Origin of the sequence: Vibrio sp. 1727 (assembly GCF_033344415.1) — a bacterium.
GTDB lineage: Bacteria > Pseudomonadota > Gammaproteobacteria > Enterobacterales > Vibrionaceae > Vibrio > Vibrio alginolyticus.
Map to the genome: position 1 here is coordinate 288,358 of NZ_JAWPOT010000003.1, position 57,671 is coordinate 346,028.

The window sequence follows — 57,671 nt, forward strand, 5'->3', positions numbered from 1 at the left end:
TCTACTTTCTCTAGCGCTTCTTTGGTCGACATACCTTGGTTCTTCAAACCCACTGCAATATTCTCTTGCACAGTTAGGTTCGGAAACAAAGCATAAGATTGGAATACGATGCCGAAATCGCGCTTCTCTGGTGGTAGGAATGTGGTCTCTTGACCGTTTTGAAAAATCGCACCAGACGTTGGCAAGTCTAAACCTGCAATGGCACGTAGCAGAGTGGTTTTACCGCAGCCAGAAGGACCAAGAAAACAAACGAACTCGCCCTTTTCAATCGCTAGCGAGATTTTCTTTAATGCAGTGAACTGTCCGAATTGCTTCACTACATTTTCGATATTTAGGTAATGTTGGTTAGTTGACATAACACACGCTCCAAATGGTATATACCAACTTTAGTTTTGGAGTGTTACGTTCCAATGACAAATTTATAGCCAGAAGATGACAAATAGATGAAGGGAGATGAGAGTGGTAATTAGAGATTCCCGACTTTCTTAAGTCCGTCATTCCAGCGAACCTAGGTGAGACTAGGAATCTACTTGCAGCAAACTCTGAAATAACAGAGAAAACAAAAAATCCACCTCAACCGAGGTGGATTTCAGCATTCAACTCAAAGCAAATTCAATTAAGATTTTGGCTCTGATTTCGCATCGAACTTCTCAGACCATGCTGCTAGAATCTCTGCACGCTTACTGCCCATTTGCGCGAAGTCCATCTTCGCCATGTTCTCTTGAACATTAGGGAAGTTAGACACAGTCGCTTTCACTTCTTTATGTGCAACCACCGGATACATTTCTACGTAAAGCTCGTTTGCTGCTTTAGAGATTGACCAGTCGACAACGCGCTTCGCTGAATCCGACTCTTTTACAAGACCAACGGCTTCTGATTCCCAGCCGATGCCTTTTGGTGTGATAACCGCTAGTGGCGCACCTTGTGTTTTCAGCTTCGCGCCGCGGCTCGCCATAGAAATACCGATAGCCACTTCACCCATACCCGCTTGAACACATGGCTTAGAGCCAGAGTGAGTGTAGTGTGCAATGTTCTTATCTAAGTCACGCATGTAGTTCCATGCCTGATCTTCACCCATGTTTTGTAGCCAAGCAGAAACCTGCATGTAGCCAGTGCCTGAAGACGCTGGGTTCGGCATTGCAATGTGACCTTTGTAAACCGGCTTCGTTAGGTCTTCCCAAGACGTTGGTTTCGGTAGGTTAAGTTGTTTCGCTACCGCTTCGTTGAAACAAACTGCGTTAAAGAACGCATCGTTACCGAACCAAGCTTGGTTTGATTGAGGGTCGTTTAGGTTCGCGTGCAGCTCTTCCAAACCTTTTGGTGTGTAAGGCTTAAGAAGACCTTCATCTTTAAGCAGTGCCATTGACGAGCCAGCAAGACCCCAAACCACTTCCGCTTGAGGGTTGTTCTTTTCGGCCAGCAATTTCGCCGTCATGATACCGGTTGAATCGCGAACCCACTTAATCTTGATATCTGGGTTATCTTTCTCAAACGCAGACTTGTATTTAGCAAGAATGTCAGTTTCGAAAGCGGTGTAAACCGTGACTTCCTGTGCTGCCATTGCATTCGTAGCTAGCAGAGAGACAAGTGCAGCCAGCGATCCTTTCATCAAACGGTTTTTCATCATTTTCTCCAGTTAATTTGGCTAAGTTTTCATTTGGTCTGTACCAGTTGACAATAACCACCCTACTGAGCCTTTATGACGAAATCATGACCATTAAATGGCAGTTTTACGAAAATTTGCGATGAATAATCGTTCAATTGATCCGCCATTTTCTGGATATTAAAGTTTTATGAAATTGGAGATTCGCCTATTTACTGCCCTTTTCTTCCTCGCTAGAGTGAACTCGAAATTTGGTGTAGACCAATTAGCCTATTCTGATGGAAATCGAGATGAAAAACGAATACCTACTACTGACTCCAGGTCCTCTATCTACTTCTGAAACAGTACGTGAAGCCATGCTAAAAGACTGGTGTACTTGGGATGATGAATACAACAAAGACATTGTAGAAGTGATCCGCACTAAGCTTGTAAAACTGGCGACGGAGCAAGACGGCTACACCAGCGTACTAATGCAAGGTAGCGGCACCGCATCAGTAGAAGCGACAATTGGCAGCGCCATTGGCAAAGATGGAAAGTTGTTGGTTGTCGACAACGGTGCGTATGGTGCACGTATCGCTCAGATCGCTGATTACCTAAATATTCCATGCCATGTAGTTTCCCCAGGCGAAACATCACAGCCACACTTGAACGAGGTGGAAACTGCATTGGCATCGGATCCTGCGATCACGCACGTGGCGATTGTTCACTGTGAGACAACCACTGGCATGCTGAATCCAATTGAGGCGTTTGCTTCTGCGGCAAAAGCACACGGTAAAGTGGTGATTCTCGATGCCATGTCGAGCTTTGGTGGCATTCCTATCGATATTGCTGAGCTAGGCATCGATTTTATGATCAGCTCAGCGAACAAATGTATCCAAGGCGTACCGGGTTTTGGCTTTGTGATTGCGAAACAAACTGAGCTCGAAAAGTGCCAAGGTCAGGCTCGCTCTTTGAGCCTTGATCTTTACGACCAGTGGCACTGCATGGAAGTTAACCACGGTAAATGGCGTTTTACGTCTCCTACACACACGGTTCGTGCTTTCTACCAAGCCTTGTTAGAGCTGGAACAAGAAGGCGGCATTGAATCTCGTCATCACCGTTACCAAACTAACCAGAAAACACTGGTTGCAGGTATGCGTTCTTTGGGGTTTGAGCCACTACTGAGTGATGACCTTCACTCGCCAATCATCACTTCTTTCTACTCTCCGACGCACAGTGATTACCAATTCAAAGCGTTCTACACGCGTTTGAAAGAGCAAGGTTTTGTGATTTATCCGGGTAAGGTATCAAACGCAGATTGCTTCCGTATCGGCAACATTGGCGAAGTTTATCCAGCAGATATCGAGCGCTTAATCGGTGCAATTGAAAAAGCAATGTACTGGCAAGTTGCTTAAAGCAGCCTTCTGATTGAGAAAGCGTTATGACTCAGAATATCAAACCGACCCATTTCCGCAGCGAAGGCGACGTCAACACAACACCAGCGCGCCAAGCTTGGAATGCATCGATGGACGACGAACGCACGCAAGCATTATTGAAGCGTGATTCGGAGGTCTTTCTTCATCAAGCCATGTCAACACCTTGCTTAGATACATTGGAAGCAGCAGAAGGTATCTACATCCAAGATGCTACCGGCAAAAAGTACATGGACTTCCATGGCAATAACGTCCACCAGTTGGGCTATGGTCATCCGCATGTGATTAAACGTGTGCAAGAGCAAATTGCCAAACTGCCGTTTTCACCACGTCGTTTTACCAACGAGACCGCGATTGAATGTGCCGAAAAGCTCACCCAAATCTGTGGCGGTGAATTGAACCGCGTGCTGTTTGCTCCGGGTGGCACATCTGCGGTTGGCATGGCACTTAAACTAGCGCGCCACATCACGGGCAACTACAAGGTGGTGTCTCTGTGGGATTCCTTCCACGGCGCATCGTTGGATGCCATCTCAGTAGGTGGTGAAGCGTGTTTCCGCCAAGGCATGGGACCCTTAATGGCAGGTGTTGAGCGCATTCCACCAGCCGTATCTTACCGTGGCGCTTTCCCAGTTGCCGACGGTAGCGATGTGCATTATGCCGACTACCTTGAATACGTGATTGAGAAGGAAGGCGGCGTGGGCGCGTTTATCGCAGAAGCAGTTCGTAATACCGATGTACAAGTGCCGAGCAAAGCCTACTGGAAACGCATCCGTGAAATCTGTGACAAACACAATGTCATGTTGATCATCGACGACATCCCGAATGGCATGGGTCGCAGCGGAGAATGGTTTACCTACCAAGCCTACGACATCGAGCCAGATATGCTCTGCATCGGTAAAGGCTTGGGTGGTGGCTTAGTGCCTATCGCAGCCATGGTCACCAAAGACAAGTACAACACCGCCGAGCAAATCTCAATGGGTCATTACACTCATGAGAAAAGCCCTATCGGTTGTGCTGCGGCACTGGCAACCATGGAAGCCATTGAGCAAGACGGCTTGCTAGATAAAGCCAAAGCTGACAGCCAGTTCATGCGTGAAAAGCTGCTAGAGATGAAAGCCAAATACCCAGTAATTGGTGATGTGCGTGGCATCGGCATGTTATGGGGCATTGAACTGGTCACTGACCACGAAAGCAAAGCACGCGCGTATGACGAAGCGGAAGCTGTGTTGTACCAATGCCTCAACAACGGCGTGAGCTTCAAGGTGTCGCAAGGCAATGTGATTCAACTCAGCCCACCGCTGATCATCACTCGCGAACAACTGACAGAAGCGTTGGCGATCTTCGAAGAAGCCATCGCCAAAGTGTGTAAAGACTTTAACTACATTTAGGTTTTGTTGACCTTTTGAGCTGATTTTTGCAGCAGTTTGTGGGTTCTTTATGCAAGGCAGAGGCTTTGAGTTGTAGTTGTTCTACCTGATAAGCCGATAACGCAGAAGAAAGGAACCACAAACGCTGCCCGAAGGGTTCGGCTAAAAGCGTTTTACTCTTTGTTGTGAGGTGTTGTGCTTAGAATGACTAGGCTACAAACCTCTCGCCGCGATTAAAACGCTTTTATCTCGAACAAAATTTAACCGCAAAAGGTCAACAAAACCTAGGGTCAATAGACCTCAACAAAAACCAATTTATCCAGAGCGCGGTTCCAATGTGTAGGCAGCGCTCTGGCAAGCAAGAAAAAGGATTGAACATGAGCAACTCACCAATTCAAGCAGTGATCTTTGACTGGGCTGGCACTATCGTCGATTTCGGCTCTTTTGCGCCAACCAGCATCTTTGTGGAAGCGTTCAAACAAGGCTTTGATTTTGAAATCGACCTTGAAGAAGCGCGTGAACCAATGGGGCTTGGTAAGTGGGATCACATCCAAGCTGTGGGTCGCATCCCTGCAGTTGATAAGCGTTGGAATGAGAAGTTTGGTCGCTCAATGACCAGTGAAGACATCGACGCTATCTACGCAGCATTTATGCCTCTGCAAAAAGCAAAAGTGGCTGACCACGCAGAGCCAATCCTCAATGCGATTGAAGTTGTGAACGGCCTGAAAGACAAAGGCATCAAGATCGGTTCTTGTTCTGGTTACCCTCGCGAAGTGATGGACGTATTGATTCCTGTGGCAGCAGATTACGGCTACAAACCGGATTACGTAGTAGCAACGGATGACCTGCCTCAAGGTGGTCGCCCAGCACCATTTATGGCACTGAAGAACGTGATTGAGCTGAATGTTACCGACGTTAATGCGTGTATCAAAGTGGATGACGCCGCACCGGGCATTGATGAAGGTCACAACGCCGGTATGTGGACCGTTGGCTTGCTGCTTTCTGGTAACGAAGCAGGTCTAACGTTTGAAGAATACCAAGCCGCGGACGAAGCAACGCTTGATGCCGCTCGTGAAAAAGCGCGTGCAAAATTGCTCAAGAGCTCGCCGCATTACCTCATCGACACCATTGCTGACTTCCCAGAAGTGGTTGCTGATATCGAACGTCGCCTAGCAGCAGGTGAGCGTCCGTAGTCGAGAATCACTGTTCTCACGTATAAAAAACCTCTCAGCATTGAGAGGTTTTTTGTATCGCGTTTTGTTTCTAACCAAATCAAATTAGTTGATCGCAGTACTCGCTCGGCGTTTTAGCTTAAAGCCCATGTCCGTTGCATGTTCTACAGGCTCACCTTTAATGGCTTGCAGTAACTTGTCTGCGGCTTTCGTCCCCATACGTTCGTAATCGAATTCCGCACAGGTCAAACTTGGGTAGGCGTGCTCACCCATAGAAGAGCCTTCTAAACAGATAATCGCAATGTCGGTCGGGACTTTCAGCACTCGGCGATGACACTCAAACAACGCGCCAATCGCAATCTCTTCATGGCTACACACCAAAGCATTCAAACTTGAATCACGCAATAAAAGCTTCGCCAACCCTTCCGCACCTAATTGTGAAGATGGTGCTTCGTGCGTGGTTAAAAAATGGTCCGGCGCAAGGTAGTTCTCAATCATCGCGCTTTGCCAGCCGTGTAGCTTACGTTGCAAAGTGGAGTGATCGCCGCGCGCACCAATGAAGCCCACGTTCTTGAAGCCTTGCTCAATCATATGCTTGGTACAGGCTTTACCCACCTCAAAATGGTCAACACCGATATTGAGATAACAGGCTTTCGAACTTAACTCAGCAATTTCCAATACTAGTGTGTTCGAGGCTTCCAAAAGCTGATTAGTACGTTGGCTGTGTTCATTACCAAACAACACCACTCCGGCTGGACGGCTCTCAAGAAATGTCGAAAGCAGTTTCTCTTCTTGTTCTACCGAGTAATCACTGTAGCCAAGCAGCAACTGATAACCCGCTTTGTTCAACGCTTGTTGAAAGCTCGGTAAGAAAAGCGCGCACGCTTTTTCAAACAGGGAAGGAATGATAAGAGCGATGGAGTAACTTTCAGCGGACGCCAAAGCCCCTGCCGCTTTATTCGGGATATAGCCAAGCTCATCAACTACTTGTTGAATCTTTTCTCTCAGCTTGTCAGATACTAGCTCGGGCGTTCGTAATGCTCGCGACACCGTCATGGTGCCTACGCCGGCTTTTTTAGCGACGTCCGCCAAGGTGACATTGCCAGTACTTCTTCGTTTGCGAGGTTCGCTCATTGTTCTTATTTAGTGTTCTCTATTTTCTGCCGCGACATCTTACCACAGCGTTTTAGTGGTTTTGATATTAGCGCATTAGAAGTCGATCACAAGCATATGAAACTCGGATGACTGATAAAATGGTAGCGCTATCACAATTTATGATAGCGCTATCAGATAGCGCTACCATTTGTGATCATTCTCAGGTTTTTCTGACAAATTGATCGATAAAGTACCCATCAACAAAACAACAAACCGGAAAGATCCAATGCTACGTGAACTGATTACCTCTGATGTGATTCGCATCCATTCTGATGCCACTGACTGGAAAGATGCGGTGAGCAAATCCTGTGAAGCACTGATTGAAAATGGCGCGATTGAGCCAAGCTACGTGGACGCTATTTACCGCTCCCACGAAGAGCTTGGTCCTTACTACGTGGTAGGTCCTAGTATGGCAATGCCACACGCTCGCCCTGAAGATGGCGTTAACCGTTTGTCTCTTGCTATCACGGTGATTCAAAACGGCGTGAACTTCGATTCTGAAGGTAACGACCCAGTGAAAATGCTGGTTACGCTAGCCGCGACAGACAGTAACTCGCACGTGGATGCGATTTCTAAACTGGCTGAGTTGTTTATGAATGAAGAGCATGTAGAAGCCATCTGCTCCGCTCAAAACACACAAGATGTTCTTGCGATCATCGAAAAATACTAACTCCTGATGTGCCCTTCAAAATGGGCATACACCCCTATAAAAAGAAAAGGTCTGAATTATGAAAATTATGGTTGTTTGCGGTCACGGTCTTGGTACTAGCCTAATGATGGAAATGAGCATCAAAGGCATCGTGAAAGAATTGAATGTAAACGCAGAAGTGGATCATATCGATCTAGGTTCTGCAAAAGGTACGGATTGTGACATCTTCATCGGTACTAACGACATCGTTGAGCAGTTGAACGCACTGGGCGTTGAACCACGCATCGTTGCGCTTGATAACATGGTCGACAAAGTGGCAATGAAAGAGCGTCTATCTGTGGCACTTCAAGAGCTTGGCGCTCTATAAGGTGGCGTTATGGAATTTTTCAGTTTCTTAATGAACGATGTCCTATCAGAGCCAGCGGTTCTGGTAGGTCTCATCGCCCTAATCGGCTTAATTGCTCAGAAAAAACCGGTCACCGAGTGCATTAAAGGTACAGTAAAAACCATTCTTGGTTTCATCGTGCTTGGCGCGGGTGCGGGTCTGGTTGTGACTTCTCTGGGTGACTTTGCGACGATTTTCCAACACGCATTTGGCATCACAGGCGTGGTTCCAAACAACGAAGCTATCGTCTCTATCGCGCAAGAAGCGTTTGGTAAAGAGATGGCGATGATCATGTTCTTCGGTATGTTAGTGAACATCTTGACCGCTCGCTTCACGCCATGGAAATTCATCTTCCTAACGGGTCACCACACACTATTTATGTCGATGATGGTAGCAGCAATCCTTGCTTCTAGCGGCATGAAAGGCGTTCCACTGATTGCGCTTGGCTCTCTAGTTGTGGGCTCTGTGATGGTGTTCTTCCCTGCGATTGCTCACAAGTACATGAAGCAAGTTACAGGTTCTGACGACGTTGCTATTGGTCACTTCTCTACCCTTTCTTACGTACTAGCGGGCTTTATTGGCAGCAAGTTCGGTAACAAAGAACACTCTACTGAAGAGATGAACGTACCTAAGAGCTTGTTGTTCCTACGTGATACGCCAGTGGCAATCTCGTTCACCATGGGCATCATCTTTATGGTGACGTGTATCTTCGCTGGCGGTGACTTTGTACGCGAAGTCAGCGGTGGTAAGCACTGGTTCATGTTCGCGCTGATGCAATCCATCACATTCGCCGGTGGTGTATACGTTATCCTTCAAGGTGTACGTATGGTTATCGCAGAAATCGTTCCAGCGTTTAAAGGTATCTCAGACAAACTAGTGCCAAACGCGAAACCTGCGCTTGATTGTCCGGTTGTATTCCCATACGCACCAAACGCAGTATTGGTTGGCTTCCTATCGAGCTTTGCGGCGGGTCTTTTGGGCATGTTCCTACTTTACGTGATGGGACTTACTGTGATTATCCCTGGTGTCGTTCCACACTTCTTTGTAGGTGCAGCGGCAGGTGTATTTGGTAACGCTACAGGTGGTCGTCGCGGTGCAATCTTGGGTGCTTTTGCACAAGGTCTATTGATTACCTTCCTACCAGTATTCCTAATGCCAGTACTTGGTGACCTAGGCTTTGCTAACACGACCTTTAGTGACGCAGACTTCGGCGCCGTTGGTATCCTACTGGGTCTGATTGTTCGCTAAGTAGTCTGAATATGACTAGCTGATAACTGACTTGATTGATGCGCGAATAGGCTCATCGGCATCAATCTTCAAGAATCTCTAGTCATAGCAAACGACGAACTTTAGAAGAAACCAGTCATAAAAAATAATCATAGAAAACAATCGTAGAAAGAAAACAAACGCCCCTTACGTGAGGGGCGCTTTTCTTTTTGGCACTATCTTAAGGAGGTTTGGCTTATTGAAGCGTAGTTCCGTTAGATAGCAGCTTCCTTGTCGGCTCTTGCTCGGTGTATTCGACCGCATCGTGAGCGGCGAGCTTATCGACTTCCGCCTGTTCACCCACCACAATCAACACATGTTGTTTCACCAGAGCGTCGACTACTTCAATGTTGTGCTGACGAAGAAGCGCTCTCACTTCGCTCTCTTTTCCTTCATGATACTTAATAAAGTAACGTTCAGGTTGCTGCTCGGCTTGATCTTGGCGTTCATCCACGAGAGGAAATCCTTGATTGTTTGCCAAGCTGCTTGAGCTCAGTCCGATTGCCAATAGTGCGGTAGCGCCTACCACAGACAAAGAAAGTAAGGTCAACTTCTTCATAGTCACTCCTTATTGAAAGGTCAGAGTCCAACTGTTGATGGTGCCTGTGTCTCTTCTGGCACTGTCCACCGCTTTTAGTTCCCATGTACCTTGCGATTCAAAACCAGAAAAATCCGCTTGGAACGTGTTTTTTATATCGTTAGCGCTGCCGCCAGTATTATTGTGAAGTACAACTTCTCCACCAGTCGGTGACGTTAAAGTCACTCGTAGATCACCGATGTAAGTGTGGCTAATATCAACGTCAATACTTACTGTGCCTGAATCACCAGAGCGATCGACTTCTACTGCACTGATTGCGCCAGAAGATTTATTATCTGGAATCGCAACAGGGCTGGTATTTGAGAAGCTAGAGTCCGAAGAGCTACCACCATCAGGTCCATTACAGCCAGCGTCCAAGAACAGCTTCGCCGCTTCAGCATTAACTAGGCCGTGGCCCGTACGGTTGTCTCGACCAGCAACATCAATATCTGTTGCAGTTTTCACTAGGGCATTACGTACTTGCGCTGCGGTACAGGTTGGGTGGTAACTCCACACCAAGCCAGCTACGCCCGTTACGTGCGGTGTCGCCATTGATGTACCATTGTAGTACTCGTAATCTTCACCAGAGGTTGTTGCAACAGTAATTTCCTGACCAACATACCCCAACAGCTCTTGACCAAATGCACGATCAACCGTTACCGAAACCATACGATAAGCGTTGTTTGTGTCTACCAAGAAAGGGTTTTGTAAACCAGGTAGTTCAGAGTTGCTGTATACGATTGCAGCTCGCGCACCCGCATTGTAACAAGCCTGAACCGCATCTACTTCAGGGTAGTTTCCTGAAGACTGGTTGCCGATACGCTCAGTCAAACAAATTTTGCCCGACATATCACCACAGTTAAAGTTACCGCCAGAGACATCACAGCTATCTAGCGTTGCCGTTACTGAACCCGCGATTGGATCCGGAACATACGAAGAACCGTTATTGATCAAACGATTGTGAGGAACAATCCCACGATCAAACTGACTGACACCATTCAAGGTAATATCAGAAAGTTTACCTTCACCTACCGTAACCGTTGATAAGATCGCCACACCCGGGCCTGAGATCTCAACTTGATTAGTAGATTGTGAGAACGCTGCATGATCATTTTGATTATCAACAGCCGCAACAGACATCACTGAGTCATAAGAAGCTGGATAGCTGTGCGCTGTATTGCCATCATTACCCGCAGCGGCGATCAATAGAACGCCTTGATCGTAAATATTTTGCAGTGCATTTTGCTCAGTTCGGCTTGATTGACTACCACCAAGGCTCATGTTCACAACGTTAGCACCATTATCGGCACAGGTCTGGATAGCTTTAACAAGCCCAGATGAGTAACCCCAGCCCGATTCGTTAAATACTTTCACGATGTGCAAATTAACATTCTGGTTTGGCATCACACCCTTTACACCTTCGGTGTTGGCAATCGCAGCAATCGTACCCGCGACGTGAGTACCGTGGGCATTGTTGTTACCCGGATCACTCCATGATCCCGTACCACTATCGTTAGTACCAGCAACGCGGTTACCGCTTAGGTCGTTGTGCGAAATGTCGTACCCTGAATCGATAATACATACAGTGCGATTACCCGCATTGAAGTCAGCTAGCAGTTGAGCATTAACCGCTTCATATCCCCATGGGGTCGTTTCGCTGAGCAAATAGCGAGGTGGATCGACTTCCACGTATTCCACATCACTACGATTGCGAAGCGGCTCTAAGTCATCGCCATCCAATTCAACGCTGTAAATGGCGCGATTGCCTAGTTTTTCCACCTTACGTGCCTTCACCTGTTCTAGAACAGACTCCTGCGCGATTCGTGGCCCCCAGAATGAGTTACCACCCATTGAAGAACGGCTGACTGCATCTTCTTTGAATTTGACGATGTACTTCGTCGGTAACTTAGATTCATCAAATCCCATTGGTGGAGCCGCAAACGCTGACATCGAAGTGGTCAGTGCTATTGCTACGGCAGACAACGAAAATAAGCCTTGTTTTTTACTTGTTGTGTAGTGCATTTGCCCTATTCCTTATTTGAGCTAATTTTTATTCACTATATTCTCATGAAAAGTCATCATCATGATGTTTGCATGAGAGCTTCAGCTATAGTTTACAGAGCAAAAATGCCAAACAATTTGTTTCATGAATATACAAATTTGTACAAAAGATCATTCAATAAACACTTTAAGTTAACATTAAAAATCACCGACAAAACCTTATAAAGCAATTACTTAATTAACAAAAAGTGAATGTTAAATTAATGTTAGTGAGTAATTATTCTAAATATCACCCATTTAATCGATTGCTATGCTGAATGGATTTTTTGACCGTGGTGCCAAAACTGAAATATTGAATATTTAGTTGTTGACTGTCTTGAGCATTTACTCAGAATTAGAAGGTTTAGTGAGAAAAATTCTCATCTAAATACTGTTATAGCCGAGCGTATTCACGCATTCGGAACAATAACCATTACAAGAAGAGTGAATGATGAAAAAAACAATCACACTATTAACTGCATTACTTCCGCTTGCCTCCGCCATTGCAGAGGAGCCAACTTTATCACCAGCAATGGTTTCTGCGGCTGAAGTGGTTAGCGCGCAAGAAAATCAAACTTATACGTACGTTCGATGCTGGTATCGTACGAGCCACTCTAAGGACGATGCGGCTACCGATTGGAAATGGGCAAAAAACCAAGATGGTAGTGACTTCACTATCGATGGCTATTGGTGGAGCTCTGTTTCATTTAAAAACATGTTCTACACCAATACCTCACAAAACGTAATTCGTCAGCGTTGTGAAGAAACACTAGATCTAGCGAACGAGAACGCAGACATTACATTTTTTGCTGCTGACAATCGTTATTCTTATAACCACACGATCTGGAGCAATGATGCTGCAATGCAACCAGATCAGATAAACAAAGTAGTGGCTTTAGGCGATAGCTTGTCTGATACAGGCAACATCTTTAACGCGTCCCAATGGCGCTTTCCTAACCCGAATAGCTGGTTCTTGGGTCACTTCTCAAACGGTTTTGTTTGGACGGAATACGTTGCTAAAGCCAAAAACTTACCGCTATACAACTGGGCAGTTGGTGGCGCAGCAGGTGAAAACCAATACATCGCGCTAACTGGTGTCGGCGAACAAGTTTCTTCTTACTTAACCTACACAAAGCTGGCGAAGAACTACAACCCTGCTAACACATTGTTTACGTTAGAGTTTGGTTTAAATGATTTCATGAACTACAACCGTAGCGTGCCGGAAGTAAAAGCGGATTACGCTGAAGCTCTGATTCGTTTAACAGACGCTGGCGCTAAGAACTTCATGTTGATGACACTGCCTGATGCAACCAAAGCACCACAGTTCAAATACTCAACACAGGAAGAAATTGAAACGATTCGTGCGAAAGTATTGAAAATGAACGAGTTCATCAAAGCACAAGCGATGTACTACAAAGCCCAAGGCTACAACATCGCATTGTTTGATACACACGCACTGTTTGAGAAGTTAACCTCGGCACCAGAAGAACACGGTTTCGTAAATGCAAGCGACCCTTGCTTAGACATCAACCGTTCATCCTCTGTTGACTACATGTACACTCACTCATTACGTTCTGAATGTGCAGCATCTGGCGCAGATAAGTTCGTGTTCTGGGATGTGACTCACCCAACCACAGCAACGCATCGTTATGTGGCTGAAAAAATGTTAGAAAGCAGCAATAACTTAGAAGAGTTTCGCTTTTAATAAGCCGTTGTTGTTCATTGCAAGTTAATCTGCATAAAAATGACCACGATGCTTCGTGGTCATTTTTTATCGATATCGACCCCCGATAACGGGTTTATTTGAGCTCGCTTAGTTCAAGCCGTTGATTTAGAGACGTTGACTTTGAGCAGCCTCATTCAGCTTTCTGTTTTTGATACGTTACCGCGGAAGCTGTCCACCATAATAGAGATCAACGTCTTTAAGGTTACATCATCACTACGGTATGAGTAGGCTCGTATACCCGTAAACTGAACCTGGAACAACTGAGCAAGAAGCAATGTATCCTGAGCTTCAATTTCGCCATTCTCGATTGCTCGCTCAAACAGCTTTGCAAGAAAAGATTCAAATTGGTTTGCTAAGCTGTTTGTTTGATTGCGCAGCGCATTAAAATCCTCAGCAAATTCACTTGCTGATTTGACTAACATGCACACTTCACTGGGATTGGAGTCTCGCTGATTGATAACCACATCAATCGCGAAAGCTTCTATTGCATCTAGAACCGTTGTGTTCTGAGCTAAATGCAACTCAAACAGGGCTTGTAAGTTCGCAACGTACATTTTTAGCGCTTCACAATATAGCCCCTCTTTTGACCCAAACGTCGCATAAATACTTCCAGGACGCAGATTAACGCTATCTTGTAAATCACGTGTAGATGTTGCATGAAAACCTTTCTTCCAGAATAGATCCGAGGCGGCTTTCACCACTTCATCACGTTGGAATTTCTTTGTATTCGCCATGAGCAATTATCAATTTTGAACATATGCTCAATTTTATATTGAGCGACCGCTCAAAATCAACTATCCTGTTCTTGCCTAATTCGCTCATATCCAACTACAGGAGATTTAAACATGGCAGAATTTAAACTGTATACCGCAGAAAACGCACCCGAAGGATCAAAGCATCTGATTGAAAATTCAGTCAAAGCGTTTGGCATGCTACCAAATCTTCATGCTGTTATGGCTGAAGCGCCAACCTTGCTTGAGGGTTATCAAGTTGTGCATGAGCTCTTTCAACAAACATCATTTAACGCAGAAGAATTGACCGTCGTATGGCAAACCATCAACGTTGAACATGGTTGTCACTACTGCGTTCCTGCTCATAGTGCGATCGCGGCGTCAATGAAAGTGGATCAGGAGATTGTCGATGCTCTCGTCAACCAAACACCATTGGCAGACGAAAAACTTGAAACACTACGAGAAACAACGCTTCAAATGGTGCGTCAACGTGGTGTAGTGGAAGAGTCTCAGATAGAGAAATTCTTTGCGGCAGGTTACGGACAGCAGCAACTGCTTGAAATTGTTCTTGGTCTAGCGCAAAAAGTGATGAGTAACTACACCAATCACCTAGCTGACACCCCGGTTGATGCACCTTTCAAGAAGTTCGCCAAGTAACTTAAGCTTTTATTACTGGTCCCATTCATGGGACCAGTAATACCTTCAAAAAAGGCTTTGTTGCATGGCGCTTCGCTAGTGTGAGCTGACACCTAATTACAACGGCGCAACGTCGGCTCCTCCTAAAGACTGGTAAAGCGTAACCTGAGTGAGAAACTGGTTGTAGCGGTTCTCCAACAAAGAAGCTTGTGCGTTTCTGGTGTCTTCTTGGGCATTCAAATAGTCCATGATCGATGTCGAGCCATACTGATACCGCGCGGCATATATGGACTCAGCGGCACTTGCGGCATCATATTGTTCTTGTAAACGCGCCGCCTGATACTTCAATTTCTCGCGTGCCGACAAGGCATTTTCGACATCTTGGAATGCGGCGTACAACACTTGGCGATAACTTACAATAGCCGATTGATAGTCTAAATCGGCAATGGCTTGGCTATTTTTCATCTCATTCCACTGCAAAAACGGCAACGTCATATCTGCACCTAAACTGCCGATCGGGTTGGAAAGCAGGTCTTTGAGCGCTTGTGACGATCCACCCAAAGCCCCAGTGAGCGTCAGCTTAGGCAAGTAGTCCAAATCTGCTGCGTCTTTATTTGCTAGCGCGGCTTTGACTTCATAAATCGCTGCTTTAATGTCGGGTCTGCGGATCAATAAATCAGACGGAGCACCAACACTCAACGATGGCATATCGCCTTCAGGCAGCATTTGGATGTTTGCACTGATGCTCTTCGGCGGTTGATTGAACAAAATCGCAAAGGCGTTGTTTGCCTCAAGTAAACTCTGTTCAAACTCACTTTGCTGCGCTTGTAAGCTTGCCAACGTACGTTTGGCTTCAAGCACATCTAACTGATCCACAGCGCCAAGTTGGTACTGTTTTTCAATCAATTGTAGCGTTTGAGCTGCGTCTTCCACATTACGCTGACTGAGGTTTAAGCGCTGTTTCAGATAGCCAATTTGCCAATATAACGATGCCGTCGTTGCCACCAAACTTTGTGCGGTCGCCTCGCGATCTTGTTGACTTGCCATCGCCGTCCACTTGGCTTGGTCAACGTCCGCCGAGATTTTTCCCCACAAATCCAACTCGTAATTGACGGACAAGTTAGTGCTGTAGCTATCTGCCGATTCCCCGCCATCAAGAGATTTTTGAACTTGTCCTGATGTGGAAGAACTCAACGTAGGGAAAAGGTCATCTTGCGCTAAACCCAGCTGTAAACGCGCTTTCTTTAGCGTTAGCGTTGCCAGCGTCAAATCGTTGTTTTGAGCCAACACCTGAGTAATGTATTGATTAAGCGTTGGGTCGTTAAACGCCAACCACCAAGGATCCATACTGACATCACCCGCAACATGCATCTGTTGCCAATTTGCAGGCACTTGCACCTCAGGAGCTTGATAGTCGCTACGCATAAGCGAACCACAACCTGACAACCACACTGCGCTTAAGGCAGCCGCGACCAATCGAGTTTTGAATTTCATTGTGTTACTCATTTTTAGTCTCTCGCTAGCGCTTCTATCGGATCGAGTTTGGCGGCATTGCGAGCGGGTAAAAAGCCGAAAGCGATGCCAATCAACGTTGAGCAAATAAACGCCCAGATGATCGAGTTCATTGAGTAAATCATTTGGAAGCTGCTGCCAGATGTACTGAATGCAAAACCAATCAAAAACGCCAAGCCAATACCAGCAATGCCACCACACAAACACACCAGTACCGCTTCAATCAAAAACTGACGCAAAATATCCGCTTGCCGCGCACCCACAGCCATTCGCACACCGATCTCTTTCGTGCGCTCTGTCACCGACACCAACATAATGTTCATTACGCCAATTCCGCCGACAATTAGGGAGATCACCGCAATCGCTGAGATCAGTAACGTCATGGTTGCGGTGGTTTTCTCGATGCTCTGACGAATGGTGTCAGTGTTAATCGTGAAGAAATCTTCTGTACCGTGGCGCATTTTTAACAAGTTGATGATGCTCTGCTCTACCGCCGCACTTGGGGCGTTCTCATCAATCCGTACAGTAATGCCGTTGAGGTAGCGTTGTCCCATCATGCGTCCCGACATAGTGGTGTATGGCACCCAAATTTTCAGCGCGTCGCTGTTACCAAACGCGTCTTCTTTTTTCTGCGTGACACCCACAATACGCACTGGCAATGAACCAAGAAAAATCACTTCACCAATCGGATTTCTATCCGCAAACATTTCCTTTCTGGTGTTGTCATCAATCACTGCTTCTTGGGCGAGTGAGTTCACGCTCTCTTCATCCCAAAACTGACCTTTGGCAATCTCATAACCGCGCACACGGAAATAATCTTCCCCAACCCCTTCCACAGACGCGGTTGCATCCTGATTGGCGTAACGCACGGTTAAGCTGTTGGATAAAGACGGCGTGACACTGTCGACAAAAGGTAGACTCTCCAACGATTTAGCATCGTCGGCGGTTAGCGTTTTCACTCGTCCGGAGCGGCGGTCACCAAACCCTTTGCCCGGCCTGACATCAATGGTGTTTGTTCCCATGGATGAAATATTCGACAAAATTTGCTGTTGTGAACCATTACCTAGTGCCACCACGGAAACCACCGAGGCTATACCAATAATGATGCCGAGCATGGTCAAAAACGTGCGCATTCTGTGGCTAGACATCGCCAGCAGCGCCATTTTTAGCGCGTCAATAAAACTGTCCCACTTCCACCACTTACTGGCGGCTTGCGCTGGGCGATGAAAAGATGCGCTCGGTGTCTTTGCTGCTTGCTCATTGATTACAACTTGTGCATTTGGCGTATCTGCAATGATTTCACCATCTTTGATTTCAATGATGCGATCCGCAAAGTTCGCCACGTTCATATCATGAGTCACTAAGATGATAGTATGCCCAAGTTGATGCAACTCTTTAAGCAGTGCCATCATCTCTTGCCCACTGTGACTGTCTAATGCGCCAGTGGGCTCATCAGCGAGAATCACCTCACCACCGTTCATCAGTGCACGAGCAACACTCACGCGCTGTTGCTGGCCACCACTCAGTTGGCTGGGCTTGTGGGTCAAACGATCTTCCAGCCCCAAGCGAGCCAATAGTGACTGCGCTCGATCCGTTCTTTGACGATGAGGAACTCCCGCGTAAACCGCCGGTACTTCCACGTTTGCCACCGCGGTTAAATCCCCCAGCAGATGGTAACGCTGGAATATAAAGCCAAAATACTCGCGGCGCAGTTCCGCCAGTTGATCAGATTCCAACGTCGAGACATCTTGCCCATTAATGAAGTATCGACCGCTGGACGATTTATCCAAGCAGCCGAGCACATTCATCAGCGTCGATTTACCTGAACCTGATGCTCCCACGATCGCGACCATTTCACCGCGTTTTATCTCTAAATTAATGTGGTTCAACACAGTAAGCGATTCGTCGCCAGAGACAAATCGTCGAGTTAAATCCTCAACTTTTAAAAGCACGTCACTCATCTTAGAACCTCATTGGAGGTCGACGACGATCACCTCGGCTTGATGATTCTCCATCCATAGCATTGCCAAGAACAACTTGGTCGCCCTCCTTCAAACCTGAGAGAATTTCTGCGTTCACTTTGTTGTTAATACCCACTGTCACGGGCTTTTGCACCACTTGGCCCTGTTCAAGCACTGGCACGGTATAGTTGCCTTTGCCGCCAGATTTTTGCAGCACTTGTGAAGGGACAATCAAGGTATTTTCCGATTGCTCAAGGACAATCGAAACTTGCGCAGTCATGCCGATGCGCAAAATACCTTGCGGGTTCTTCACATCAAATACAGCGTTGTAGTAAATGGCGTCGCTATCTGAAATGCTCAAATCGCTGTCATCGCCATCCATGATGGTTGGCCCCGGCTCAATGGCGCGCAGTGTGCCTTTAAACTGCTGATTCGGTTTGCCTAAAATGGTGAACAGCGCCATTTGGCCTGGGTGAACAAAAATCACATCGGCTTCCGAAATTTCGGCTTTCACCGTCATCGTATCTAGCTTGGCTAACTCGATAATAGTTGGCGTGGTTTGATTGGCGTTTACGGTTTGTCCTTCTTCCACCGCGGTGTAGACCACCGTGCCATCCATCGGTGCGTTGATGGTGGTGTAACCGAGATCTAACTGCGCATTGTCGACGTTGATTTTGGCTTTCTCGATTTCGGCATCCAGTTGCGCTAACTCGGCTTTGTAGATGGCGAGCGTCGCTTCGGCATTCTCGTAATCAGCTCGTGAGCTCGCTTTCGCTGCCAACATGCCTTTTTGGCGCACGTATTCATAGTTTGCTTGTTTAATCTGCGCTTGCTTAGCCTGGTACTGAGCGTTGAGACTATTAAGAGACGCTTGGGCTTCTTTGAGGCTGTTTTGCTGAGTCAGGCTGTCAATCTGTGCAATCAAGTCCCCCTGTTTTATCTCATCCCCTAAGTTCACAGCGAGGCGTTGAATTTGCCCAGATACTTGCGCACCTACATTCACCAATTTGGACGCTTGCAACATGCCGTTAGCTAATACCGCCTTTTCGATATTGCCTTTGCGAACGACTTCTGTCGCGTAAGGAGAAATGGGTTCTGGACGTTGCAGATAATGATAACCACCAGCACCAATAGCAAGTAGGCCACACAAAACGAGCCATTTTTTATTGAGTTTCATAGCAGGAGTGAAGTAAATAATCGTTTTGATTTTATACTGCTATTTGTCTTAGCCGTACAGGGTACGAGACGTAAAGATAGGTAAATTAACGTCAAGAAACTGAATGAATAACTTCACTAACGTGAAAAATCAGAGATATTATAGTCACTTCAAAACTTTATCATTCAATACATATAACAAAGACCATTTTTAATATATAAATTCAAGTTATAAGTATTATAAACAAAACTTTTAAATACTAACAAACCAGTAAAATCCAAAATTATTCAACATTCCATTAATTTAAATTTCATGATGGCCATTTTGATGATTGAATTTAAAGAGGAGTTAAGTGACAAGTTAAATAAAAAATACCCACATAACACAGGTAAGACCGAGAGGGGTGTGTCATGTGGGTTTAAAACGATAGTTCTCTTGCTGATTCGAACTACCAACGTTGGGATGCAATGGAAATACAAATGACTCAGAGTTTCCATCACGGACACTTTATCGCTGGATTTCCCTCTATTTGTTAGGGAACAGTCAGCACAATAAAAATAGAGAAGTAATACCGCAAAAATAAAAATAGAGGTCCAGGGTTTAATTTACACTTAAATAACTACTATGTTCACGCCATGAAGCATTAATAAATTCAACAATAAATATTTATTAAGTTAAATTTACTTATTGTCAGCACACTGTTAGTTTTACTCTTAAATACACTGGTCAGGTTTGTTTATTTTACTAATTTTAGTTGCAATACAACTTCTAATTAATTCATGAGAAAAACATGCAGCGACAATTAACTCTTTCACCGATTTATTTATTAATCGGGTTAGCCTCCTCGACGGCGTATGCCGGTGGTTTTCAAATTAACGAACATTCTGCGACGGGTCTTGGTCGTGCTTTTGCTGGTGATGCCGTCATTGGTGATAATGCATCTGTAGTCAGCCGCAACGCCGCAGCGATGACGCTGTTTAAACAAAATGCCTTATCGTTCGGTGTCACTTACGTCAAACCTGACGTTACCGTTAAAAATGCGCAATATCATCGAGCTAACATTAATGCAGATGTCAATGTTGGTATGGGCGGTTTTCCTCCGTCCCCTCAAGTTGACATTACCCCGTCCTTCTCTCAAACCGTGACCGACATTGATGACGTCGATGGCGTTGGTCAACCAGCCGTTGTACCCAATTTTTACTTTATTCATCCTATCAACGACGACTGGTATCTAGGCTTATCGGCATATTCCAACTTCGGAACCGACATGGAGTTTAAACCAAACTATGGCGCACCTGTTTTTGGCGGTGTCACCAGCGTAGCGAGTGTCAACCTTGGCGCAAGCTTGGCATACAAGGTGAACGATCGTTTTAGTATCGGTGGTGGTATTGATGTGATTTACGGCTCTGGTGAGCTGTACCGCGATATGGACGTGGGTGTTTGCGTTGGTGGGAACATACTTGGAAACGAACTAGAACAACGCTGTGGATCCGTAAAAGGCAACGCACTTGATGTGGAAGCTGGCGGCATTGGGCTTGGCGCGAACATTGGCATGATGTACGAGTTTAACGAACGTCATCGCTTAGGTTTAAGCTACAAGCACAGCCCTAACATAGATGCCAAGGGCGACATCCACTTTGCTGGCGAATCGTACGACTCGCTTGCTATGCCGCTACCGGATATTGCGGAGTTTTCCGGTTATCACCGCGTCTTACCTAAATTTGCCCTGCACTATTCTGTGCAGTGGATTGGTTGGTCAGCATTTGACAGCTTGAAAGCTGATGATCAGTTGCTAAAAGATTTTCAGTGGCAAGACTCCGCGCACTACTCCATCGGTGCGACTTGGTACGCCAATGAACGTTGGACACTTCGCACGGGTTACATGTTCGACAAAACACCTGTCGATGAGCTGACTTCGCTTTCTATTCCAGATTCGAACCGTCACTGGTTATCTGCGGGGGCCTCTTACCAATGGTCATCAGATACCACGGTTGACATCGGCATGACGTACTTGATTGGTGAAGATGTCAACGTAGAAGAGTACGCGTATGAAGGTGTTCCTGCACCGATGGTGACGGGCGTGACCCATTCAAATGCGTTCCTAATTGGTGCCCAACTCAGCCACCGTTTCTAATTTGTCAGGCAGTGATCAAACCTCTAGGTCATTGCCTTGTAACAACGCTTATCGAAGCGACCGAACAGAGACATTATTATGAACAAAACACTACTTGCTTTTTCACTCTCACTTCTCACTCTAAGCGCGGCTCAGGCTTCGGAATGGGGCTATGGCAATGACAAACACGGGCCAGAACACTGGGGAGAAATCGCCAAAGACTGCGCAACCACGAAAAACCAAAGCCCAATCAACATCGACAACCCAGCCGATGCAAAACTGGAAGCACTGAACCTTTCGTACACTGGTCAGGTCATTGGTTTAACCAACAATGGTCATACGCTGCAAGCGCAAGTGAACGGACGTAACAGCTTCACCATCGATGGCGAGACGTTCGAGCTGCAACAGTTCCATTTCCACACACCTTCAGAAAACCAAATCAAAGGCCGCCAATATTCACTTGAAGCGCACTTTGTGCACGCCAACGCAGACGGCGAGTTGGCGGTAATTTCGGTGATGTTTGATGCTGGCGATCAAAACGCAGCACTGTCTAAACTGTTCAACGCAATCCCACAAGAGAATCAAACCACTTTCTTTAAAGATACGTTTGAGATTAACGACTTACTGCCAAAAACTGCAAACTACTATCGATTTAACGGCTCTTTAACCACACCGCCATGTTCAGAAGGTGTGCGCTGGTTTGTGCTTAAAGACACTCAAACCTTATCCAAAGATCAAGCCGCGAAACTGATGGAAGTCATGGGACAAAACAATCGTCCGCTGCAACCGCTAAATGCGCGCGTTGTACTTTCTAACTAAACGCCACATCCGATAAGGGGCATCGTATTTGCCCCTTATTTTGATTCGCTCTAACCTCACTTCGTTACAGGAACCCCCAATGAAAACTCCATCTGTTCTGTCACTCTTACTCGCACTCGCCCCGACATTCGCCTTCTCTCATAACCTTTCTGTCGGTCAAACCACCCCCTCCGTCAGCATTGATACCTATGGCGAAATGACGCTGCAAGGAGACGATGTGGCTTATCAACCTTGGGCAACTCAGCAGATGTTAGGCAAAGTCCGTGTGATACAAGCCATTGCAGGTCGTAGTAAAGCCAAAGAGATGAACGCGCCGCTGATGTCAGCAATCACTGCCGCTCACTTTCCTGAAGATCAGTATCAGACCACAACCGTGATCAACCAAGAAGACGCCATTTGGGGAACCGGTACATTTGTTAAATCGTCGGCAGAGGACAGCAAAAAGACATTCTCTTGGTCTTCCATGGTGTTAGACAAAAATGGCGTATTAGCAACAACTTGGGATCTACAGCAAGAAAGTTCTGCGATTATCGTACAAAATAAACAAGGCGAAATTTTATTCGTGAAAGAAGGGGCTTTAACTCAAGACGAAGTCACACACGTCATCGAACTGATTAAACAGAATATCTAAACCTAAGGTAAGGAAAAGCTATGAAACTGTTCAACACCATCGCACTCTGTCTTTTAGCGGCTGTAGCCTCTTTCCAATCGGTTGCAGGAGACAACGATTGGGATAAGATTGCAGATAAGACCGTCAGTTTTAAATCGGAAACCGACACAGTCAATCCACTGTCACCATTTGCTAACGCTCGTTTCAGCCACATAAAAATCAAATGTACGCAAGGTACGGTCGATCTGAAAAGCGTTAAAGTAATCATGAAAGATGGTCAGGAAAAGACGTTCGACAGTTTAGGTGTTCTGACTAAAGGCATGTCATCAAGAAGTTTAAGCCTACCAACAAAAGATAACGCGAAATTAGACAAGATCGAGTTGAACTATGAATCGGTTGGCAGCACAGCGCTGCAAGTCGCGGGGGTGACCAAAAAAGCGCAAGTGGAAATCTTAGGTAAGAAAATCGACGAGTAAGCGATGGCTCAACGAACTCACCCAAACTAAAAACAGCGGCACTAGGCCGCTGTTTTCATTAAAAAATCGTCATGGATAACTAAATGAATTTCTTCAGCTTCGCCAAACCATAAGCGGCGATGGTGACACAATCTTTGATTGTGCCGTCGATCATCATCTGTTCGAACTCCTCAACAGAAAAAGCGCGAGTGATCAAATCCTCTTCTTCACTGTCGAGTTGATTGCCCACGTCCGTTAAATCACTGGCGAAGTAGACGTGACATGTCTGATTCAAAAAGCCGTATGCGATAAACTGCGCGCCGACATACGCCATAGCGCTCGCCTGCATGCCCGTTTCTTCACGCAGCTCACCTTTGGCAAGCTCAAGATGATCCGCATCTGGGTTTGATTCCCACGCCCCTTGTGGGATCTCCCAACAACGTTGACCTACGGTGTAACGGTACTGCTGAACCAAGTGAATCATCCCGTTATCGATAGCCAGAATCGCAGCACAATCAGGTTTGTCGACCACACCATAGATGCCCTCTGCGCCGCTCGGACGTAAAATTTTGTCCTCACGCACCGTCATCCACTTATTCTGGTAAACGACTTTGCTGTCTAGCTGTTTGATGTCTGACATGATTATTCCTTGATTTTTCTGAGGGTTACTGCGGAATAATACCCGATTCGGTTACGCCACCAAAATGTTCTTTAGTTCACTCAAAGACTCAACGGTGTAATTTGGTGCGATACGCTCATCGACGCTTGCGCCTGTGGTATTTAACCAGCAAGTTTCAATACCAAAATTATTACCACCCAGAATATCGGAATGCAGGTTGTCACCCACCATCAGTACGCGCGTTTTGCATGGGTTGCCCATTTGCTGCATCGCGTATTCAAAAATACCTAAGTCCGGTTTTGCTACGCCCACTTGTTCAGAGATCACCACTTTATCGAAGTACTCAGTCATCCCTGTGCGCTCAAGGCGAATTGCTTGCAACTCTGTAAAACCGTTGGTGATGATGCCCATTTTGGCTTTGCCTTGCAGCGCTTCCATCAGCTCTTTTGCACCTGGCAACAAGCTGCAAATATCGGCCATTGCTTCTAAAAATGCGCTATTGAGATCTGCTGTTGTGGTATTCAGCTTCTCAGCCCACTCGGTAAAACGCTTATGTTTTAGCTCATCTGCCGTTACTTTGCCGTCTTGGTAATCCACCCAAAGCGGTTTGTTTACGGTTTGGTAATGAGCAAAATCTTGTTCAGTAAAATCTACGCCTTTGCGAGAAAACATAAGCTGCAAACCTTTGAAAGCATCAAAGTGGAATAAGGTTTCGTCAGCGTCAAACAGGATCCAATCGTACTTCATTTTCTTCTTCCCAAAATCAAGGTCGTAATACTGGTGCATAGTCTAGATTGTTTTCTTCTTGAAGATAATCTCTATAATTGGAAATTAATTGTATCCTTGTGCTCAACAATAAATGCTTCACGATAATAGGAGATTGATGTGAACGCGATTGCCTCCCTGCCCGTTTTTGTTGCTGTTGTCGAATGCGGCAGCTTTTCCCTTGCGGCCAAACAGCTGAATCTGACGAAATCGGCGATCAGCAAACGCATCAACCAACTAGAAGACGATTTGGGCATTCGTCTCCTTAACCGAACTACGCGTAAGCTGAGCCTGACCGAAGCGGGAGAACGCTATTTTGAGTACGCTTCTCAAGCGCTCAATCTGGCCCAGCAAGGCGTAGACGCGGTATCGGAACTGCAAGGCTCTCCACAAGGTCGGCTCAAAATTACCGTGCCGATGTCTTTCGGTGTGCTGCATATCGCGCCTTTGATCAGCGAGTTTCTCGCTCGTTACCCGAAAATTGAAGTGGATTTAAACCTCGAAGACAAAATGGTCGATTTGGTTAAAGACGGTTTTGATTTGGGGATCCGTATTGGTGAACTCACCTCTTCCAATCTAATCGCAAAACGTCTCGCCCCTTGTAAAAGTGTGCTTTGTGCCTCACCAGATTACTTAGAGGAGTTTGGAACACCACAAAAACCAAGTGATTTAGTCGGTCACAACTGCCTGCGCTACTCCTATTTCCGTGGCGGCGTCGAATGGATGTTCATCAACAACGGCAGCGAATACAAGGTACTTCCAAAAGGAAACTTTATCGTCAATAACAGCGAAGCCATTCGCCAGTTGCTGTTAAGAGGTTCGGGCATTGCGCAACTGCCAACATTTATTGCAGGAAGAGACTTTGCCGCAGGAAATCTAAAACCGGTGATGGAAGAGTACTCTCTACCAGAACACGCCATTTATGCAGTGTTCCCTGAGCGCAAGCACATGCCGTTGAAAGTAAGGGCCTTTATCGATTTTATCAGCGAAAAACTCGGCACAGATTTACCTTACTGGGATCGTTACAACAGCCCAGAAAAATAACCATATTGATGATAAGTGAGTGAGATTTCACTACTGACATGTTCTGACATTCCATCCGCGTAACCTTATTTGGAACTCAACAGGCAATCCGCCAAAACCAATAAGGAATCACAATATGGAAACCGTTATCGAAACTGTGCAATTTCGTCTAACCGCAGGCACAACAGAGCAAGACGTGATCGCCGCTGCCAAACAGTCACAAACGTTTGTGAAGAATCTGCCGGGCTTTTTGTATCGCTCACTCAGTCACGAAGCGACTGACGGTGTGTGGACAGACATCATTTACTGGCGTTCAATGGACGATGCAAAACAGGCGGGAAAACAGATTAAGCAAGCCGTTGAATTTCAGCCTCTGTTATCAATGATTGACTGCGAAAGCTTCGAGCTTAAACATCACAACTTAAAAATGTGCAGTGAGCTAGAGAAGTAATCAGCCACACTACCACTAACAACCAGTAGGTCTAGATAAGGAACATCATGAGCAAATCAGAACGACTGTTTGAGCTACTGACGCTTCTGCGCGCAAAGCGTTACGCCGTGACAGCGAAAGAGCTCGCAGAAAGAATGGAAGTTAGCGAACGTACGATTTATCGCGATATTCAGTCGTTGCTTAGTTCTGGTGTTCCGATTCAAGGTGAAGCAGGTGTTGGCTACCTGTTGCAAGCTGGCTCTCATCTGCCGCCTTTGATGTTCTCAGAAAAAGAGATGATGGCGCTTGAACTGGGTATGCGGATGGTTCGAGCCTGGTCGGATGTTGAACTCGCCGAAGCGTCTCACTCTGCGTCCACCAAAATACTTTCGGTATTGCCCGATAAGCTCAAACAACAAGTGGAAGATTGTCCGCTGATTGTGCCCGATTATCACACCCAATCCGAGACTGCCAAACGAGGGCAGCTTCTGCGCCACGCGATTGATCATCAGTTTAAGGTCAGTTTGGATTACCAAGATGAAAGCGGACAAGTGACCGAAAGAAAAATCCAACCGTTAGGCCAGTTCTTTTGGGGCAAAGTCTGGACGCTGGTCGCCTGGTGCGAATTGCGCGATGGCTACCGCCAGTTCCGCCTCGACCGTATCCAAGCACTGCGTATGCACGATGAAGAGTTTCAGAGTGCGGAAACCAAATCTCTCAAACATTATATTGCGCAGTATGAATCGAAAGATTGAGTATTTTTCATCCCTCCATCACAAGGATTCCAAATTGCTCTGCTCAATGCGAGATATTTGGAAAGGCACATTTAGTTAAACTAATGTTTCATTTTTAACAGATGCGCAACCAACCTAAGATCGTTAACTTAAGTAGCACGTCAACCACACCGGAGCGTGAAGCTATGAAAGTACTGATTCAATACACCCAAGCAGGGAAATATCGAGATCAAGCGTGGGAGTCTTTAACTCTTCGATCTAAAGGTGATATGCAGGCAGTTACCCCTTCTTATGCTGCCCAACTTATCGAACAAAGCAAAGCGACACTTGTGATGACAGAAGACGGACAGATCATCTTTCACTCCTAAATTCCATCAATCCTATGACGAAAAAGGCCTGCATTGCTGCAGGCCTTTGTATGAGTGAATTAAGAGTTATTTACTGGAAACTCACTGCCGTTGGTAGGCGATCAAGCATCTTGTAGTAATCACCAGCTACAGCGCCAATATCACCACGCAAATACGCTTGAATCATATTGAGATCTTTCAGCCAAAGTTCTTTGTCAGCATCTGAAGACGCCATGTACCCTGCGTACACATTGTCGACCGCGAACATCATGTCTTCGGCGTGATCGTTGTAAATCAAAAGCATCGCATCAGTGTAAGCTTCGAACGCTTTCAGCTCATCGTGCGCTTTACCACCTTTGTAGCTCAATGTGCCCGAAGTTGCATCGATGACCAAATCACCCGAAGTCACATTCGCTGTCGTAAAGTTGATGAAAGACTGGCTGAACGACAGCACACCTGCCGCGATATCCGCATCAATGGTTCGCTTCATTGCGTTGACCATTGGCGCATCCAGCAGCAATACAGGATCGTGGAACGCTGGGACAATCGCTGTTCGGAATGGCCCCCAAGCGCTATCGATGCTCTCTGCAACCTTGTTTAGTGTTGCATGCTCATAGCTATCTAGGTACGTTTTTAGATCGTAACCTTTGGACGTCACCAGTTGATTTGCGTAGTCGTAAGCCAGCTTGTTTGCTTTTGTTGCCACAAACTTCTCGCCGTCGATAACAAACTCAACCTTGTCACCCGCGATAATACCGTAGCGGTCTTGTTGCTTCGTAAACGTATCAAACTGAGATTGACCACGAGTCTTCACTGTGTAGTCGTAAGACTTCATTTGGCGCACACCCATTCTCAAGATGACATCGCCAACACGTCCGCGACCTTCTGCGCCAATATCAAGGAACCTTGCAATACCACGAGGCATTGGTGGTAGGGACTCCATTTGCTCAGTGATGTGTAGGTTCACGGTAACACCTTTTAGATTGGTGTATTCCTTACCGTCTTTACCCACCAATTTAACTGGCGTATTTAACGCATCATTTGCCACGATGTTGCCCATGATGTCTTCGTATTCAGCTTGCACCCCAGGGATATCAAGCAGCGATGCAAAGCTCACCTCATCGGTAAAACGGTTCGAGAATCGACGTGCTAAGAAGTGGCTCGCAAGCGCTTTGTCTGGCCAGTTACCCAACACAGACACCGCATTTGACCAAGGGTAATCCGGGTCAAAGCTACCAATTGAGTTTAGGAAGCGTCCATTCGCAGTTTCCGCAACAGCTATATAGCCCTCATCTGAATCTTCGATAAAGCGTGCTGCCAAATCATCAAAACAGCTGGCTGTTGAAAGATCGTAATCAGCCGGAATTTGGTGTGAGTTGTTGTCTAACAGTTGACCAAAAGAAATCACTTTTTGGTTGCCTGCCGCATTTTCTATCACACATTGATGCTCTGGTGTGCGCAAGATATCAAGGAAGAACGCCGCGGATTTTTTCGCCCCATTCGCATAATCACAGAACCATGAGTTATCGGCTTTGCCTTCGCTACAGTATTGAGGGTTTGAAGCAAGGCGCAATAAGAAATCACCCGGCTTATCCGTTGACGAAGTGTAACCTAAATTGGTGTACAGGTTATCGATGCGCTCAAGATCTTCCATCTTGTCACGGATAGCGCTCATTTCCATGTAACGGCGCACTAAGTAACCAGGATAATCGGACGAGAATAATCCTGTGGTCCCATATAACTCCAAGTTGCGTCGATCATAGCTATCGAGATAGTTCTGCCACTCGTAAGAAACAATTTCTTCTAGGTTTGTACCTTCGTCAAAACGGTTACAGTCGCTGTTTAGAGAAACGTTCCCATCGGTACAGAAATCGTAAGACTTACGCTCAATTTCATTCACTTTATCTAGGTAGTAAAGTGCGCCATAACGAGTTTTCGCATTCAGTTCAGGATCATCAGACAACGCAGCGATATCGAATCGGCTAAAGTCACAGTTGTAGAGTGATTTGCCTTTCTCGTCCCCCGTTAGCGCCTTCACTTCAGAACACACCATCAGCGATGTGTTGTCTGGATTGTTGCCAAACTTGTATGCAAAGCTTTGTTGGTAGGCTTGCTGATCAGCGAGGTAACGAGCATATGCCGCTTTGTCTTCATCGCTCGCACTGTCTGCCGGTTTCGCAACAGGTGTAGGAGCTGAACCTGAAGAATCTTGAATCGTCTCGACTTTACGGCCGTAGCCGAACTTAAACGCCGCAATGTCGTACAGACCCCAAGTTGGCGTTTCATCCAACATGCTTGGTGCGTAGTCCATTGTCGAACTGTAAGCAGGAATGTTGTTCAAGCCGAGTTGATGCGCTTGCTCTAGCGTGTAGTAGTTCGCTTTGTCATTTGAGCCTTTAAAGTTATGGCGCAGACCCATGTTATGACCAAGCTCGTGAACAAGCGTATTGCTGTAAGTCGCAACCGTAATCGCATCTGCGGCTTTCACTTGCAACTCTTTTGGCAGGTATTTCCAACGCTTAAGCTGACGTGATACTTCGTTACCTGCGTCATCAAGTTTGATCTCAAAGTAACGCTCGTCATCCAACTTCAAGTTGTCCAACATGGCCTTGTTGGTTGAAGAAACCCACGACGCTTCGATTGGATAGACGTTGTTCTCTGCCCAGAAAGACAAACGGTTCTCTTCAGCTTCAACCACCTTTTCAAACTCCATGTCATCATTGAAGTTTTTCATTAGCTGAGTTGGGCTCTTCGTCGCTGCTTTTCCAGAAACGATGTCTTCTTTTGAAACGAGCGGCGCATGAATGTTTTCATCCGATTTCAGGCTCGCCATCGCCGCCATTGTAGAAAGCGCTTCAATTCTATCCGCAACTTCTGTTTTCACAGATTCGCTGCTGGTTGGCAATGGATCTAAGCCATCTAAGTCCAGTTGATTACGATTATAGAAACGCGCCAAGTTATCCCAATAGAAAGGCACACCCGTTCTTGCAACGCCTGCGTATTGGTTCACGTGGCCTTTGATGATTTCCCCCGTCATCGGGTTAGAAACCGACGGGCCATAGCCAAGCAGACCGTTAGCTAAAGGCTCGTCAATCAGGTTAATCACGTTGTAACGCAGATCTCCTGGGTGAATACCAGCCGCTTTGGTTTTGTTCACAATCTCGATTTCAGGCTTGCCTGCATCCGCCCCAAATACATTCAGCGCTTGGTTCATCTTGTCGATCGATTGCAGCGTTGCATCCAAGAACAACTTGTTCTTCTCTTCAAAGAAATTGTCGCTCAAGTAATATTTGATAGAGCCTTGATCTGGGTTGAAACGATTGAGGTAAACCACATCACGGTCGTATTTATTCGTGACTGGGTTAAGCTTTTTCGTCGACGTGGTGAAGAAACCAATGTCGTTCTCATCACCCACTGGGTACAAGATCGGTTGGTAACCTTCGGTTGCCACTTCACTTTCGTGCACTAACGAGTAGTAGAAACGAGATTTAAACGCGCCATCTACAAGCGCTTCATCCAAGCTCGCTTTCGTTGCAAAGTTGATGTAGTCGGAAATATTATCTAAATCGATACGGAACGTGCGCTCTAGTTCGAAATTGAGAAGACCGTTTTTAGGGTCAAAGTCCCACGAGATCAATCGTGGTGCGCCAATTTCATCAATGCCCTCGGTAATGCCATACAGATCTTCCATATTGAATTCTGCAATTTCGAGATCTTCAGGACGAGGAGTGAAGTGGGTTTTCCTCTTGTAGTTTAGGCTTGCGTCTTCATTGGTTTCTTCTTTGTTGGTGCAATCACCATGCGCGTCTTCTTGACAGCGATACGCCGCAAAGTCACCCGGAATCGTCAGCACTTGCGCGAAGTTAACGCCGTCGTCGTCTGCGACAAATTTCTCTTCACCGCAGTAGTTATTAGCATCTTTGCTTAGATGCGCGTCTGGGTAGTTTTTATCGTAACTGCGAACTTCCAGACCTTCTTTGGTAAAACAAAGCTCAACGTAACGAGGTGAGCCTTGCAAGAATGGGAATTGGTTCAGAGCAAAGCGTGGCGCGGCACCAGTCGTCGGAACGTAAAACCAACGACCGTCTTTAAGGTCTTTTACTGCGACTTCTTTTGCATCTCTTTCGACATAGTCATACGCCTGATCATCTGCGCCACAGCCTGCAAGTGCGGCCGTTATTGCTGACACCAGAGTCAATTTTTTAAACATTATTTGGATATCCTTAATTGTTGTTATTTTCCTAGAAGGAGTAAGTCACTGTCGCGATGTAAGATGCTTTCTCTTGGTCCAACAAATCGATGTTGCCCAAGGTGCCTCGCTCTGCATCGTGATAGAAACCCGTTGATGACGCCGCGAGTAGCAATGACCAGCTTTCATCAAACTCGTATGTGCCGTACAACGCCCCCTCATACTGCCAACTGCTTCTGCGCGTACCTTGATAGCTGATGCTGTTACCACCTAACGCCGTGATCCCCACTGCGAACGATTCCCACGACTTTTCCGCAACAGCAAACAACGAGTAAGTCCACTCAGTCAGCGAGCGTCCCCCCATGGTTTTGTATTCGTGGAAATTTTTTCTCAGTCTTGGCGAAACCGAAAAATCGACGCTCCAAGCTGAAAAAGAGATCGGCACATCTAAACGAACCGCGGTGTGCAGTTCATCTTTATGAGATGTTTCTGAAGTTGGAATGGTGAGCTGACCCGCAACGCCGATTTTCCCTGTATCTCCAAAGCGATATAGGTTCGTGTATTGCAAGCCCAACACCGAATCTGTCGCGTAGGTGCCGACTTCATCTTCTAGGGCACGATAGCCCCCCGTAGAAAAATAGGCTTTTGTGTCGCTCGAAAAGGAATAAACGAGATCGCCTCCCCACGAGAAATTGCGGACAGAACGGTAGTCGTCTTTATCGTAAATGTTTGTATCGTAAGATAGGTAAACGGCCCCACTAAACTTACAAACAATACAGGACGTATCTCCTTCATTTTGTGTAGATTCAGGCGTGCTAGTGCTATCAATTACACTCGTTTCCACCGCGAATGATGGCGCTGAAAACAGCGTACCCAACAACATTGCAAGCGGCGTCATCATCCACTTTGTTGTGTGCTGCATGTTTTGAAACTTCCATGAGAATTAAGTTCATTAGAATAAACTTAAAGACAAACAGATTATTGGGATGAAATTCCATAAAAATTCAGATAATCAACCCCAATAAACCTATCAACCATAAAATTACTCTTATGGTTAAATCCTTATTTAACTTTTTAATACTATTTATCTGAGTATTGTCGCGTTCTACTTTGCTTAAAAACGTACTTTAAAATGACTTTTTATAAATAAAGCCACACACCACAACATTAAAGAAGCAGCAAAGCAACGTCATTAAAACAAAAGTTAAAAGACAATTATTATCAACAACTTAAAACCAACAAAAACAGTTAAAATGAATGAGTCAAAATGTATAAGTTAAAATACAATAAAAATACAAGAACATCATTCCGTTTAATTTTAGTCGTTATTGTATTGAGAGAGTTTAATTTTCAATTTCTAAAATTGGTGGGATACACATAAGAGAAATCATCAAAACCATCCGTTGTTAATAATGAATTTCGCATTTAAAACAAAAGATAGAAACAAGATCAAATTCATGTTTTCTAATATATCCATTCAACCTTTCACAAGTTTGAATAGAAAATCAAACCTTTAGTCAATCTAAAAACAACAAAACATTCACCAAATGAATACACAAAAGATAAATCAAAACTAAATAGCACATACGGTCAGCATATTTGTGAATTACTATTCATTAATTATTTTTTTATAAATTAAACGTTAATGTGACCAATTTCACACAATTGCGCTACATACAACATAAAGCAAACGAAATTTAAGTATTTACTGACCCAAAACGTGTCGATAGAACAGAGTTTAAACATCGAGCTGAAACACGTATTTCCCACCAAAATTTATTATATATAGCAGTGAGTTATCTGTATCCAAGCGGTTAAAATGCGTACTAATGTGACTCATTTTTGAGAGAGGAACACAAGAAGAGCAAAAGCACTAAAAGAGGATGATGCGATTTGAATAACCAGTGCTTCAAACCGCACTTATGAACTTATGCAGAGAAAGAAGGACTATCAGTTACTATTGAATGGTTTTATGACCACAGTTTTCGCAGATCAAATGACGTTCAAATTCATCCATAGAGGCAAGGAAGGCGCCGAATACTACACTTTTGAGAAAGCCAGCGATGAACTCTTTCTTTTTGCGATTTTTATCACCTTCAAAGCCACTTTTTTTTCTAACTAACACCACGACATGATGCGTTTCTACCACACATGTAGGGCACATGAGGACTTCTGTCTTGTTCGACATCTTAGGCTCCTTGATGAATTATCCCTTTCTGCTGGCATGATTCTCTTACGCCTGTAAAGCGAGTCATCATGCCATCACTATCGATTCTTACTCTTCTTCGTTGAGACGGCGAATCAACTTAGCTGGCGTGCCTCCGTATAGACAATCTGGCGGCACATCATGGTTGACTACCGAGTTCGCCGCAATAACCGAACGAGCACCAATCGTCACACCTTGGTTAATGACGGAGTTACCGCCAATCCACACATCATCTTCAATCGTGATGGGTTTACAAAACGTTTCCCAACGTCGGCGACTGCGGTAATCAACAGAATGAGAAGCGGTATAGAATTGCACGCTCGGTCCAATGAGCACGTGGTTCCCGATGGTAATTTTGGCACCATCGAGCATGACCACGTTCATGTTGATAAAGGTTTCTTCACCTATTTCGATGGTCTTACCAAATTCACAATGAAAAGGGGACTGGACAATACAACGGCCTACCTTGCCAAATAGCTGCTTTTGCAATTCGTCGCGCTGACTTTCGTCGGTGTTATTATTAAGCGCTCTAAGTGCTTGAAGAGCATGGCTTCTAATGGCGTCAATTTCTTTGTCCATGCCATCAAAGACCTGGCCAGACATCATTTTTTCTAGTTCTGTCACTGGAAGACTCCTACAACCTGCAATTACTGCTTTCAGATTCTTCACAAGGTACGTGAACTGCGAAATAAAAAAAGAGAAAAGCCCGGACTTTTCTCTTTCCTGTTTTTATATTTTGTGGAGTCTGTCAACTTACACAATTTCCCAACTGTGGGTCATCTCAACACCTTCGCCTAGCATTAAGCAAACCGAGCAGTATTTTTCTAGCGAGTCAGCCGCCACTTTTGCTACGACTTCTGGGTCAAGCTCGTCACCTGACACTTCAAAGTGGATATTCACTTGCGTAAAGATACGCGGTGCGGTTTCACGACGCTCTGTGGTTAGCTTGGCATTAACTGACGAAACCTTTTGGCCTGCTGTTTTCAAACCATCAACAACATCGACAGAGCTACAGCCACCAGCAGCCATTAGTACCATTTCCATTGGGCTTGGTGCGGTTGCACCACCATTGCCATCCATCACTACGGAGTGGCCCGACTGAGATTGCCCAAGGAATTTAAAATCTTCTATCCATTTAACTTCAGCTTGCATGATTTACCTCATTTAGCATCGCTTATTCAAGGCATCGTTGCCCTTACTAGCGGTGTGTTTCTTGTCGATACTTTAGCTCTATCGCATAAAAGGGCAACGGAATTTTCAACATTACTGTAATTTTTTCGCTCGGTTACCTTTCTCTATACGTAACACTTTTTATTTAAGTAACACTTTCTACAAAAATAACGATGAGGTAGCTATGAAGAATATGTCTAAGTTATTGGCCGGTTTCTCCTTCGCACTTCCAGTCTTGTTTCTACTATTGAGTAAAACAGGTACCGCCGATACGATCGATAAGCTGAAGGCTTCAGAGAATACAAGAATCGCAACGCTAGCTGGCGGTTGTTTCTGGTGTACAGAATCGGATTTAGAGCAACTGCCCGGCGTAATCGATGTTGTATCAGGTTATTCAGGTGGTCATATTGAAAACCCGACTTACCGCCAAGTCTCTTCTGGTAAATCTGGTCATATTGAAGTGATTGAGGTGAAGTACGATCCCGCTGTCGTGAACTACGAACAAGTGCTGGACTACTTCTTCCGCCATATCGACCCGACTGACGACAAAGGCTCATTCGTCGACCGTGGTCCCCAATACCGCCCGGCGATCTTCTATCATAATGCGGAGCAAAAGCAGATTGCTGAGCAGTTTATGATGGAAATCGACAAGGCGATGATCTATCCAAAACCGTTGAAAACAGAGCTTATCGAGTTTGAAAAGTTTTACCCTGCGGAGTCGTACCATCAGGATTACTACAAGAAGAGTAGCCTGAAGTACAAATACTACCGCTACGCATCAGGTCGCGATAAGTACCTCGACGAAGTGTTTGGTGAAGATCGTAAAGACAACCCAAAAACACTTCGTGAACTTATCAACGAAAAAGAGTTGGTGACGAAAGTAAAGGTATACGAGAAACCTTCGGACAAAGAAATCAAAGCTAAATTGACTGAGCTTCAATACTACGTGACACAAGAAGAAGGTACAGAGCGTCCTTTTAACAACAAGTATTGGGATAACAATGAAGCAGGCATTTACGTTGATATCGTCACTGGTGAGCCTTTGTTCTCATCAACGGATAAGTACAAATCTGGCACAGGTTGGCCAAGCTTTACGAGACCCATTAACCCAGGCTACATCGTAGAGAAAACCGACTTTAAATTGGTTTATCCACGCACAGAGATCCGCAGTAAGTTTGGTGATTCGCATATTGGCCATGTATTTAAAGATGGCCCTAAGCCAACGGGATTACGTTACTGCATGAACTCAGCCGCAATGGAGTTTGTACCAGTGAACAAGATGGCGAGTTTAGGCTACGGCGATTACCTGTACCTATTTGATAAGTAGCTAGACCACTGTTTTAACCAAATTAGGAGTGAACATTCAGCGCAATGAAAGGTTTTAAATCCAACCTTCCCATGAAAGTCTGTCCGGTCTGTCAGCGCCCATTTTCTTGGAGAAAGAAGTGGGCGCGAAATTGGGAGGAAATCGTTTATTGTTCTGAGCGTTGCCGAAGAAATAAATCAACGAAAACGTAGGTCACTCCGACCCTCTCTGGAAAACGCTATTTCCTTTGCATCAGCGTTTGTACGCGTTCTCTTACCAAGGTAATAACGTCCCATCATAAGCCCAAAACGCCCCGCTATCTTGCGGGGTCGCTTTTTCTATCAAGCTTAATAGATCCTTAGCAACTCGCTCTGGCGTGAACAACTTTCCTTCTGGCACATTGGTTTGAAAAGGTGCCGACAAAACTGTATCTGTGGTGCCTGGGTGAAGTGACAGCACAGTGCCGTGTTTGACCATTCTTTGCCATTCGATCGACATGGTTTTAAGGAACATGTTTAATGCGGCTTTCGATGCTCGATAGCTGTACCAACCACCTAACTGATTATCGCTAATGCTGCCAACTTTGGCCGAAATGGTCGCAAACTTAGGTGCAGTACTGCGTTTTAGTTTGGGCGTGAAGTATTTCGCCAACAATAAACTTGGCAAAGTATTAACCGTGATGGTTTGCTGAAAAAAGTCAGCGTCGAGCGAATTAAGATTCTTCTCAGGGCCTTTCTCTTGGGTGTGCAACATACCAACGCAGTTCACTAACCAATCGACGTGTTCAATCTGCTCACTGAACGCTTTTACCTGCTCGTCTTGCGATACATCCACTTGATGCCAAACGACATTTGGATGTTGCCAATCTGGTTGCTGCTTACGATAAGTGGCATGCACGTGCGCTTGAGGGAACCGAGCTGCGGCTTCTTGAACCATCGCCAAACCAATTCCACCATTGCCACCGACGATGAGTATTTCCATCACAAGTTCTCCACGTTTTCTATGTAGTGCTCTGCGGTATCAAGTATCGCTTGGCGCTGCTGTTCTTCCATGTTGTCCCAAGAGCGGAAAATCATCCCGATTCGTGGGTTGGTTGCGAGACGCTTGTCGTGCTTGTTCATAAAGCGCCAATAAAGACTGTTAAACGGACACGATCTTTCCCCGCTCCTCGCCTTATTGTCGTAATGGCAACCCTTGCAGTAATCGCTCATTTTGTTGATGTAAGAACCACTCGCCGCATAAGGTTTGGTACCAACAATGCCGCCATCCGCAAACAATGCCATGCCACGAGTGTTCGGCATTTCGACCCATTCAATCGCATCAACATAGATACCGAGATACCACTCATCCACTTGGTCTGGATCTATCTCGGTTAGCAAACAAAAGTTACCGGTGACCATCAAACGTTGGATGTGGTGTGCGTAGGCATAATCGAGAGACTGCCCAATCGCATTGCGCATACATGCCATTTTGGTTTCGCCATTCCAAAAGAAGTCTGGCAGCTTTCTGTCTGCGCCCAACTCGTTCTTTTTCGGGTAATGAGGCATATTCGCCCAGTAGACGCCTCGGATGTATTCTCGCCATCCCAAGATTTGGCGAATAAACCCTTCGACTTGAGAAATGTCGATATCTGCGTTGGAGTGAAACGCCTTGAGTGAAGCATCAATGACTTCTCTCGGGTGCAGCAATTTGCTGTTGAGCGAGAATGAAATTCGGCTGTGATACAAGCTCCACTTAGCATCGTGCTGGCCTGTCATGGCATCTTGAAAACGTCCGAATAACGGCAGACAGACTTGGCAGAAATGCGCGAGTAAAGACAAGCTTTGCGCGCGATTAATCGGCCACAACAAGTCCCCTTCGAGATTTCCGATGGTTTTGATGCCATGTTTTGCCAACCGCTCAACAATGCCACGCACGTCGGTACTGAACATCAAAGGTTGTGGCAGTTGTTCAATGTCTTTGGCTTTGAGCTTATTACGGTTATTGGCATCGTAATTCCATTTTCCGCCGACGGGTTTTCCGTCTTGCATCAAGATGTCGAAGCGCTTGCGCATGCGGCGATAAAAGTGCTCCATCATAATGTGTTTGCCTTGAGGAAACTGCGATTCTATTTCTTCAAACGGCAACAAAAAGTGTTCCGAATCGACACAACGCGTCACGACCCCATCAAGCTTTAGTTTGGCTAACTGCTCTAGTAAACGGTATTCATCCGGGCGTTGATATTCAAACTTACTTGCACCAACTTCGCTCACGTAGTGTTGCAAGACTTGCTCAAGATCGTCGAAGGATTGTGTGTCATCCAGTGTGAGGTGCAGAACTTGATGACCTTCGCTCTGACGCTCTTGCGCAAACTGTTCCATTGCAGAAAAAAACGCACACACTTTCTGAATATGGTGCGTGACGTAAGTATTCTCTTGCTTGAGCTCTGCAATCAAATAAAGCACTTGCTCATCCGGTTGCTGAAACCAAGAGTGCTCACTGTTAAGTTGATCGCCCAAGATCAATCGTACGGTTTCAAATTGCATTACGGTTTCTCCGGTGACGAAGCTTTGTCACTGCTGCCCATCACAATCGGCCAATCGACCATGTCTACACTATCCAAATGCGCGCCAGCACAACGACCTTGCCACCTATCGATGAACTCCATGTGCGGATCGTACATTTCGGTTTGCTTTTCGAGGTTGAATTGTCGTGAACCACGCGGATCAGCACCAACGCCTGCTAGGTATTGCCAATTTCCCCAGTTTGATGCCACATCGTAATCAACCAGTTGTGACTCAAAGTACGCCGCGCCATAACGCCAATCGAGGCCAAGCTCATGCACTAAACAACTGGCAACTAACTGTCTGCCACGATTCGACATATAACCGGTTTCATTAAGCTGATGCATACACGCGTTCACGATAGGAAATGGCGTTTCACCTTTCTTCCATTGTTGGAAGCGATGCGCGTAAAAGCTGGTGAGTGGTGCTTGATTTTGGATGCCACCGAATCGGAAGAGCTGTCGCTTGTATCGACGTGCATACCAATAAAAGTATTCACGCCAAAGCAGTTCGAAGTAAATCCAATAGGTTGAATCATTTGCACCATTCTCCGCTTCATAACGTTTCAACATGGCATAAATAGTTTTCGGAGAAACGCACCCATGAGCTAGCCAAGGAGAGAACTTGGTGGAGTAATCCATGCCATCTAAACCATTGCGTGTTTGTTTGTATTCACTGGCTAGTGTGGAAGCAAAATACTGGCGACAATGTTCAAGCCCGCGGCTTTCTCCACCATGAAACGCAGCTTTTGTGTCAAAGTAATATGCAGTAACGGAAGGAAGATTCACACCTAAAGGAATTGGAGGTAACGAACGGATACTCTCGTGGGGCCGAGAGATGTCTAAACCTTCAACTTGCTTTCTAAACTGCGTGAAAGTCGTAGGCAGATTGCTCAAGTCAAATGGCAGTTGTCCTTCCCTTAACAGGGTCCGGATTGCTTGCTGTTTTATTTTTACATGAGACGCGCCTTCAACTGCGCGATCTAACGCTTGTTGCTCATCCGAACCGGGAAAGGCGTCAGCATATATATGTGTGACGCCGAAGCGATTAACAGCATACTTGATTGCTTGATCGGGCGTCAGTTCAACCGCCCATAATCGCTGACCAAGGTGATTCAAAGATTGATTGAGTTCACTACGCGATAAGTCGAGAAACTGCAATTTCGCACGCCCGAAAGAGGCTTCCTGCGCAAAGTGATGCAAGTAAGGCGTCATTGAAGGGTAGCAATACAAGCAAATTAACTCGTCCATTTCTACACTGGCGCTTTTCAACAGTGGGTTGTCGTGCAATCGCAAGTCGTTCGTGAACCAATAAAGTCCTATTTTCTTTTTCAATTCGCACCCTCAGATGTTAATTCTTCGTCTACGAGTTCTTTTCACGGAGACCCTGACGTTAAGCCTTTTGATTTACTTGCTTTTATACGAAAACGAGAGTTTGACGATCATTAGGTTACTAACGTTTACACGGAATCCATTTGCTGGATATCTCAAAACACGCAATACCACCAAATGCCTGTACATGTTTCATACTGATATTTTATAAAATTCGAATCCAACGGTATTGATCACGATCTTAATCACTCATTTTCTATATAAACTATGCAAAAGTGATAAAAATTAAAGCGACATTAGTTAATATCCGTTAATCTAAGCCCAATCCCATTTTGCTAGTACCATCGCAGAAATGACCGACGAGTTTAAGAAATCAACCGCTAATTTAAAAAAAGCGGTCCCACTGATGATCAAAAACCATGTTGCTGCCACGCCAGCCAACTACGCGCTTTGGTATACCTACGTTGACAAGACCATTCCAGAACTCAACTTTGAGTTAGACACGGTGTTAGAAAACTACGGTATTTGCCCGCCAGCAACCAATTAGCAGCTTTACAACAACTATGTGGCCAGCAAAGCAGAAACCAGCCTTGAAGATCTTAGAACCAATGTAGAAGTTCTGCTACATGAAGTATCCAGTTCAATGAGCGATACGATTTCAGATACTTCCTCCTTTTCTGAGATGGTAGACAAAAGCTTTAATAAACTGGAAAAAGTTGAGGACAATAGCCTAAGCATTGAAGAAGTGATGGTGGTGATTCGTCAACTTGTCGCAGAGTCACACGAAATTCGTCACTCAACAAAGTTTTTGAATAGCCAATTGACTAACGCGAGTGAAGAAATTTCTCGCCTCAAAAACCAATTGGCTGAAGTACAGCAAGATGCGTTGTTCGATGGTTTGTCAAACCTATACAACCGCCGAGCATTTGACAAAGATCTCTCTTCACTTATTGCATCAAATCAGGCAATGACCTTGATCATGCTTGATATCGATCATTTCAAATCATTTAACGACAATTACGGGCACCTTTTTGGCGATACAGTATTAAAAGCCATTGCCCGCCGACTACAACAAAGCTGCCGAGATGGGATATGTGCGTACCGTTTTGGTGGTGAAGAATTCGCGTTAATTGTACCTAACAAATCTCTGCGAATTGCTCGCCAATATGCAGACACACTGCGCCGCATGATAGAAAAGCTGCGTATCAGAGATAAGCGCTCAGGCACACAAGTTCACAGCATTACCGCTTCTTTTGGGGTAGCAGAATTTGAGCCGGGTGATACGCCTGAAGCCTTAATCAATAAAGCCGATAAACAGCTTTATGAAGCAAAACAACTCGGTCGTAACCGCGTGATGCCAATTTAAATAAACTGGCTAAGCGAAAACGACTTTTATGATGAAAAAGAAAACCCCGCGCTGTAAAGTGCGGGGTTTTTATATCCAATCATGAGTATCTTAATCGACGCTGTAACAATAACTTAGAATGTAGTCGTCACCATTTTTTGCGGTATATTCTTTATCTTCACTGCATGCCATCGGCTTACCTTTTTTGTCGCCTTTGATTAGGCTTATCCAATGGCGCATCGCGGTTGGTGCATTGCCAGTTAGTTCAGGATGAAACGTCGTGCGAGTTTCCAATTGAATATCGTCAATGTCCACTAATTCCACGCAACCAGTGCCTTTGTGACAGCCAAACAGCACTTCTACATGATTGCCCGAATCATCTTTAAACAAAATCGACTTTGGATCTTCCTTTTCACCAGTGTACGCCACAAAATGTTTCGGACTTTTCAGGCCGCTATGCGTACCGTCTTTGAAGTAAGCCAATACATGGCGATAATCAATTACGTAACTTGATACGTCTTGGTGCGACCCGTTCTCCAATGGGAACATGCGGTCAAGCAGTTGCTTCGCTTTTACTTGTTTCTCACTCTGCTGCTCGGCACTTACCGCTTCGACGGCAAATACGGCTTCAGCGATAAATGGGCGTTGTTGTTGTTGCATCTCTTTTTTATCGAAGTTCAGCATATTCATCGTCATATCCTCGCACTTAAAAACTCGTCCAAGAGTAAAAACTTAAATCCTTTATTTAAGTTTCAGGCAATTCTGTGAAGTGGATGGTTAATTTCCTTGCCTGCTCATTATGTAGACTAGCGAAATATTGACTACAATTTCACAACAAAAATTTTACAATGTGAATTTTACAAAATGTCTGTGTCAAAAAGCCTTATTCGTCAGTCTCATTTTCTTGGTACGAAAATTCGTAATCTAAGAAAAAACAACCATTTAACGATGGAGGATTTATCTGCCCGTTGTGTAAGAATTAATCCAGAGTACGCTCCTTCGGTTTCTTACCTTTCGATGATTGAGCGCGGAAAACGCGTACCGAGTATCGATATGCTCGAAGTGATCGCGGAAGTTTTTCAAAAAGATCCTGCGTGGTTTTTAGATGATGAACCCGAATTAGAAGCCATCACACCCAACAAAGGGAATCGTGGTGGGATTAGTGGCATGGCGCTGGAGCCGAGCTTCCTGTTCTCCAATGATATTCTTCAAATCGCGATACCAGAAATGCTCTCCCAAACAGGTATCACGGGGCGTCAATTCGCCCACTTACTGATCCGTGCACACCAAGAAAACCATCAAAACCATTTTCCTGATTTAGAGCGCGCCGCCGAAGAGGTCGGCTTGAAGCGGCTGAATCTATCTGTAGAAGATCTCGTAGACATTGCAAAGAGTATGGGATTGGATATCCGCTGGGTAGATCGAGCGCCACAAGATGTGATTGATGAACTGGGCGTCAGCGCCAAACAGTTGATTACGTCTTTCATGGAGCCACCTGGGACTATTTATCTCAATAAACGAATGCGTGACTATCCAACCCGATTGAAGTATGACTTGGCGGTATATATCGGCCATCGAGTGCTCCATAGCAGCGATGCAATGAATAACGTTTTATCTATCGGGCATCAAAACAATTGGGAGCAAATGGACAGCCCTGTGTCGAACTCTGAACTCAATTCGCAAGATATCCTGCAAGCTTGGCGTGATTTTGAGTCCAGCTTTTTTGCTGGTGCCTTGCTTTGCCCCAAAGTACCATTTCGTCAGTTGCTTGACCGCTCCGGTTACGAAATTGATGTTCACAAAAAGGCCGGCGTTTCTCCTTCCGTTGCAATGCGTCGCATGACGGTGGTCTCGCCTTACCCTCATTGGCACTATTTTGATGCCTATGGCCCTGGCAAGTTAAAAGCAGTGTATCGAGGAAACGGTATTCCATTGCCTTGGGGTAACATGCGCAAAGTGAACGACCCTTGCCAGCACTGGGCGGTATTCCGACGCCTTTCCCAGCCTTTGGATACAAGTTCAGCGCAAATTTCGATTTTAAATGTTGGCGACGAGCCACGTATCTACTGCTGCGAATCGGTCAACGTATTTGATCCTGCGGGGAATAATCGCGTGCTATGTGCCGGTATTGATCTTAACCCTGCCATTTCTGCACAAGGTGGCGATGCCGTTTCCATAGCGGAAGAACTTAAGTCCCTTTGTGTCGCTTCCGGCGGAAGTAGTGTTATTCCTCCCCACATCAAAAAAGACTTAACGACTATCGCTAAGATATTAAACATCAACTGGATAGAGCGCGGGATTCAAACCCAAGCAAGGTTAATCTGCTCCAGAGGGGCGGTTTGTCCAAGACAACCTAGTTGTTACAGCAAGTGCGAAGAAGCTGATGAGACGGGCAACGATGTGGATATCATCGGGCTTTAGAAAGAAAAAACGCCAATCACAATAAACGTGATTGGCGGTATATACTTGTGAACAATTTGTATTCACTAACAACGTCAGTTGGCTAGGTGACCCTCGGCTTAATAAGGGTCACTCTAAGTAAAGCACGATGCGTGCCAACTTTAAAAAAGCCGTTTTTTAGTAGATCCAGATGCATATCGTTGCTTTATTAACCATTAATTTCGCAAACTGCATTTGCAAAATGCAACATTATGCAAATATGCCACTAAATGCACTGCTAATAACGACTCTCTCAGCAAAGTGTCTGTGAACATATGAAGTCACATATTCTTGCACCTCAATGATGATGAGATTTCGGGATCCCAACTTTACCATTCCTCTAACCCCTTATTGAAACTGGGTTCAGGCTCATCCGCCATGCTTTTGTTGATACATTCTCTCATCGGCTATTTTCATCATTTGCTCAGGAGATGACATTTGCGGGTCAAATATCGCGTACCCAATACTGGCTTTCAAATAGATAAGCGTTTCATCGTAAATGACGGGCGTCGAGCATAGCGCTAATCGAAGTTTTTGTAGAAGGGACTGAATATTTTCTTCCGTTCCAGGGTGATGGACTACAACTAAAAACTCATCACCGCCCATTCTGGCCACGATGTCTGATTTACGCAGAGAGCTTTTTACCCTTTCAGCCGTAGCGATTAAAACTTTGTCACCTGCGTCGTGACCATAGGTATCGTTAATGTGTTTAAACCTATCTAGGTCAATATTAATTAAGGCGAAGCTATAACGCTTTTTATAACGTTTCGCTATTTCGAACTGCTGCTTGTAAAACTTCATAAAATAGCGACGGTTTGGTAAATTCGTGAGTTCATCGTGTAAAGCTCTGTCATCTGCAATGGTATACAGTCGATAAATGGCGAACAGCGCGAGGCTAAGTGCGAATATAATGGGATAGCCGATTACTCTAGCTAAATGCAACTGATGCCAAGAGATTTGGCGATCAGCTTTGCCTCCAGAGAAAACCACCATACTCCACCCACCATAAGGAAAATGAACCATCTCTTTTGCATATACCATGCTATTTACACTTTGCGCGCCAAAGAAAGCATCACCAAATGAGCCACCGCTATCGTAACCACGGATCATTAAAGGGTAACGATACGAGAAATCAATTACGCCGGTTTCTCTCATCAGAGCATCGAAATCAATCACCGCACTGATCACTCCCCAGTAGTCCTGATTCATTGGAGGATCAAGAAAAACAGGCACACGCACGATCAAACCTCGGCCACCTTGGATCAATGTAACGGGCCCTGCGATGAAAATTTCTTGTACATCCTTGGCTTTTTGCACCTGTACCCACTGCTGTGGCACTGCGCGGTAATCAAGGCCGATTAGGCGCTCATTACCTTGGCGTGGAAATACGTGACTAATTACATCATTTTTCGCGATACCGATGATTGTAATATGTTTACTTTTATTTAGGATTCGGTGAGCGGCGATACTCAATTCTTCTTCTTGGTTTTTAGGAAGTAAAGTAATGAGTGTCGCTAAAGTACTGGCTTTGTAGATATCCGCCATAAGTACCGCTTCCAAATTGGAACGGAGAATGGAAAGTTGTTCTTTGGCCTCAACTTGAACTCGCTCTTTGTGAAGCTCTTGCTGGTTTCGATTTAACAGCTCAATAACCCCAATACACAAAGCGAAAAAGGTGAGGAAGAACAATGCAAAATAGCATCGCTTTCTGGGTAAATAACGCATTTTCTCCCCACAACTCGTATACAACTACGAGATTTTTTATTTATTGTTAAAATTCTTATTATCACAAGAATAACCAATCATAATCAGAAAGGTAACAGTGATTGACAACTTTTATGTTTTAGGTGTGAGATGATGCATCAACAAGGCGATTTATTTGGCGGCGATCTATGGCAAGAAGTAGAAAGAGGAAAACTTTATTATGATCCTCATTTTCTTAGCCATCTTGAGGCGGATAATTACTTTGACCAACTTCGAAAGACACTGCCATGGCACCAAGAACACATTACTATGTTCGGCAAGTCAGTACTTCAACCTCGCTTACAAGCGTGGCACGGTGATGCAGCATATACTTACTCAGGCTTAACCATGCAGCCTCACCCTTGGACTCCTGAGTTAACTCAGCTCAAAGTGCGTTGTGAATCAGTTGCTGATGTCACTTTTAATTCTGTTCTCGCTAACTTATATCGACACGGGCAAGACTCAATGGGCTGGCACCAAGATAATGAACCAGAGTTAGGTAGAAACCCTGTTATCGCATCTTTGAACTTAGGTGAAACACGTCGATTTTTGCTTAGAAATTTACATTGTAAAACTGAGATTGAATATGAGCTTTCTCACGGCTCCTTACTGATTATGGCTGGCGAGCTCCAGCATCACTGGAAGCACTGCGTACCAAAAACCGCGAAAACCAAAGATGAACGTATCAACCTGACTTTTAGGCAAATTTTCAACTATTGACTCAGCTTTTACATTCTCAATTAATATTGATGGTAGGTTTAGGTTCAGGACTTCATAGGGAATGGATTTATGCGTATTAAACCTCTTAGCTTAGCGGTCTTACTCTTTTACTCACTTACCTTTGCTGCTCAGGCATCACAGGAAGACGTACCGCTTCTCGATAATACTCAATCAGCGCAGTTGATTCGTAGTACCTACGAACAAGAACTGTTCACTTTCCCGGCGTTTAAAGAGGGCCATTTTGGCTTACGCATGTACCGCCAAACATTAGATGAGAAATATCACGCTGCCATTTGGACCGACATGGCACAAGTAGCCAGCCGGTTAAACCTATTTGCTAATGAAGTCGTTGAACCAGAAGACATCATTCTCTATTCATCTCAAAGGTTGACCACGTATCAAGAGAAAGAAACCGAACGAGGGCAGCGACGCTATACCGTGACTAAACACCATCCTGAGTACCTTTATCTTGGTGTGGATTTGCTTGGCGCAATGGCAAGAGCAAACGAATATGGCCTACAACATAAACAAGACAAAACGCTGAGAAAAATTATTAGGCGCTACGATTTCTCGCGTTACGTTACGGACAAAGAGATGATAGAGGCATGGGCAGCTCAGCTTGCAAACCAAGTCTACTGGCTTCGTCAGCTAGGAGAGCAAGATGTGGTCGAGGAATTCACTCAAACCTTCCGGAACACCTACCCCGACGATAAAGATAAGATGCTTTCAGCTCAGCAGTATTGGAACAAACTCTATGGTATGACGCACATCATCTTTGCCGATTCACAGTATTATCAGGAGCGAGTAAGCGAGAAGAAACACCAATGGATTTATGATTACTTTCGCAACAACATCGACACTATCCTACTGCGCGCCAAAGAAGACGTGATTGCGGAAGTCGGCATTTCGTTTTTGTTAGCAGGCTTGGACCATGATCCGGTCGTAAAGAAGACCCGCCAAGCCATTCGTCATGCAATCAACGCAGAAAAAGGGATGATTCCGTCGGTCGACGGTAACTTTGATCTCAAGTACGGCGAACACCGTAACGTGCTAGCCATCATGCTGCTCGATTGGAAAGGGGTACATAAAGCGCCAACTTATCAAGAGCACCCAGAGGCTTTTAAATCGATACCTTACGGCTTAATGCCCAAGCCTTAGAAATAACAAAACCCGCCATTTAGGCGGGTTTTGAGTGTGGATCTTCAATCTAAATTAGAGAGAGATAAAAATGCCCGCTAAGCAAGCACTCATCAGGTTAGCGAGTGTACCAGCAGCAACCGCTTTTAGGCCTAGACTTGCAACATCTTTGCGGCGCTCAGGTGCCATCACGCCGATAGAGCCCAACTGAATCGCAATTGAGCCAATGTTCGCAAAACCACACAACGCAAAAGTGATAATAATTTGAGTATGCTCAGACAGTGTCGCTTTGTGCTGCACAAAATCGATAAACGCAACAAACTCATTCATCACCACTTTCTGACCAATGTATGAACCCGCAGCTAGAATTTCGTGGCTTGGCACACCAATCAACCACGCTAGAGGTGCAAACAAATAACCAAAAATCGCTTGTAGCGTTACGCCAGAGAAACCAAGTATCTCACCCAAGTTTTCTAGCCCCGTGTTCACCATCGCGATAACACTCACGAAAGCGATAAGCATGGTACCAACAGCAACGGCAACTTTCATACCGCCCATGGCACCGCTTGCTAGCGCATCAATTACGTTGCTTTCTTCTGATTTATCTAGCTCAATATTGTTGTAATCGCTTGGCGTTTGACGCTCAGGAACGATGATTTTTGCCATCATCAAACTACCTGGTGCTGCCATAAAGCTTGCCGCGATCAAGTATTTGAGGTCGACCCCTAAACCAGCATAACCACCAAGCACACTGCCCGCCACTGAAGCCATACCACCAGCCATCACGGCAAACAGTTCAGAGCGAGTCATGTTAGAAAGAAATGGACGAATAAGAAGTGGTGACTCGCCTTGAGATAAGAAAATGTTCCCTGTTGCAACCAAAGACTCTGCTTTACTCGTACCCAAGAACTTCTGGATAGCGCCGCCAATAAATTGAATCACTTTTTGCATAATGCCCAAATAGTAAAGGGCGGAGATAAGAGCACTGAAGAAGATGATGATAGGAAGGACACGGATAGCGAAGATAAAGCCAGAAGAAGCGAGGTCACCAAAGAGGAATTTAATCCCTTCATCAGCAAAGCTGAGTAGCCCCGCGACACCATTACTTAAACTCGCCAGCGCCGCTTGACCCAACGGGAAATAGAGCACCAAAGCAGCAAACCCCATTTGTAGCATCAAGGCGCGAGATACAGTTTTCCAATTAATGGAAGAACGACCCTCAGAAAGTAGGAAAGCACAACCTAGCAGTGCAACAATACCAAATAGACTAAATAGAACACTCATGAGCTGGACCTACTAAACGTTGAAAAAAAAAAAGAGCCAAAGGAATTGGCAGAAGAAAGGGACAACGCAGCGAGTGATAACTCACTTATAGATCCAGAATGTAGACAGAACGAATAGTTCGACATCTTATTTTTACCTTATACAAGCAATTGAACGTAGCTGGTCCGGTCCGTGGGGTCATTCACTGCTGGCGAGCATGTTGCTTGGCCTGCTCCATGTGACGGCTTGTATGGGTAAGGGTCCTGAACAACTAAACCCTAATTCCCGCTTAAACGGGACGCAAGTATAGCCAACAAAAAGAGATATTCATCACATTTATTTACGCAAACGTTCAAGCGTTCAAAATTTAGGCAAAAGTACTCTTTTGTCGTCATACTATTAATAAAAGTAAGGGCATAAGGATAGGCGTTGATGGTAAAAAACATAAAAGTGACCAATAAATATGCAATCAAACTCGAAAGAGCCAAAATTCGTCATTTTGCTCTCGCCAACAGGTGGATTTTGGTTATACAATTCGCGTTGCTTCTTTCGAGGCCTCTGAGTATTCAGAGCATCATGATGCCGAGATGGTGAAATTGGTAGACACGCTAGCATGAGGTGCTAGTGCCTTTGGTGTGAGGGTTCGAGTCCCTCTCTCGGCACCATTATCCTTCTTCCCTAATTTTGTTCGAGTGTAATGCAAAGTTCTAAGCAGGCAAGACAGTCTACAGATGCTAATCAACTTCTGAGTGAGCTTGCGGTTCACGCTTTATTACACCTGCACTTTAAAATTCACGCGTCCTCGCATGGCCTCTCCCTTAAAGAACGTAATGACTTACTTCAGAAATGGCTGAAACCAAAACTGAAGAGTAATCGCTATAAGCTGATTAAAAAGCCGTTAAAATCTTTGACTCAGCAGGCAAAAGGTGAGAACGGAAATCTGGAAGCATTACTCGAGCGCTGCGTCGGTGCAGACAAACCCAGCAACCCTCAACCCGATCTAGATAGCTACTTGCTGCTGATCAACGAGATTGAGAAGAAACTGGGGACTACCGTGTTATTATCTCGACCGGAAGACGTCGACTTATCTCACGACCAACACGGCTGTTTGCTGTGTGTGCTTTCTGAGAACTTAAATCAGCACTTCGATGATAATAACGCCCTAATCGCTCCTATTTCGATGCTGTTCCGCGGACCAATGAGTCAACGTTCACTTTTTCTTGGCAGCATTTACGCCAGTGGTACCTTCAATTATGAAGTGCAGTATCAAGACGACCAGTTCGTTCGCATCACATTAGAGTTGGCGTAAGTGTAACGCTAAGAAATAAACGAATCGAAAAAGGCCGCGAAACTCGCGGCCTTTTGCTTATCTAGATTTAAACTTGAGTTAATCGAGCTCTTTAAATCGAGCAGTAAAGTGGCGCAGCACTGGTGGCTCGTACTCGAAAGTGAGCCCTTTTAACTCATGTGCACGATTTTTCAGTTCGATAATCGCATCCGCAATGTAATCCATATGATCGTTTGTGTAGACACGACGTGGAATGGTCAAACGCATCAACTCAAGCTCTGACACTTTTTGTTTACCCGTTTCCGGATCTCGACCAAGCAGCAACGATCCTATCTCTACTGCTCGAATACCCGCTTCCAAGTACAAAGCATTACACAATACCTGCGCAGGAAACTGATCCTCTGGAATATGTGGCAAAATCTTAGCGGCATCCACAAACACAGCATGACCACCCGTTGGGTATTGAATCGGAATACCGCCTTCACGTAAGCGCTCACCTAAGTATTGAACTTGGCTAATTCTATAGTGAAGAAAATCCTCATCCGCGGCTTCATACAAACCGCGAGCGAGCGCTTCCATATCACGCCCAGCCATGCCGCCGTATGTTACAAATCCTTCCATGGGTACGCAGCGCGTCTGCACCGCCTGGAACAACTCCTTATGATCACGAATACAACACATGCCACCAATGTTTACCATCGGGTCTTTCTTAGCTGACATGGTGAGCATATCACCGTACTGGTACATCTCACGGATGATTTCCAGAATCGATTTATTCTCGTAACCCGCTTCACGCTGCTTGATAAAGTAGGCGTTCTCACAGTAACGAGCCGAGTCAATCACCACTGGAATATCGTACTTGGTTGCAATCTCGTACACACTGCGCATGTTTTCCATCGACACAGGCTGACCACCGGAGCTATTACAAGTAATCGTGGTGATAATTGCACAAATGTTATGCGAACCGTGCGCTTCAATTGTTGCCACCAGCTTATCGATATCAAAATTGCCCTTCCAATCATAAGGCGTAGTGGTGTCGAATGCTTCTTCCGTTACCACGTTAATCGCTTTACCGCCATTGAGTTCAATGTGACCCGCTGTGGTATCAAAATGGTAGTTCGAGATAAATACTGGCGTTTCGCCACCACGCACCTGACGCATACGCTCAATCAAAGCTGGGAACAAAATTTGCTCGGCACCACGCCCTTGGTGTGCAGGCACGGTGAGCTTATAACCGAAGAAGTGCTCCACTGCATCACACAGGTTGTAGTAATTTCGACTCCCCGCATAGGATTCATCCCCCATCATGATACCAGCCCACTGATTATCACTCATGGCACCAGTGCCTGAGTCAGTCAGCAAATCGATATAAACATCATCACTACGAAGAAGAAATGGATTATAGCCCGCTTCTTTTAACGCGACTTCACGGTCTGCCAAAGTCGTCATTTTGATTGGCTCAACCATTTTGATACGGAAAGGTTCTGGAATACGTTTCATTGTTAATTTCCTTATACGCATTGCCCTACGCAGTTTCACGTAAGACTAAAAAACAAATAGATAGAATGCTTTTCAATGCGATTGCATTGAGGAAATCAACGAGAAGAGATTTTACTAAGAAGAGACAAGCAGTAGTCTAGGTTATACCAGAACGACAGCACCAAACGGCTATCGAGAATATCCTTTATTCTCATCGTCTTCGTCCTCCTGATAAAAATAAAAAGTCAGAAACCCCATGTCTCTGACCTTTTCAATATAGTGCAGTTTTCAATCAATTTTCAGTGAGGTCACCCTCATTTTAAGAAGGTCTCGCCCTTTTCATTCTGCGTTTGATATTACTTTCTTTGACTAGGTAATCGAAAAGTGGCGCGAATAAGTTAGCAAATAGAATCGCTAACATGATGCCTTCTGGATAAGCCGGGTTCAGCACTCGGATAAAAATCGTCATCACGCCGATTAATAGTCCGTATGCCCATTTCCCGTTATTGGTAAAAGCTGCCGAGACAGGGTCTGTCGCCATAAAGAAGGTACCAAACGCAACCCCACCAATCACGAAGTGCCAGTAGAACGGCATGGAGAACATGGGGTTAGAGTCTGAACCGATCGCATTCAATAGTAATGAAGCTCCGATTAAACCGACCAACACGCCCGCAACAATTCTCCACGATGCAATCTTCATAAAGATGAGAACCAAGCCTGTTAGTGCGATCAACAACGTGGAGACTTCACCCATCGAGCCTGGTAAATTACCAACAAAAGCATCTCCCCATGAAATTGGCTCTCCCGTCATATTATTTATCAAAGCACTTTGCCCTCCTTCATACCATTGGCTAAGTGGAGTAGCGCCAGAGTAACCATCAGCCGCGACCCACACGGCACCACCGGACATGTTGGCAGGATAGGCAAAGTATAAGAACGCGCGCCCTGCTAAAGCTGGATTTAGGAAGTTTCGTCCAGTACCACCGAAAATCTCCTTCGCCACAACAATACCGAAAGTGATACCTAAAGCCGCTTGCCATAGTGGAATTGTCGGAGGAAGGATCAGCGCAAAGAGTATAGAGCTGACAAAAAAGCCTTCATTTACCTCATGCTTTCGCACAATAGCAAACAGAACTTCCCAGAAACCACCAACGATAAACACCGTCGCATAAACCGGGAGAAAGTAAGTAGCACCAAGCCACATTTTACTTCCCCACCCCGCTTGTGAAACCGCATCTAACGAGCCCCATACCCAACTCAGTTGCCATGAAGAAACAAGCGCTTGCTGAGCTGAGGCTTGATTCATTCCATACAACAAGGCATCACTCGCTTGCTGGCCTATGTTGTACATACCCCAGAACATGGCAGGGAAGACCGCCAACCACACCATGATCATAATACGTTTTAAATCGATGCTATCTCGAACGTGAGTCATGCCCTGGTTTACCTTACCAGGCGTGTAAAAAATGGTTTCGACAGCTTCGAAAAGTGGGTAGAACTTGTGATACTTCCCACCTGGACCAAACTTAGGTGTCGCTTTCTCAAAGTAATGTTTAAGGCTCATAACGCTCCTCCTTTATCCAAAAGATGGTACGCACATGTGTAAAAAGCGATCGTTTTTTAATCTCTTCGTCTTCCTTCTTCGTATTTCACCTTGTTCGCCACTCTTCTGTCTCCTCTTTAAATCCGGCGAACAGTTTATCCAACGAAAAAGGGACCGCTCATGGACACACTCGCCATTGACCTAGCTAGATTCCAATTTGCCTTTACTGTCTCTTTCCACATTATTTTTCCAGCTTTTACGATTGGTTTGGCAAGTTATCTCGCTGTATTAGAGGGCTTGTACTTAAAAACGGGCAACAAACAGTACATGCAAATCTATAAGTACTGGCTCAAAATCTTTGCCATCAGTTTTGGTATGGGTGTGGTGAGTGGCATCGTGTTGAGCTATCAATTCGGTACTAACTGGAGCGTGTTTGCCGACAAAACAGGCCCAATCCTGGGCCCGCTAATGGGTTATGAAGTTTTTACTGCGTTTTTCCTCGAAGCGGGGTTTTTAGGCGTGATGCTTTTCGGTATGGATAAGGTGGGTAAGAAGCTTCACTTCGCCGCGACTTGTATTGTTGCATTCGGGACGTTTTTGTCTGCGTTTTGGATACTTTCGGTTAATAGTTGGATGCAAACACCAGCGGGCTACAGTATCAACGAAGCCGGACAGTTTATCCCAGAAGACTGGTGGGCGATTGTCTTCAACCCTTCCTTCCCTTACCGGCTCGTTCATATGTTGCTCGCCGCTTACCTTACTACTGCCTTTGTTGTAGCCGGCGTTGCCGCTTATCACTTACTAAAAGCAAACCATAACCCTCTAGCCAGAATTATGTTCTCGATGGCAATGTGGATGGCTGCCATCGTGACACCAATTCAAATCGTTGCTGGAGACATGCATGGTTTAAACACCCTTGAACATCAACCCGCCAAAGTCGCCGCGATGGAAGGGCACTATGAGTCTCACCAAGGCGCGCCATTGATCCTCTTCGGTATCCCTAACGATGAAGAAAAACGCATGGAATACGCACTGGAAATCCCCAAACTCGGTAGTTTGATTTTAACTCATGACCTCAACGGTGAAGTGAAGGGATTAGATGCTTTTCCAGAGGAGGAACACCCTCCTGTCTCTATCGTTTTCTGGTCTTTCCGAGTCATGGTCGCGCTTGGTTTTGGCATGCTTGTTATTGGTTTGTGGAGCCTTTGGCTAAGAAAACGTCGCAAACTTTTTGATTCGAGGGCACTTCAACGTATTTGTGTGCTGTTTGCCCCAGCGGGGTTCATTGCAGTTTTAGCAGGCTGGATAACTACCGAAGTCGGTCGACAGCCTTACACCGTATACGGTCTTTTAACCACAGCCAATTCGGCATCGCCTATTGATGCCGCCGCGGTGAGCGTCTCCCTGACGGCGTTCATCGTGGTTTACTTTGTGGTTTTTGGAGCTGGCTTCTTCTATCTCCTACGCTTGATGCGCAAGTCTCCAACTCGATATGAAGAAGGTCTAGATAGCCGACTTCCTGATGGCACGAAAACCGATGCCATCACACACTCTAACCATCTAACCTAGGAGCTAACTCATGGATTACGCATTAATTTGGTACGCTTTGATTGGGCTCGCCGTTCTGATTTATGTCGTGTTAGATGGCTTTGATCTCGGTATTGGTATCCTATTCCTCAGCGCTAATGACGATGAAGAGCGCGACATGATGATGAACAGCATCGCTCCTGTTTGGGATGGGAATGAAACTTGGCTAGTTCTTGGCGGTGGTGGGCTTTTTGCCGTGTTCCCCCTCGCCTACGCGGTCATTATGCCAGCACTCTATGCTCCTCTGATTTTAATGCTGCTCGGATTAATTCTGCGCGGGGTTTCTTTTGAGTATCGCTTCCGAACACAACGCGGAAAGTTTTTATGGGATAGCGCTTTTTTCATTGGTTCACTCACCGCAGCATTGATGCAAGGCATTATGCTCGGAACCCTGCTCCAAGGTATAGAGGTTAGTGAACGAGCATACGCAGGTGGATGGTTTGATTGGCTTTCGCCATTTAGCGTATTTTGTGGCCTGGCGCTTGTTTGTGCTTATATCCTGCTCGGTTCATGCTGGTTATTAATCAAGCTTCCAGAAGAGCTGATGGGGCGCTATTACGTGGTCGCGCGACGATGGGGACTAGCGATGGTAGCCTGTATATTTATCGCCAGTTTGTGGCTGCCATTGAGCCAAAATATCGTCTTTGAACGTTGGTTCTCATTACCAAACTCACTACTGTTTTTCATATTACCAATTATTGCAGCGGCACTCATTTGGCAGCTATTCAAAGCCTTACTCGACCACAAAGCCGTCCGAGCCTACGTTCTTGCGATCGGCCTGTTTCTTGTGTCCGCGATGGGTTTCGGTGTCAGTACATTCCCTTACTTGGTCCCATTCGCACTCACTTATCAAGACGTCGCTGCGCCAGACAAAAGTTTGGCATTTTTACTTGCCGGTGCGGTGGTATTACTTCCTCTGATCATAGCCTACACGGCTTATTCGTACTGGGTTTTCCGCGGCAAGATGAAACGTGGAGAAGGATATCACTGATGAAACTAAAACCCATTTTGTGGTTCATTGGCATTTGGCTGGCAAGCGTGGTCGCCTTGTTTGTTATCAGTTCGTTGATACGAACTGCGATATTGTAGGCCCGGAGTCAACTGCACCACATCTGAAGCTATTGAGGTCTATACTCAAGCAAGAGTAAAACAACGGAGTGTTTTCATGACCTTAAAGCAGTTTCTGGTAACTTTGATTCTTTTGACGGTTCCACTGTTTTCACCAAATGCATTGGCCGTAGACAAGCAGATGTCATCCGCCATGAAAAGTAAAATGCGGTCTATTTGCTCCGCAACAAACGAGCAGGGTCATTGGCAACTTGCTGAGGCAACTCCTGACGCCAGACGCTCACTCAACATGGTGCTTTATCAAATGAATGCCGATGATAAATTGAGAGCAATTCATGAGGTGAGAACCAAAATGGTCGGCGGCACCCATTATGCGTTTGAGTTCGAGTTGCAAGATGGTCAAGTCTGGAATGCAATTGTATTGCACAGTGCTCGCGGCGATTACATGATCGAGAGACACGCCAAGAAAGGCGAACTCTGCCCTAAAGATGGCAACCCCTAATTCCCAGATTCAAATACAATAAAGGCGACAGTTACATCGCCTTTGTTTTATACCGTTTTCGCCTCTATCTTTTCATTCACTTTATCGCAAATGTACTCCCCAATCGGCATTGCAGATGTCGCTGCTGGAGAGGGGGCGTTGCAAACGTGCAGGCTTCTTGCGCTCTCGGCAAACAAAAAGTCATGAACCAAAGTGCCATCGGATAACACTGCTTGTGCACGAATACCCGCAGGATATGGTTTGAGATCGTCGACCTTGATGCTTGGGCAATATTTGTTGACCAACTTGAGGTAGCCCGGCTTCCACCACGAGTTCTTAAACTCATCCAGTCCGGTTTTTAGATGCTTATGTGTCACCTTCCAGAAACCGGAGAAACTGAGCATTTGCATGGTATCTTGCAAGCTGAAGTTAACCTTGTCGTACCCTTCTCGCTTCCAGCCTTGCACCGCATTTGGACCTACGGTCACACTGCCATCAATCATGCGAGTCAGGTGGACGCCCAAGAATGGCAAATCAGGGTCGGGAATTGGATAAATAAGATGATTCACCACTTGGTCGTGTTTGCTATCTAAGCGGTAGTATTCACCACGATAAGGGATGATTTGGAAATCGGTTGGAATAGACATCATCTTCGTCATGCGATCCGCCATCAAGCCGCTGCAAGTAACCAAGAACTTGGTATTAAGCTGCATGGTTTGACCGTCTGAAATGCAGGTCAGTTGGACTTCTTCGTCCTTCTCTTCGGCAGCCACCACTTTGGTTCTCAGACTGATTTGACCGCCAAGCTTTTTAAACTCTTCCGCCATCTGCTCTGTGACCAAACGATAATCGACAATACTGGTGGTTTTGACATAAATCGCACCCAAGCCTGTGATGTTTGGCTCAGCCAGCTTGAGTTGGACTTCATCGAGTAGCTTTACGTCGATGCCGTTGACATGGCAGCGCTCATAGAGGGCATTCATGCGTTCGATTTCTTGCTCATTGGTCGCAACCAGTAACTTGCCACAGTTCTCCACCGGAATATCGTGATCGGCACAAAACGAAATGGTTCGCTCTACCCCACGCTTACAAAAATCCGCTTTTAAGCTGCCCGGTGCGTAGTACACCCCGGCATGAATCACGCCGCTATTGTGTCCGGTTTGGTGCTGGGCAAAACCGGACTCTTTCTCAACCAATAAAATGGATTTTTCTGGATGACGTTGCTGTAGTTGCCATGCTGTCGACACACCAACGATACCGCCACCAACAATGATGTAGTCATAGACTGATTTCATACGACCTCTTATAAAACCGATAGTTGAGATTGTTGCAATTTGAACTTGCGACCACTGTAAATGAACACCGCGACAAATACCGCACAGCTTGCCACACGAACCAACATTGGGATGTCGTGCCAAACCAGCAATGTACCCACCACTAACAACAAGAGACGCGTCAGAATGTTTAGAGGACCTTCCAAGTAGCCTTCAATCGCACCAATCAATGCATAGGTACCGATGATGGCAAAGAAGCCTACGGTAATTACCGACGTCACATCCCAACTGACCAA

General features: G+C 45.5%; 51 protein-coding genes, 1 tRNA gene and 1 pseudogene (2 of these 53 only partly in view). 27 read left to right on the forward strand and 26 right to left on the reverse strand.

The features are described from left to right. Positions 1-356, reverse strand: partial view of a putative 2-aminoethylphosphonate ABC transporter ATP-binding protein gene (locus R8O10_RS05660; protein WP_318191188.1) — the start only. Its footprint begins 751 nt before the window's first position; only the first 356 of its 1,107 coding nucleotides appear in the window; it begins with the start codon at positions 354-356; the stop codon falls past the left edge of the window. A gap of 260 nt (positions 357-616) precedes the next feature. After that, positions 617-1,627 carry a putative 2-aminoethylphosphonate ABC transporter substrate-binding protein gene (locus R8O10_RS05665; protein WP_318191189.1) on the reverse strand — a complete coding sequence of 337 codons (1,011 nt, stop codon included), beginning with the start codon at positions 1,625-1,627 and terminating at the stop codon, positions 617-619. A 266-nt stretch (positions 1,628-1,893) separates the two neighbouring features. On the opposite strand from R8O10_RS05665, the gene phnW reads away from it, so the two are divergent. The 3 genes from phnW to phnX all read left to right on the forward strand — a co-directional run bounded on the left by phnW (position 1,894) and on the right by phnX (position 5,575). Then, the gene (phnW, locus tag R8O10_RS05670) at positions 1,894-2,997 is read left to right on the forward strand and encodes a 2-aminoethylphosphonate--pyruvate transaminase (RefSeq protein ID WP_318191190.1); all 1,104 of its coding nucleotides are present in this window, start codon (positions 1,894-1,896) and stop codon (positions 2,995-2,997) included. A 26-nt stretch (positions 2,998-3,023) separates the two neighbouring features. Further along, on the forward strand, positions 3,024-4,403 hold the full coding sequence (locus R8O10_RS05675) for an aspartate aminotransferase family protein (RefSeq protein WP_025610987.1): 1,380 nt from the start codon (positions 3,024-3,026) through the stop codon (positions 4,401-4,403). A gap of 356 nt (positions 4,404-4,759) precedes the next feature. Then, positions 4,760-5,575, forward strand: coding sequence for a phosphonoacetaldehyde hydrolase (gene phnX / locus R8O10_RS05680; protein ID WP_042523361.1), 816 nt, complete (start codon positions 4,760-4,762; stop codon positions 5,573-5,575). An 84-nt stretch (positions 5,576-5,659) separates the two neighbouring features. Here phnX and R8O10_RS05685 read toward each other — a convergent pair whose 3' ends face one another. Then, positions 5,660-6,688 carry a LacI family DNA-binding transcriptional regulator gene (locus R8O10_RS05685; protein WP_318141990.1) on the reverse strand — a complete coding sequence of 343 codons (1,029 nt, stop codon included), beginning with the start codon at positions 6,686-6,688 and terminating at the stop codon, positions 5,660-5,662. Between the two features lie 247 nt (positions 6,689-6,935). On the opposite strand from R8O10_RS05685, the gene R8O10_RS05690 reads away from it, so the two are divergent. From R8O10_RS05690 to R8O10_RS05700, 3 genes are read left to right on the forward strand one after another with little or no spacing between them, the layout of a single operon-like run. Then, positions 6,936-7,379: a PTS sugar transporter subunit IIA gene (locus R8O10_RS05690; RefSeq protein WP_318141991.1), complete on the forward strand. Its 444-nt coding sequence runs from the start codon at positions 6,936-6,938 to the stop codon at positions 7,377-7,379. A 58-nt stretch (positions 7,380-7,437) separates the two neighbouring features. Beyond that, positions 7,438-7,725 carry a PTS sugar transporter subunit IIB gene (locus R8O10_RS05695; protein ID WP_005374080.1) on the forward strand — a complete coding sequence of 96 codons (288 nt, stop codon included), beginning with the start codon at positions 7,438-7,440 and terminating at the stop codon, positions 7,723-7,725. A 9-nt stretch (positions 7,726-7,734) separates the two neighbouring features. Continuing rightward, the gene (locus R8O10_RS05700; RefSeq protein WP_318191191.1) at positions 7,735-8,991 is read left to right on the forward strand and encodes a PTS ascorbate transporter subunit IIC; all 1,257 of its coding nucleotides are present in this window, start codon (positions 7,735-7,737) and stop codon (positions 8,989-8,991) included. Positions 8,992-9,205: 214 nt separating this feature from the next. Here R8O10_RS05700 and R8O10_RS05705 read toward each other — a convergent pair whose 3' ends face one another. Continuing rightward, positions 9,206-9,568, reverse strand: a complete 363-nt coding sequence (locus R8O10_RS05705; protein WP_318141992.1) for an ATPase — start codon at positions 9,566-9,568, stop codon at positions 9,206-9,208. A 9-nt stretch (positions 9,569-9,577) separates the two neighbouring features. Continuing rightward, a complete protein-coding gene (locus R8O10_RS05710; RefSeq protein ID WP_025768035.1) occupies positions 9,578-11,608 on the reverse strand; it encodes a S8 family serine peptidase in 2,031 nt (676 codons plus the stop codon). A gap of 466 nt (positions 11,609-12,074) precedes the next feature. Here R8O10_RS05710 and R8O10_RS05715 point away from each other — a divergent pair, with 466 nt between their 5' ends. Continuing rightward, positions 12,075-13,331: a type 2 secretion system lipase gene (locus R8O10_RS05715; RefSeq protein WP_017819748.1), complete on the forward strand. Its 1,257-nt coding sequence runs from the start codon at positions 12,075-12,077 to the stop codon at positions 13,329-13,331. Positions 13,332-13,486: 155 nt separating this feature from the next. Here the strand turns inward: R8O10_RS05715 and R8O10_RS05720 are convergent, their stop codons facing one another. Next, a complete protein-coding gene (locus R8O10_RS05720; RefSeq protein WP_054728629.1) occupies positions 13,487-14,086 on the reverse strand; it encodes a TetR/AcrR family transcriptional regulator in 600 nt (199 codons plus the stop codon). Positions 14,087-14,197: 111 nt separating this feature from the next. On the opposite strand from R8O10_RS05720, the gene R8O10_RS05725 reads away from it, so the two are divergent. Then, complete coding sequence (locus tag R8O10_RS05725) at positions 14,198-14,740, forward strand: carboxymuconolactone decarboxylase family protein (protein WP_005374097.1); 543 nt, start codon at positions 14,198-14,200, stop codon at positions 14,738-14,740. Between the two features lie 96 nt (positions 14,741-14,836). On the opposite strand, the gene R8O10_RS05730 is transcribed toward R8O10_RS05725, so the two are convergent. The 3 genes from R8O10_RS05730 to R8O10_RS05740 are packed head-to-tail and all read right to left on the reverse strand — an operon-like array spanning position 14,837 to position 19,369. Continuing rightward, on the reverse strand, positions 14,837-16,213 hold the full coding sequence (locus tag R8O10_RS05730; RefSeq protein ID WP_081048933.1) for an efflux transporter outer membrane subunit: 1,377 nt from the start codon (positions 16,211-16,213) through the stop codon (positions 14,837-14,839). A gap of 14 nt (positions 16,214-16,227) precedes the next feature. Then, positions 16,228-18,192: a MacB family efflux pump subunit gene (locus R8O10_RS05735; protein WP_318191192.1), complete on the reverse strand. Its 1,965-nt coding sequence runs from the start codon at positions 18,190-18,192 to the stop codon at positions 16,228-16,230. 1 nt (position 18,193) lies between these two features. Next, positions 18,194-19,369 (reverse strand): efflux RND transporter periplasmic adaptor subunit, encoded by a 1,176-nt coding sequence (locus R8O10_RS05740; RefSeq protein ID WP_213971496.1) that lies wholly within the window; start codon positions 19,367-19,369, stop codon positions 18,194-18,196. Positions 19,370-20,138: 769 nt separating this feature from the next. Between R8O10_RS05740 and R8O10_RS05745 the strand changes: the two genes are divergently transcribed. From R8O10_RS05745 to R8O10_RS05760, 4 genes are all read left to right on the forward strand, one after another. After that, entirely contained in the window at positions 20,139-21,482 is a 1,344-nt protein-coding gene (locus R8O10_RS05745; protein ID WP_005497916.1) for an OmpP1/FadL family transporter, read from the forward strand. Positions 21,483-21,560: 78 nt separating this feature from the next. Continuing rightward, complete coding sequence (locus R8O10_RS05750) at positions 21,561-22,280, forward strand: carbonic anhydrase family protein (protein ID WP_318191193.1); 720 nt, start codon at positions 21,561-21,563, stop codon at positions 22,278-22,280. A gap of 79 nt (positions 22,281-22,359) precedes the next feature. Then, positions 22,360-22,911 (forward strand): YtfJ family protein, encoded by a 552-nt coding sequence (locus R8O10_RS05755; protein ID WP_005480925.1) that lies wholly within the window; start codon positions 22,360-22,362, stop codon positions 22,909-22,911. Positions 22,912-22,931: 20 nt separating this feature from the next. Further along, a complete protein-coding gene (locus R8O10_RS05760) occupies positions 22,932-23,366 on the forward strand; it encodes a hypothetical protein (RefSeq protein ID WP_005480927.1) in 435 nt (144 codons plus the stop codon). Between the two features lie 79 nt (positions 23,367-23,445). Here the strand turns inward: R8O10_RS05760 and R8O10_RS05765 are convergent, their stop codons facing one another. Both R8O10_RS05765 and yjjG read right to left on the reverse strand, forming a co-directional pair. After that, the gene (locus R8O10_RS05765; RefSeq protein ID WP_020834877.1) at positions 23,446-23,985 is read right to left on the reverse strand and encodes an NUDIX domain-containing protein; all 540 of its coding nucleotides are present in this window, start codon (positions 23,983-23,985) and stop codon (positions 23,446-23,448) included. A 51-nt stretch (positions 23,986-24,036) separates the two neighbouring features. Continuing rightward, a complete protein-coding gene (gene yjjG / locus R8O10_RS05770; RefSeq protein WP_005374109.1) occupies positions 24,037-24,711 on the reverse strand; it encodes a pyrimidine 5'-nucleotidase in 675 nt (224 codons plus the stop codon). Between the two features lie 138 nt (positions 24,712-24,849). Here yjjG and R8O10_RS05775 point away from each other — a divergent pair, with 138 nt between their 5' ends. From R8O10_RS05775 to R8O10_RS05790, 4 genes are all read left to right on the forward strand, one after another. Further along, a complete protein-coding gene (locus R8O10_RS05775; RefSeq protein WP_005374110.1) occupies positions 24,850-25,773 on the forward strand; it encodes a LysR family transcriptional regulator in 924 nt (307 codons plus the stop codon). A gap of 115 nt (positions 25,774-25,888) precedes the next feature. Next, a complete protein-coding gene (locus tag R8O10_RS05780; RefSeq protein ID WP_025637937.1) occupies positions 25,889-26,203 on the forward strand; it encodes a hypothetical protein in 315 nt (104 codons plus the stop codon). Positions 26,204-26,250: 47 nt separating this feature from the next. Further along, positions 26,251-26,937, forward strand: coding sequence for a helix-turn-helix transcriptional regulator (locus R8O10_RS05785; protein WP_213867539.1), 687 nt, complete (start codon positions 26,251-26,253; stop codon positions 26,935-26,937). A gap of 164 nt (positions 26,938-27,101) precedes the next feature. After that, positions 27,102-27,284: a hypothetical protein gene (locus tag R8O10_RS05790; protein ID WP_005393690.1), complete on the forward strand. Its 183-nt coding sequence runs from the start codon at positions 27,102-27,104 to the stop codon at positions 27,282-27,284. Between the two features lie 70 nt (positions 27,285-27,354). Here R8O10_RS05790 and R8O10_RS05795 read toward each other — a convergent pair whose 3' ends face one another. From R8O10_RS05795 to R8O10_RS05815, 5 genes are all read right to left on the reverse strand, one after another. Next, complete coding sequence (locus R8O10_RS05795; RefSeq protein ID WP_318191194.1) at positions 27,355-31,473, reverse strand: M66 family metalloprotease; 4,119 nt, start codon at positions 31,471-31,473, stop codon at positions 27,355-27,357. A 31-nt stretch (positions 31,474-31,504) separates the two neighbouring features. Further along, positions 31,505-32,374, reverse strand: a complete 870-nt coding sequence (locus R8O10_RS05800; RefSeq protein WP_213893587.1) for a hypothetical protein — start codon at positions 32,372-32,374, stop codon at positions 31,505-31,507. A gap of 1,035 nt (positions 32,375-33,409) precedes the next feature. Further along, a complete protein-coding gene (locus R8O10_RS05805) occupies positions 33,410-33,640 on the reverse strand; it encodes a hypothetical protein (protein ID WP_318191195.1) in 231 nt (76 codons plus the stop codon). An 87-nt stretch (positions 33,641-33,727) separates the two neighbouring features. Beyond that, on the reverse strand, positions 33,728-34,282 hold the full coding sequence (locus tag R8O10_RS05810) for a sugar O-acetyltransferase (RefSeq protein ID WP_017819734.1): 555 nt from the start codon (positions 34,280-34,282) through the stop codon (positions 33,728-33,730). Between the two features lie 129 nt (positions 34,283-34,411). Beyond that, positions 34,412-34,810 carry an OsmC family protein gene (locus tag R8O10_RS05815; RefSeq protein WP_005374132.1) on the reverse strand — a complete coding sequence of 133 codons (399 nt, stop codon included), beginning with the start codon at positions 34,808-34,810 and terminating at the stop codon, positions 34,412-34,414. A gap of 202 nt (positions 34,811-35,012) precedes the next feature. Between R8O10_RS05815 and msrB the strand changes: the two genes are divergently transcribed. Both msrB and R8O10_RS05825 read left to right on the forward strand, forming a co-directional pair. Then, positions 35,013-36,155: a peptide-methionine (R)-S-oxide reductase MsrB gene (gene msrB / locus R8O10_RS05820; RefSeq protein ID WP_318191196.1), complete on the forward strand. Its 1,143-nt coding sequence runs from the start codon at positions 35,013-35,015 to the stop codon at positions 36,153-36,155. A gap of 44 nt (positions 36,156-36,199) precedes the next feature. After that, positions 36,200-36,346 (forward strand): DUF2256 domain-containing protein, encoded by a 147-nt coding sequence (locus R8O10_RS05825; protein ID WP_005374142.1) that lies wholly within the window; start codon positions 36,200-36,202, stop codon positions 36,344-36,346. Between the two features lie 61 nt (positions 36,347-36,407). Here R8O10_RS05825 and R8O10_RS05830 read toward each other — a convergent pair whose 3' ends face one another. Genes R8O10_RS05830 through R8O10_RS05840 form a run of 3 tightly spaced genes read right to left on the reverse strand, consistent with a single transcriptional unit; the run spans position 36,408 to position 40,011 of the window. Beyond that, positions 36,408-37,115 carry an SDR family oxidoreductase gene (locus R8O10_RS05830; protein WP_318191197.1) on the reverse strand — a complete coding sequence of 236 codons (708 nt, stop codon included), beginning with the start codon at positions 37,113-37,115 and terminating at the stop codon, positions 36,408-36,410. Beyond that, on the reverse strand, positions 37,115-38,659 hold the full coding sequence (locus tag R8O10_RS05835) for a cryptochrome/photolyase family protein (RefSeq protein ID WP_318191198.1): 1,545 nt from the start codon (positions 38,657-38,659) through the stop codon (positions 37,115-37,117). Before R8O10_RS05835 ends, R8O10_RS05830 begins: the two co-directional genes overlap by 1 nt. Continuing rightward, positions 38,659-40,011, reverse strand: a complete 1,353-nt coding sequence (locus R8O10_RS05840; protein WP_318191199.1) for a DASH family cryptochrome — start codon at positions 40,009-40,011, stop codon at positions 38,659-38,661. The genes R8O10_RS05835 and R8O10_RS05840 overlap by 1 nt, the downstream gene beginning before the upstream one ends. A 349-nt stretch (positions 40,012-40,360) precedes the next feature. Between R8O10_RS05840 and R8O10_RS05845 the strand changes: the two are divergent. Then, positions 40,361-41,374, forward strand: a pseudogene (locus tag R8O10_RS05845) (GGDEF domain-containing protein). 90 nt (positions 41,375-41,464) lie between these two features. Here R8O10_RS05845 and R8O10_RS05850 read toward each other — a convergent pair. Continuing rightward, positions 41,465-42,043 carry a malate synthase gene (locus R8O10_RS05850; protein WP_005374156.1) on the reverse strand — a complete coding sequence of 193 codons (579 nt, stop codon included), beginning with the start codon at positions 42,041-42,043 and terminating at the stop codon, positions 41,465-41,467. A 174-nt stretch (positions 42,044-42,217) separates the two neighbouring features. On the opposite strand from R8O10_RS05850, the gene R8O10_RS05855 reads away from it, so the two are divergent. After that, complete coding sequence (locus R8O10_RS05855) at positions 42,218-43,774, forward strand: DUF3612 domain-containing protein (protein WP_171344279.1); 1,557 nt, start codon at positions 42,218-42,220, stop codon at positions 43,772-43,774. Between the two features lie 387 nt (positions 43,775-44,161). Here R8O10_RS05855 and R8O10_RS05860 read toward each other — a convergent pair whose 3' ends face one another. Beyond that, a complete protein-coding gene (locus tag R8O10_RS05860) occupies positions 44,162-45,517 on the reverse strand; it encodes a diguanylate cyclase (protein WP_318191200.1) in 1,356 nt (451 codons plus the stop codon). Between the two features lie 132 nt (positions 45,518-45,649). Between R8O10_RS05860 and R8O10_RS05865 the strand changes: the two genes are divergently transcribed. Beyond that, a complete protein-coding gene (locus tag R8O10_RS05865) occupies positions 45,650-46,255 on the forward strand; it encodes an alpha-ketoglutarate-dependent dioxygenase AlkB family protein (protein ID WP_005374161.1) in 606 nt (201 codons plus the stop codon). A gap of 69 nt (positions 46,256-46,324) precedes the next feature. Beyond that, positions 46,325-47,413, forward strand: coding sequence for a DUF3541 domain-containing protein (locus tag R8O10_RS05870; RefSeq protein ID WP_005374164.1), 1,089 nt, complete (start codon positions 46,325-46,327; stop codon positions 47,411-47,413). A gap of 54 nt (positions 47,414-47,467) precedes the next feature. On the opposite strand, the gene R8O10_RS05875 is transcribed toward R8O10_RS05870, so the two are convergent. Next, positions 47,468-48,676: a NupC/NupG family nucleoside CNT transporter gene (locus tag R8O10_RS05875; protein WP_017635515.1), complete on the reverse strand. Its 1,209-nt coding sequence runs from the start codon at positions 48,674-48,676 to the stop codon at positions 47,468-47,470. Between the two features lie 560 nt (positions 48,677-49,236). Here R8O10_RS05875 and R8O10_RS05880 point away from each other — a divergent pair. Then, a tRNA-Leu gene (locus R8O10_RS05880) sits at positions 49,237-49,320 on the forward strand. A 32-nt stretch (positions 49,321-49,352) separates the two neighbouring features. After that, a complete protein-coding gene (locus R8O10_RS05885) occupies positions 49,353-49,964 on the forward strand; it encodes a DUF2913 family protein (protein ID WP_005374167.1) in 612 nt (203 codons plus the stop codon). Positions 49,965-50,042: 78 nt separating this feature from the next. Here R8O10_RS05885 and R8O10_RS05890 read toward each other — a convergent pair whose 3' ends face one another. Continuing rightward, positions 50,043-51,443: a tryptophanase gene (locus tag R8O10_RS05890; RefSeq protein ID WP_318191201.1), complete on the reverse strand. Its 1,401-nt coding sequence runs from the start codon at positions 51,441-51,443 to the stop codon at positions 50,043-50,045. A gap of 298 nt (positions 51,444-51,741) precedes the next feature. Continuing rightward, positions 51,742-52,986: an NADH:ubiquinone reductase (Na(+)-transporting) subunit B gene (locus tag R8O10_RS05895; RefSeq protein ID WP_318191202.1), complete on the reverse strand. Its 1,245-nt coding sequence runs from the start codon at positions 52,984-52,986 to the stop codon at positions 51,742-51,744. Positions 52,987-53,145: 159 nt separating this feature from the next. Between R8O10_RS05895 and R8O10_RS05900 the strand changes: the two genes are divergently transcribed. The 3 genes from R8O10_RS05900 (at position 53,146) to R8O10_RS05910 (ending at position 56,122) form a co-directional block, all read left to right on the forward strand. After that, positions 53,146-54,534: a cytochrome ubiquinol oxidase subunit I gene (locus R8O10_RS05900; RefSeq protein ID WP_017635517.1), complete on the forward strand. Its 1,389-nt coding sequence runs from the start codon at positions 53,146-53,148 to the stop codon at positions 54,532-54,534. Positions 54,535-54,544: 10 nt separating this feature from the next. Continuing rightward, positions 54,545-55,543 (forward strand): cytochrome d ubiquinol oxidase subunit II, encoded by a 999-nt coding sequence (gene cydB, locus R8O10_RS05905; protein ID WP_005374173.1) that lies wholly within the window; start codon positions 54,545-54,547, stop codon positions 55,541-55,543. A gap of 174 nt (positions 55,544-55,717) precedes the next feature. After that, the gene (locus R8O10_RS05910) at positions 55,718-56,122 is read left to right on the forward strand and encodes a cystatin (protein WP_318191203.1); all 405 of its coding nucleotides are present in this window, start codon (positions 55,718-55,720) and stop codon (positions 56,120-56,122) included. Positions 56,123-56,169: 47 nt separating this feature from the next. On the opposite strand, the gene lhgO is transcribed toward R8O10_RS05910, so the two are convergent. Together lhgO and R8O10_RS05920 are read right to left on the reverse strand one after the other, a co-directional pair. Beyond that, positions 56,170-57,396 (reverse strand): L-2-hydroxyglutarate oxidase, encoded by a 1,227-nt coding sequence (gene lhgO / locus R8O10_RS05915; RefSeq protein WP_318191204.1) that lies wholly within the window; start codon positions 57,394-57,396, stop codon positions 56,170-56,172. A gap of 8 nt (positions 57,397-57,404) precedes the next feature. Further along, a protein-coding gene (locus R8O10_RS05920) for a TRAP transporter permease (RefSeq protein WP_318191205.1) crosses the window boundary here: on the reverse strand, positions 57,405-57,671 show its 3' end. It continues 1,857 nt past the right edge of the window; 267 of the gene's 2,124 nt are visible here — the last part of the coding sequence; its start codon lies beyond the right edge, outside the window; it ends in the stop codon at positions 57,405-57,407.

Bases quoted from the DNA above. Each gene is read 5' to 3' on its own strand.
- R8O10_RS05665 (WP_318191189.1), bottom strand. From the start codon at position 1,627: ATGATGAAAAACCGTTTGATGAAAGGATCGCTGGCTGCACTTGTCTCT.
- phnW (WP_318191190.1), top strand. From the start codon at position 1,894: ATGAAAAACGAATACCTACTACTGACTCCAGGTCCTCTATCTACTTCT.
- R8O10_RS05675 (WP_025610987.1), top strand. From the start codon at position 3,024: ATGACTCAGAATATCAAACCGACCCATTTCCGCAGCGAAGGCGACGTC.
- phnX (WP_042523361.1), top strand. From the start codon at position 4,760: ATGAGCAACTCACCAATTCAAGCAGTGATCTTTGACTGGGCTGGCACT.
- R8O10_RS05685 (WP_318141990.1), bottom strand. From the start codon at position 6,688: ATGAGCGAACCTCGCAAACGAAGAAGTACTGGCAATGTCACCTTGGCG.
- R8O10_RS05690 (WP_318141991.1), top strand. From the start codon at position 6,936: ATGCTACGTGAACTGATTACCTCTGATGTGATTCGCATCCATTCTGAT.
- R8O10_RS05695 (WP_005374080.1), top strand. From the start codon at position 7,438: ATGAAAATTATGGTTGTTTGCGGTCACGGTCTTGGTACTAGCCTAATG.
- R8O10_RS05700 (WP_318191191.1), top strand. From the start codon at position 7,735: ATGGAATTTTTCAGTTTCTTAATGAACGATGTCCTATCAGAGCCAGCG.
- R8O10_RS05705 (WP_318141992.1), bottom strand. From the start codon at position 9,568: ATGAAGAAGTTGACCTTACTTTCTTTGTCTGTGGTAGGCGCTACCGCA.
- R8O10_RS05710 (WP_025768035.1), bottom strand. From the start codon at position 11,608: ATGCACTACACAACAAGTAAAAAACAAGGCTTATTTTCGTTGTCTGCC.
- R8O10_RS05715 (WP_017819748.1), top strand. From the start codon at position 12,075: ATGATGAAAAAAACAATCACACTATTAACTGCATTACTTCCGCTTGCC.
- R8O10_RS05720 (WP_054728629.1), bottom strand. From the start codon at position 14,086: ATGGCGAATACAAAGAAATTCCAACGTGATGAAGTGGTGAAAGCCGCC.
- R8O10_RS05725 (WP_005374097.1), top strand. From the start codon at position 14,198: ATGGCAGAATTTAAACTGTATACCGCAGAAAACGCACCCGAAGGATCA.
- R8O10_RS05730 (WP_081048933.1), bottom strand. From the start codon at position 16,213: ATGAAATTCAAAACTCGATTGGTCGCGGCTGCCTTAAGCGCAGTGTGG.
- R8O10_RS05735 (WP_318191192.1), bottom strand. From the start codon at position 18,192: ATGAGTGACGTGCTTTTAAAAGTTGAGGATTTAACTCGACGATTTGTC.
- R8O10_RS05740 (WP_213971496.1), bottom strand. From the start codon at position 19,369: ATGAAACTCAATAAAAAATGGCTCGTTTTGTGTGGCCTACTTGCTATT.
- R8O10_RS05745 (WP_005497916.1), top strand. From the start codon at position 20,139: ATGCAGCGACAATTAACTCTTTCACCGATTTATTTATTAATCGGGTTA.
- R8O10_RS05750 (WP_318191193.1), top strand. From the start codon at position 21,561: ATGAACAAAACACTACTTGCTTTTTCACTCTCACTTCTCACTCTAAGC.
- R8O10_RS05755 (WP_005480925.1), top strand. From the start codon at position 22,360: ATGAAAACTCCATCTGTTCTGTCACTCTTACTCGCACTCGCCCCGACA.
- R8O10_RS05760 (WP_005480927.1), top strand. From the start codon at position 22,932: ATGAAACTGTTCAACACCATCGCACTCTGTCTTTTAGCGGCTGTAGCC.
- R8O10_RS05765 (WP_020834877.1), bottom strand. From the start codon at position 23,985: ATGTCAGACATCAAACAGCTAGACAGCAAAGTCGTTTACCAGAATAAG.
- yjjG (WP_005374109.1), bottom strand. From the start codon at position 24,711: ATGAAGTACGATTGGATCCTGTTTGACGCTGACGAAACCTTATTCCAC.
- R8O10_RS05780 (WP_025637937.1), top strand. From the start codon at position 25,889: ATGGAAACCGTTATCGAAACTGTGCAATTTCGTCTAACCGCAGGCACA.
- R8O10_RS05785 (WP_213867539.1), top strand. From the start codon at position 26,251: ATGAGCAAATCAGAACGACTGTTTGAGCTACTGACGCTTCTGCGCGCA.
- R8O10_RS05790 (WP_005393690.1), top strand. From the start codon at position 27,102: ATGAAAGTACTGATTCAATACACCCAAGCAGGGAAATATCGAGATCAA.
- R8O10_RS05795 (WP_318191194.1), bottom strand. From the start codon at position 31,473: ATGTTTAAAAAATTGACTCTGGTGTCAGCAATAACGGCCGCACTTGCA.
- R8O10_RS05800 (WP_213893587.1), bottom strand. From the start codon at position 32,374: ATGCAGCACACAACAAAGTGGATGATGACGCCGCTTGCAATGTTGTTG.
- R8O10_RS05805 (WP_318191195.1), bottom strand. From the start codon at position 33,640: ATGTCGAACAAGACAGAAGTCCTCATGTGCCCTACATGTGTGGTAGAA.
- R8O10_RS05815 (WP_005374132.1), bottom strand. From the start codon at position 34,810: ATGCAAGCTGAAGTTAAATGGATAGAAGATTTTAAATTCCTTGGGCAA.
- msrB (WP_318191196.1), top strand. From the start codon at position 35,013: ATGAAGAATATGTCTAAGTTATTGGCCGGTTTCTCCTTCGCACTTCCA.
- R8O10_RS05825 (WP_005374142.1), top strand. From the start codon at position 36,200: ATGAAAGGTTTTAAATCCAACCTTCCCATGAAAGTCTGTCCGGTCTGT.
- R8O10_RS05830 (WP_318191197.1), bottom strand. From the start codon at position 37,115: ATGGAAATACTCATCGTCGGTGGCAATGGTGGAATTGGTTTGGCGATG.
- R8O10_RS05835 (WP_318191198.1), bottom strand. From the start codon at position 38,659: ATGCAATTTGAAACCGTACGATTGATCTTGGGCGATCAACTTAACAGT.
- R8O10_RS05850 (WP_005374156.1), bottom strand. From the start codon at position 42,043: ATGAATATGCTGAACTTCGATAAAAAAGAGATGCAACAACAACAACGC.
- R8O10_RS05855 (WP_171344279.1), top strand. From the start codon at position 42,218: ATGTCTGTGTCAAAAAGCCTTATTCGTCAGTCTCATTTTCTTGGTACG.
- R8O10_RS05860 (WP_318191200.1), bottom strand. From the start codon at position 45,517: ATGCGTTATTTACCCAGAAAGCGATGCTATTTTGCATTGTTCTTCCTC.
- R8O10_RS05865 (WP_005374161.1), top strand. From the start codon at position 45,650: ATGCATCAACAAGGCGATTTATTTGGCGGCGATCTATGGCAAGAAGTA.
- R8O10_RS05870 (WP_005374164.1), top strand. From the start codon at position 46,325: ATGCGTATTAAACCTCTTAGCTTAGCGGTCTTACTCTTTTACTCACTT.
- R8O10_RS05875 (WP_017635515.1), bottom strand. From the start codon at position 48,676: ATGAGTGTTCTATTTAGTCTATTTGGTATTGTTGCACTGCTAGGTTGT.
- R8O10_RS05885 (WP_005374167.1), top strand. From the start codon at position 49,353: ATGCAAAGTTCTAAGCAGGCAAGACAGTCTACAGATGCTAATCAACTT.
- R8O10_RS05890 (WP_318191201.1), bottom strand. From the start codon at position 51,443: ATGAAACGTATTCCAGAACCTTTCCGTATCAAAATGGTTGAGCCAATC.
- R8O10_RS05895 (WP_318191202.1), bottom strand. From the start codon at position 52,986: ATGAGCCTTAAACATTACTTTGAGAAAGCGACACCTAAGTTTGGTCCA.
- R8O10_RS05900 (WP_017635517.1), top strand. From the start codon at position 53,146: ATGGACACACTCGCCATTGACCTAGCTAGATTCCAATTTGCCTTTACT.
- cydB (WP_005374173.1), top strand. From the start codon at position 54,545: ATGGATTACGCATTAATTTGGTACGCTTTGATTGGGCTCGCCGTTCTG.
- R8O10_RS05910 (WP_318191203.1), top strand. From the start codon at position 55,718: ATGACCTTAAAGCAGTTTCTGGTAACTTTGATTCTTTTGACGGTTCCA.
- lhgO (WP_318191204.1), bottom strand. From the start codon at position 57,396: ATGAAATCAGTCTATGACTACATCATTGTTGGTGGCGGTATCGTTGGT.